The sequence below is a fragment of the Halosolutus halophilus genome (assembly GCF_022869805.1).
GTDB classification, from domain to species: domain Archaea; phylum Halobacteriota; class Halobacteria; order Halobacteriales; family Natrialbaceae; genus Halosolutus; species Halosolutus halophilus.
This window is the reverse complement of the sequence record NZ_CP094974.1, coordinates 1,412,312-1,468,352: the sequence shown is the minus strand read 5'-3', so window position 1 is coordinate 1,468,352 and position 56,041 is coordinate 1,412,312. Positions and strand designations below refer to the sequence as shown.

The 56,041-nt window shown below is 64.5% G+C and carries 56 protein-coding genes, 2 tRNA genes and 2 pseudogenes (2 of these 60 cut by a window edge); 22 read left to right on the top strand and 38 right to left on the bottom strand.

Annotated features, from left to right (window positions below):
• The 4 genes in view from MUG98_RS07165 to MUG98_RS07150 are tightly spaced (at most 31 nt apart) and all read right to left on the bottom strand, a layout consistent with a single transcriptional unit that may run on beyond the window.
• Window positions 1–1,080 carry the 5' portion of a radical SAM/SPASM domain-containing protein gene (locus MUG98_RS07165; protein ID WP_265111450.1) on the bottom strand. 141 nt of this gene lie to the left of the window's left edge, so the window shows 1,080 of its 1,221 coding nt (coding positions 1–1,080); the start codon lies at window positions 1,078–1,080; its stop codon lies off the left edge, out of view.
• A complete protein-coding gene (locus MUG98_RS07160) occupies window positions 1,077–2,219 on the bottom strand; it encodes a YncE family protein (RefSeq protein WP_265111449.1) in 1,143 nt (380 codons plus the stop codon). The genes MUG98_RS07165 and MUG98_RS07160 overlap by 4 nt, the downstream gene beginning before the upstream one ends.
• A gap of 5 nt (window positions 2,220–2,224) precedes the next feature.
• Window positions 2,225–3,379: a hypothetical protein gene (locus tag MUG98_RS07155; protein WP_265111448.1), complete on the bottom strand. Its 1,155-nt coding sequence runs from the start codon at window positions 3,377–3,379 to the stop codon at window positions 2,225–2,227.
• A 31-nt stretch (window positions 3,380–3,410) separates the two neighbouring features.
• Window positions 3,411–5,231: a cytochrome D1 domain-containing protein gene (locus MUG98_RS07150; protein ID WP_265111447.1), complete on the bottom strand. Its 1,821-nt coding sequence runs from the start codon at window positions 5,229–5,231 to the stop codon at window positions 3,411–3,413.
• A 446-nt stretch (window positions 5,232–5,677) separates the two neighbouring features.
• Between MUG98_RS07150 and MUG98_RS07145 the strand changes: the two genes are divergently transcribed.
• From MUG98_RS07145 to MUG98_RS07135, 3 genes are all read left to right on the top strand, one after another.
• Window positions 5,678–6,079, top strand: a complete 402-nt coding sequence (locus tag MUG98_RS07145) for a hypothetical protein (protein ID WP_265111446.1) — start codon at window positions 5,678–5,680, stop codon at window positions 6,077–6,079.
• Between the two features lie 382 nt (window positions 6,080–6,461).
• Window positions 6,462–7,988 carry a hypothetical protein gene (locus tag MUG98_RS07140; protein ID WP_265111445.1) on the top strand — a complete coding sequence of 509 codons (1,527 nt, stop codon included), beginning with the start codon at window positions 6,462–6,464 and terminating at the stop codon, window positions 7,986–7,988.
• A gap of 210 nt (window positions 7,989–8,198) precedes the next feature.
• Window positions 8,199–9,239, top strand: a complete 1,041-nt coding sequence (locus MUG98_RS07135; RefSeq protein WP_265111444.1) for a DUF2332 domain-containing protein — start codon at window positions 8,199–8,201, stop codon at window positions 9,237–9,239.
• Between the two features lie 584 nt (window positions 9,240–9,823).
• Here MUG98_RS07135 and MUG98_RS07130 read toward each other — a convergent pair.
• Window positions 9,824–9,897: transfer RNA gene (locus tag MUG98_RS07130), tRNA-Lys, on the bottom strand.
• A gap of 149 nt (window positions 9,898–10,046) precedes the next feature.
• Here MUG98_RS07130 and MUG98_RS07125 point away from each other — a divergent pair.
• Window positions 10,047–11,495 carry a DHH family phosphoesterase gene (locus MUG98_RS07125; protein ID WP_265111443.1) on the top strand — a complete coding sequence of 483 codons (1,449 nt, stop codon included), beginning with the start codon at window positions 10,047–10,049 and terminating at the stop codon, window positions 11,493–11,495.
• A gap of 80 nt (window positions 11,496–11,575) precedes the next feature.
• On the opposite strand, the gene MUG98_RS07120 is transcribed toward MUG98_RS07125, so the two are convergent.
• The 14 genes from MUG98_RS07120 to MUG98_RS07055 all read right to left on the bottom strand — a co-directional run bounded on the left by MUG98_RS07120 (window position 11,576) and on the right by MUG98_RS07055 (window position 24,176).
• Window positions 11,576–11,869 (bottom strand): PRC-barrel domain-containing protein, encoded by a 294-nt coding sequence (locus tag MUG98_RS07120; protein ID WP_265111442.1) that lies wholly within the window; start codon window positions 11,867–11,869, stop codon window positions 11,576–11,578.
• Between the two features lie 79 nt (window positions 11,870–11,948).
• On the bottom strand, window positions 11,949–12,821 hold the full coding sequence (locus tag MUG98_RS07115) for a helix-turn-helix transcriptional regulator (RefSeq protein ID WP_265111441.1): 873 nt from the start codon (window positions 12,819–12,821) through the stop codon (window positions 11,949–11,951).
• 495 nt (window positions 12,822–13,316) lie between these two features.
• A complete protein-coding gene (locus MUG98_RS07110) occupies window positions 13,317–14,453 on the bottom strand; it encodes a phosphotransacetylase family protein (RefSeq protein ID WP_265111440.1) in 1,137 nt (378 codons plus the stop codon).
• Entirely contained in the window at window positions 14,450–16,546 is a 2,097-nt protein-coding gene (locus MUG98_RS07105) for an acetate--CoA ligase family protein (RefSeq protein ID WP_265111439.1), read from the bottom strand. Before MUG98_RS07105 ends, MUG98_RS07110 begins: the two co-directional genes overlap by 4 nt.
• A 72-nt stretch (window positions 16,547–16,618) precedes the next feature.
• Complete coding sequence (locus MUG98_RS07100) at window positions 16,619–17,632, bottom strand: metal ABC transporter permease (protein ID WP_265111438.1); 1,014 nt, start codon at window positions 17,630–17,632, stop codon at window positions 16,619–16,621.
• Between the two features lies 1 nt (window position 17,633).
• Complete coding sequence (locus tag MUG98_RS07095; RefSeq protein WP_265111437.1) at window positions 17,634–18,374, bottom strand: metal ABC transporter ATP-binding protein; 741 nt, start codon at window positions 18,372–18,374, stop codon at window positions 17,634–17,636.
• A complete protein-coding gene (locus tag MUG98_RS07090) occupies window positions 18,371–19,387 on the bottom strand; it encodes a metal ABC transporter substrate-binding protein (protein WP_265111436.1) in 1,017 nt (338 codons plus the stop codon). The genes MUG98_RS07095 and MUG98_RS07090 overlap by 4 nt, the downstream gene beginning before the upstream one ends.
• 260 nt (window positions 19,388–19,647) lie before the next feature.
• Entirely contained in the window at window positions 19,648–20,124 is a 477-nt protein-coding gene (locus MUG98_RS07085; RefSeq protein ID WP_265111435.1) for a YbaK/EbsC family protein, read from the bottom strand.
• An 82-nt stretch (window positions 20,125–20,206) separates the two neighbouring features.
• Window positions 20,207–20,617, bottom strand: a complete 411-nt coding sequence (locus MUG98_RS07080; RefSeq protein WP_265111434.1) for a DUF7988 family protein — start codon at window positions 20,615–20,617, stop codon at window positions 20,207–20,209.
• Between the two features lie 107 nt (window positions 20,618–20,724).
• Window positions 20,725–21,858, bottom strand: coding sequence for a YhjD/YihY/BrkB family envelope integrity protein (locus tag MUG98_RS07075; protein WP_265111433.1), 1,134 nt, complete (start codon window positions 21,856–21,858; stop codon window positions 20,725–20,727).
• Window positions 21,859–22,083: 225 nt separating this feature from the next.
• The gene (locus tag MUG98_RS07070; RefSeq protein WP_247000255.1) at window positions 22,084–22,359 is read right to left on the bottom strand and encodes a PadR family transcriptional regulator; all 276 of its coding nucleotides are present in this window, start codon (window positions 22,357–22,359) and stop codon (window positions 22,084–22,086) included.
• A 451-nt stretch (window positions 22,360–22,810) separates the two neighbouring features.
• Window positions 22,811–22,957 carry a hypothetical protein gene (locus tag MUG98_RS07065; protein WP_265111432.1) on the bottom strand — a complete coding sequence of 49 codons (147 nt, stop codon included), beginning with the start codon at window positions 22,955–22,957 and terminating at the stop codon, window positions 22,811–22,813.
• Window positions 22,958–23,254: 297 nt separating this feature from the next.
• Window positions 23,255–23,875: a cupredoxin domain-containing protein gene (locus MUG98_RS07060; protein WP_265111431.1), complete on the bottom strand. Its 621-nt coding sequence runs from the start codon at window positions 23,873–23,875 to the stop codon at window positions 23,255–23,257.
• Between the two features lie 58 nt (window positions 23,876–23,933).
• Entirely contained in the window at window positions 23,934–24,176 is a 243-nt protein-coding gene (locus MUG98_RS07055) for a hypothetical protein (protein ID WP_265111430.1), read from the bottom strand.
• On the opposite strand from MUG98_RS07055, the gene MUG98_RS07050 reads away from it, so the two are divergent.
• Window positions 24,175–24,900, top strand: coding sequence for a DUF7117 family protein (locus MUG98_RS07050; protein WP_265111429.1), 726 nt, complete (start codon window positions 24,175–24,177; stop codon window positions 24,898–24,900). The genes MUG98_RS07055 and MUG98_RS07050 overlap by 2 nt on opposite strands.
• Window positions 24,901–24,977: 77 nt before the next feature.
• Here the strand turns inward: MUG98_RS07050 and MUG98_RS07045 are convergent, their stop codons facing one another.
• From MUG98_RS07045 to glyA, 3 genes are all read right to left on the bottom strand, one after another.
• Window positions 24,978–25,871: a bifunctional methylenetetrahydrofolate dehydrogenase/methenyltetrahydrofolate cyclohydrolase gene (locus tag MUG98_RS07045; protein ID WP_265111428.1), complete on the bottom strand. Its 894-nt coding sequence runs from the start codon at window positions 25,869–25,871 to the stop codon at window positions 24,978–24,980.
• Between the two features lie 96 nt (window positions 25,872–25,967).
• Complete coding sequence (locus tag MUG98_RS07040) at window positions 25,968–26,780, bottom strand: alpha/beta fold hydrolase (protein ID WP_265111427.1); 813 nt, start codon at window positions 26,778–26,780, stop codon at window positions 25,968–25,970.
• Between the two features lie 340 nt (window positions 26,781–27,120).
• Entirely contained in the window at window positions 27,121–28,368 is a 1,248-nt protein-coding gene (gene glyA, locus MUG98_RS07035; protein WP_265111426.1) for a serine hydroxymethyltransferase, read from the bottom strand.
• A gap of 172 nt (window positions 28,369–28,540) precedes the next feature.
• Here glyA and MUG98_RS07030 point away from each other — a divergent pair, with 172 nt between their 5' ends.
• From MUG98_RS07030 to MUG98_RS06995, 7 genes and pseudogenes are all read left to right on the top strand, one after another.
• Window positions 28,541–30,634 carry a hypothetical protein gene (locus MUG98_RS07030; protein ID WP_265111425.1) on the top strand — a complete coding sequence of 698 codons (2,094 nt, stop codon included), beginning with the start codon at window positions 28,541–28,543 and terminating at the stop codon, window positions 30,632–30,634.
• A 385-nt stretch (window positions 30,635–31,019) separates the two neighbouring features.
• Window positions 31,020–31,838, top strand: coding sequence for a transcriptional regulator TbsP (tbsP, locus tag MUG98_RS07025; RefSeq protein WP_265111424.1), 819 nt, complete (start codon window positions 31,020–31,022; stop codon window positions 31,836–31,838).
• A gap of 314 nt (window positions 31,839–32,152) precedes the next feature.
• Window positions 32,153–32,857, top strand: a complete 705-nt coding sequence (locus MUG98_RS07020; RefSeq protein WP_265111423.1) for an RNase P subunit p30 family protein — start codon at window positions 32,153–32,155, stop codon at window positions 32,855–32,857.
• The gene (locus MUG98_RS07015; RefSeq protein ID WP_265111422.1) at window positions 32,841–33,470 is read left to right on the top strand and encodes a class I SAM-dependent methyltransferase; all 630 of its coding nucleotides are present in this window, start codon (window positions 32,841–32,843) and stop codon (window positions 33,468–33,470) included. The genes MUG98_RS07020 and MUG98_RS07015 overlap by 17 nt, the downstream gene beginning before the upstream one ends.
• Window positions 33,467–33,808: pseudogene (locus MUG98_RS07010) on the top strand (Rpp14/Pop5 family protein); the annotation flags it as partial. The gene MUG98_RS07015 and the pseudogene MUG98_RS07010, both read left to right, overlap by 4 nt.
• Window positions 33,809–34,211: 403 nt before the next feature.
• A complete protein-coding gene (psmA, locus tag MUG98_RS07000; RefSeq protein WP_265111421.1) occupies window positions 34,212–34,967 on the top strand; it encodes an archaeal proteasome endopeptidase complex subunit alpha in 756 nt (251 codons plus the stop codon).
• Between the two features lie 325 nt (window positions 34,968–35,292).
• Window positions 35,293–36,018, top strand: a complete 726-nt coding sequence (locus tag MUG98_RS06995) for a ribosome assembly factor SBDS (protein ID WP_265111420.1) — start codon at window positions 35,293–35,295, stop codon at window positions 36,016–36,018.
• Between the two features lie 87 nt (window positions 36,019–36,105).
• Here the strand turns inward: MUG98_RS06995 and MUG98_RS06990 are convergent, their stop codons facing one another.
• Window positions 36,106–36,420: an FUN14 domain-containing protein gene (locus MUG98_RS06990; RefSeq protein WP_265111419.1), complete on the bottom strand. Its 315-nt coding sequence runs from the start codon at window positions 36,418–36,420 to the stop codon at window positions 36,106–36,108.
• A 382-nt stretch (window positions 36,421–36,802) separates the two neighbouring features.
• On the opposite strand from MUG98_RS06990, the gene hflX reads away from it, so the two are divergent.
• From hflX to MUG98_RS06975, 3 genes are all read left to right on the top strand, one after another.
• The gene (hflX, locus tag MUG98_RS06985; protein ID WP_265111418.1) at window positions 36,803–38,104 is read left to right on the top strand and encodes a GTPase HflX; all 1,302 of its coding nucleotides are present in this window, start codon (window positions 36,803–36,805) and stop codon (window positions 38,102–38,104) included.
• A 107-nt stretch (window positions 38,105–38,211) separates the two neighbouring features.
• The gene (locus MUG98_RS06980) at window positions 38,212–39,369 is read left to right on the top strand and encodes a thiolase family protein (RefSeq protein ID WP_265111417.1); all 1,158 of its coding nucleotides are present in this window, start codon (window positions 38,212–38,214) and stop codon (window positions 39,367–39,369) included.
• Window positions 39,366–39,725 (top strand): nucleic acid-binding protein, encoded by a 360-nt coding sequence (locus MUG98_RS06975; protein WP_265111416.1) that lies wholly within the window; start codon window positions 39,366–39,368, stop codon window positions 39,723–39,725. Before MUG98_RS06980 ends, MUG98_RS06975 begins: the two co-directional genes overlap by 4 nt.
• On the opposite strand, the gene MUG98_RS06970 is transcribed toward MUG98_RS06975, so the two are convergent.
• A complete protein-coding gene (locus MUG98_RS06970) occupies window positions 39,722–40,531 on the bottom strand; it encodes a DUF7547 family protein (protein ID WP_265111415.1) in 810 nt (269 codons plus the stop codon). The genes MUG98_RS06975 and MUG98_RS06970 overlap by 4 nt on opposite strands.
• 139 nt (window positions 40,532–40,670) lie before the next feature.
• Between MUG98_RS06970 and MUG98_RS06965 the strand changes: the two genes are divergently transcribed.
• From MUG98_RS06965 to MUG98_RS06955, 3 genes are all read left to right on the top strand, one after another.
• On the top strand, window positions 40,671–41,336 hold the full coding sequence (locus tag MUG98_RS06965; RefSeq protein WP_265111414.1) for a DUF7504 family protein: 666 nt from the start codon (window positions 40,671–40,673) through the stop codon (window positions 41,334–41,336).
• A gap of 257 nt (window positions 41,337–41,593) precedes the next feature.
• A complete protein-coding gene (locus tag MUG98_RS06960; protein ID WP_265111413.1) occupies window positions 41,594–42,346 on the top strand; it encodes a ribonuclease H-like domain-containing protein in 753 nt (250 codons plus the stop codon).
• Window positions 42,347–42,474: 128 nt separating this feature from the next.
• Window positions 42,475–42,873 carry an acyl-CoA thioesterase gene (locus tag MUG98_RS06955; RefSeq protein ID WP_265111412.1) on the top strand — a complete coding sequence of 133 codons (399 nt, stop codon included), beginning with the start codon at window positions 42,475–42,477 and terminating at the stop codon, window positions 42,871–42,873.
• Window positions 42,874–42,925: 52 nt separating this feature from the next.
• On the opposite strand, the gene ddfA is transcribed toward MUG98_RS06955, so the two are convergent.
• The 13 genes and pseudogenes from ddfA to MUG98_RS06895 all read right to left on the bottom strand — a co-directional run bounded on the left by ddfA (window position 42,926) and on the right by MUG98_RS06895 (window position 51,395).
• The gene (gene ddfA, locus MUG98_RS06950; protein WP_265111411.1) at window positions 42,926–43,219 is read right to left on the bottom strand and encodes a DdfA family disk-determining factor; all 294 of its coding nucleotides are present in this window, start codon (window positions 43,217–43,219) and stop codon (window positions 42,926–42,928) included.
• 459 nt (window positions 43,220–43,678) lie between these two features.
• A complete protein-coding gene (locus tag MUG98_RS06945; RefSeq protein ID WP_265111410.1) occupies window positions 43,679–44,494 on the bottom strand; it encodes a TrmB family transcriptional regulator in 816 nt (271 codons plus the stop codon).
• A gap of 356 nt (window positions 44,495–44,850) precedes the next feature.
• Entirely contained in the window at window positions 44,851–45,153 is a 303-nt protein-coding gene (locus MUG98_RS06940) for a helix-turn-helix domain-containing protein (protein WP_265111409.1), read from the bottom strand.
• Window positions 45,154–45,708: 555 nt separating this feature from the next.
• Window positions 45,709–45,879 carry a hypothetical protein gene (locus tag MUG98_RS06935; RefSeq protein WP_265111408.1) on the bottom strand — a complete coding sequence of 57 codons (171 nt, stop codon included), beginning with the start codon at window positions 45,877–45,879 and terminating at the stop codon, window positions 45,709–45,711.
• Window positions 45,880–46,117: 238 nt separating this feature from the next.
• Complete coding sequence (locus MUG98_RS06930) at window positions 46,118–46,852, bottom strand: alpha/beta fold hydrolase (protein ID WP_265111407.1); 735 nt, start codon at window positions 46,850–46,852, stop codon at window positions 46,118–46,120.
• A 77-nt stretch (window positions 46,853–46,929) separates the two neighbouring features.
• Window positions 46,930–47,154: pseudogene (locus MUG98_RS25515) on the bottom strand (DUF5131 family protein); the annotation flags it as partial.
• A gap of 156 nt (window positions 47,155–47,310) precedes the next feature.
• Window positions 47,311–47,460, bottom strand: coding sequence for a hypothetical protein (locus MUG98_RS06925; RefSeq protein WP_265111406.1), 150 nt, complete (start codon window positions 47,458–47,460; stop codon window positions 47,311–47,313).
• Window positions 47,461–47,586: 126 nt separating this feature from the next.
• Window positions 47,587–47,660 (bottom strand) — tRNA-Thr (locus tag MUG98_RS06920).
• A 12-nt stretch (window positions 47,661–47,672) separates the two neighbouring features.
• Window positions 47,673–48,179: a GNAT family N-acetyltransferase gene (locus MUG98_RS06915; RefSeq protein ID WP_265111405.1), complete on the bottom strand. Its 507-nt coding sequence runs from the start codon at window positions 48,177–48,179 to the stop codon at window positions 47,673–47,675.
• Window positions 48,157–49,371 carry a phosphoglycerate kinase gene (locus MUG98_RS06910; protein ID WP_265111404.1) on the bottom strand — a complete coding sequence of 405 codons (1,215 nt, stop codon included), beginning with the start codon at window positions 49,369–49,371 and terminating at the stop codon, window positions 48,157–48,159. Before MUG98_RS06910 ends, MUG98_RS06915 begins: the two co-directional genes overlap by 23 nt.
• 101 nt (window positions 49,372–49,472) lie before the next feature.
• Complete coding sequence (locus MUG98_RS06905; RefSeq protein ID WP_265111403.1) at window positions 49,473–50,078, bottom strand: CBS domain-containing protein; 606 nt, start codon at window positions 50,076–50,078, stop codon at window positions 49,473–49,475.
• Between the two features lie 92 nt (window positions 50,079–50,170).
• Window positions 50,171–50,932 (bottom strand): GTP cyclohydrolase III, encoded by a 762-nt coding sequence (locus MUG98_RS06900; protein WP_265111402.1) that lies wholly within the window; start codon window positions 50,930–50,932, stop codon window positions 50,171–50,173.
• A 136-nt stretch (window positions 50,933–51,068) separates the two neighbouring features.
• On the bottom strand, window positions 51,069–51,395 hold the full coding sequence (locus MUG98_RS06895) for a DUF5785 family protein (RefSeq protein ID WP_265111401.1): 327 nt from the start codon (window positions 51,393–51,395) through the stop codon (window positions 51,069–51,071).
• Between the two features lie 242 nt (window positions 51,396–51,637).
• On the opposite strand from MUG98_RS06895, the gene MUG98_RS06890 reads away from it, so the two are divergent.
• Window positions 51,638–52,069, top strand: coding sequence for a hypothetical protein (locus tag MUG98_RS06890; RefSeq protein ID WP_265111400.1), 432 nt, complete (start codon window positions 51,638–51,640; stop codon window positions 52,067–52,069).
• Complete coding sequence (locus MUG98_RS06885; RefSeq protein WP_265111399.1) at window positions 52,070–53,035, top strand: alpha/beta fold hydrolase; 966 nt, start codon at window positions 52,070–52,072, stop codon at window positions 53,033–53,035. It begins immediately after the preceding gene.
• A gap of 487 nt (window positions 53,036–53,522) precedes the next feature.
• Here the strand turns inward: MUG98_RS06885 and mct are convergent, their stop codons facing one another.
• Window positions 53,523–54,701 (bottom strand): succinyl-CoA:mesaconate CoA-transferase, encoded by a 1,179-nt coding sequence (gene mct / locus MUG98_RS06880; RefSeq protein ID WP_265111398.1) that lies wholly within the window; start codon window positions 54,699–54,701, stop codon window positions 53,523–53,525.
• 153 nt (window positions 54,702–54,854) lie between these two features.
• Between mct and glmS the strand changes: the two genes are divergently transcribed.
• Together glmS and MUG98_RS06870 are read left to right on the top strand one after the other, a co-directional pair.
• Window positions 54,855–55,295 carry a methylaspartate mutase subunit S gene (gene glmS / locus MUG98_RS06875; protein WP_425601080.1) on the top strand — a complete coding sequence of 147 codons (441 nt, stop codon included), beginning with the start codon at window positions 54,855–54,857 and terminating at the stop codon, window positions 55,293–55,295.
• Window positions 55,296–56,041, top strand: the 5' portion of a protein-coding gene (locus tag MUG98_RS06870) for a methylaspartate mutase subunit E (RefSeq protein ID WP_265111397.1). It continues 688 nt past the right edge of the window; 746 of the gene's 1,434 nt are visible here — the first part of the coding sequence; its start codon is at window positions 55,296–55,298; its stop codon lies beyond the right edge, outside the window.

The following is a 56,041-nucleotide window of genomic DNA, read 5'->3' as shown; positions in this document are numbered from 1 at the left end:
GTTCCCGCCACAGACCTCCTTCCACGGACACCGTCCGCATCGACCGGTCAGCCGTCCGGACGGTTCGGCCAGCTGGTCCCAGAGATCGCTTTCGGCGAGGATCTCGTCGAGCCGCCGGTTTCGAACGTTCCCGAGGGTGTACTGTGAGAGGAACATGCTCGGGTGGACGTCGCCGCGATGGTCGACGTTGACCACCTTCGGGCCGGCGTCGCCGTTCTTTACGACGCGACCGGGCCCGTCGTCGAACAGGAGGTCCCGGGCCCGATCGGCGTGCTCCGGCGTGTCCTCCCGAATGCGGTGGTAGAGATAGACCGCGTCGGCATAATTGCCGGCGGTCAGGATCTGCATGTCGGGATTGGTCTCGGCGAGTTCTTTGGTGCGCTCGTAGAGGTACTCGAGCATCTCTCGAGTGCGTTCGAACTCGAGGTCGGCGTCGGTGATGTCGCCGCCGCGGCCGGAGTAAATGAGGTGGAAGACGTTGACGCGGTCGATCCCCTCCTCGACGGCGAGGTCGATCACCGCAGGGACGTCGTCGACGGTTCCCTCGGTCATCGTACACCGGATCCCCGTCCCCATTCCGGCGTCGCGGGCGTTTCGGAGCCCGTCGCGAGCCCGTTCGAACGCTCCTTCGACGCCGCGGAACTCGTCGTTGGTCGCCCCGATGCCGTCCAGCGAGACGCCGACGTACTGCATCCCGGCGTCGGCCGCTGCCCGGGCGCGCTCCTCGGTCAGGAACGTGCCGTTGCTCGAGGCGATCGGACGCAGGCCCTGCTCCGCCGCGTACCGGGTGAGTTCGGCGAGGTCGTCGCGGAAGAACGGCTCACCGCCGCTGAACACGAGTACCGGCACGTCCATTTCGGCCAGGGAGTCGATGAACGCCCTGGCTTCGGCCGTCGACAGCTCCTCGCTGTCGCGCTCGTCACAGGCCCCGAAGTAGCAGTGCTTGCACCGCAGATTGCACGCAGGCGTCGTGTTCCAGACGACCAGCGGGACGAGCGCATCCCTCGTGTGACGCTTTTCGTAGCGGATCTGTTCCGGGCGATTGTCGAGTCCTCTGATAAGGCGTGTCAGGTCGATCATTGGTCCACCTCCGGGCGGAAGATACCGCTTGGCTTCTCACCGAGTCCGTCGATTCGCCGGCCGACCGTCACGTCCGCCGGCCGATCGTCGGCGAGCGGCCGGGTGTCGAGCACCGCGAGGTCGGTTCGCTCCATGTTCCCGACGTAACACTCCTCCCCCCTCGGTCCGAAGACGACGTGGAGCGGTTCCCCACCGACCTCGACGCGACCGGCGACCGACAGGTCAGCCAGGTCCAGGATCGTCACGAACGGTTCCTCGTAGGAGTCGACGATCGCGTAGCGGCCGTCCGGCGTCACCGCGGCGAAGCCGGTCGCCGTTCCGACGTCGATCAACGCTTCCGTCGGCGACTCCTCGCCGGCCGCGACCGCCTCGAGATCGACGACGGCGACCCGTTCGTCCTCGCGGGCCGGGAAGAGTCCGTACCGATAGCCGGGGCCGTCCGCGACGGCGAAGCCGTGCGGGTTCGTCCCCGTCTCGGCGGTACAGCGGATCCGATCCGCGTCCGAATCGACGAACGAGGCGGACGATCCGCCAGCGTGGTTGACGACCACCAGCCCGTCGTCCGCGAGCACGTAGAGGTCGTGTGGCTCCGCGCCGACGGGGATCCGGGCGTCGACCCCCATCTCGACGTCGGCCCCGAGCGCGAGGACCTCGTTCTCGGTCTTCTGGCCTACGTACAGCCGATCGTCCGGCCCGATTCGCATACCGGAACTTCGGGAGAGCGGTCGTGTGCCCACCGGCTCGAGTCGGCCGTCGTCGCCGATCGCGAACGCCAGGACGCCGGGGTCGGACGCCTCCGGCAGGTCCACGGCGGTGCCGACGAAGAGCAAGTCGCCGTCGGAACCGAGTGCGCTCCCGACGGGCATCGTTCCGAGTCCGTCGACGCGTTGAACCGTTTCCAGCCGCTCGAGATCGAGCACCTCTACGTGGGCACTCGAGATGTACAGGAGATACGCGACGGGCGCGTCCGGGTGGAACAGCACCGCGTGCGGGTACCGCCCCTCGCCGACCCGTGCGAGGACTTCGCCGCCGTCGAGGTCGACCGCACTGAAGTGGCTGCTTGCAGCGTTCTTTACGATCGTCGGTGTCCGGGACGAGCGGTCGGTTTCGGCGGATACGGTGTTGGTATCGAAAGTCATGGGTATCACCCTCTGTCGGTACGGAAACAGCCAGCGGGCCCGGCCCCGTCGGGCACGTCGATGCTGGTTACGATCGGGTCGTGGTCGGGATCGAATCGGGGCGCGTCGGCGTTCGAGCGGATCGCGTCGACGTCGACGACGGTCACCGCGTCGTCGTCGACGCTGGGGACGTAACAGACCCGACCGTCCGCGCTGAACCGCGGATGACGCGGCGTCGGGCCGGTCTCGACTCTCGCGAGTATCTCGAGGGCCGCCGGCTCGAGGAACGTGACGCGGTCGTCGTCGTACGCGTCGACGGCGACCAGCGCCCCGTCGGGCGTCGCGTCGGTGAACGCGGTGGCCGTTCCGAGCGGGACGTGCTCGATCGCCGTCGAATCGGTGTCGCCGCGTCGAACCGCGTCCACGTCGACCGCCGTGACGCCGTCACCGTCGGTGTTCCCGACGAACCACCGGTCGCTGGCCGGAACGGCCGTTCCCCCTCGCGGATTCGGAGCCGGAACCGATCCGAGAACCGACGCTTCGAGTACGTCCACGAACGTCACGCTCCCCGCGTCGACGTTGTTCACGCCCAACAGCCCGTAGGCCGGTTCGTACACCAGATCCTGTGGACCGCCGGCGACCTCGAACCGACCGCGTTCCTCGAACGGTGGCGTCCCGGAGACGCGGATAACCTCGTCGGCGTCCTTCAGTGCGACCCAGAGGTCGTTCCGGGCGTCGACCGTGAGGCCGGCTGCCTTTCCGATCGGGACTTCCGCGACGGGCGTGACTCGCTCGTCGTCCGTCCGGAAGACGGCCAGTCCTGGTCGATCGTTCCCCGGAAGGCCGCCGTAGGTGCTGACGAACAGATACCGTCCGGTTCGGGTCAGGACCGCTCCCACCGGCGCAGTGGCGACCCCCTCGACGCGATCCGCGACGGTGAGCGTCCGGAGATCGACGACCTCCAGCGCGTTCGACGCCATGTAGGGGACGTACGCCCAGCGTCCGCCGGGATGGACTGCGAGCGCGTGAGGCTGACGCCCCTCCCCGACTCGGCTGAGCGGCTCGTGTCTCCCCGCGTCGATCGCCGTGAACCCCTCTCCGCGGAGGTGCTTGACGAGGGCGAGCGGACGCGGGGCTCGTCGGGTTTCGGCCCCGATCGCGTCGGAATGGGTGTTTGACATGAGCCTGTGGGCACGGTATCGATCGGTACGGTTAGTGTCCCTCCGCGCGGACGCCGAGGAATTTCCCGGTCGGTGCCAGCAGATCCTCGATCTGGGTCAGCAGTTCGCCCGTGTTCGGATCGAACACGAGGATCGATTCGTTGTCACCCTGCCAGACGCTGATGTACACTTTCTCGCCGTCACGGCTGAACTCCGGATGAATCGCGGCGTCAGCACCCCACTGGCTGCAGTCGATCTCCTGGTCGACCTCGAGGGTGTTTGGATCGATCGTGTAGACGTACGCGTCGTCCTCGGTGTCGGTGAGGATGACATCGGCCCAGACGTAGTCGCTGTTCTCGTGTTTTCGGATGAACAGGCCGGAGCCTCTGACGTCGATCATCTCCTCGGCCTCCCACGTGTTCGTGTCCCAGACGCCGACGCTCGGTGCACCGGCGTGCGTCGTGAACGCGAGGTCCTCGTCCGGGTACAGCGCGCCCGGCCCCGGGTGTGGAACCGCATCCATCGGGATCGCGGCGGCGTGTTCCCGCTTCTGGGTGTCGACGATGTCCATCTGGTTGTCCGTCTGGGAGGCGATCATGAAGTAGCGTCCGTCCTCCGTGAAGAACCCGTCGTGAAGGGTTCGACCACACTCGATGGTCGCCACGACCGGGAAGTCGTCCTGGGTGTAGTCGATGAGCCACACCTCGCCGCCCTCCTTGAGGCCGGCGAGGAAGAGCCCTTCCTCCGGGACGTCGTACAGCGAGCAGACGCGGCTACCGAGGCTCTCGCCGTCGGGATTGACGGTATGGGTCGGGATCCGCTTGAGCGGCTCCATCGTGTCGGCGTCACAGATGACCAGGTGGTTTGGGTTGTAGAACCCGCCGATCACGTAGTCACCGTCCCGGGAGACCGCGATGTCCCGGGCGTCCGTCCCGGCGTCGGCCACGGCGACCCGTTCGAAGTCGAACAGGTCGATCTTGTACATCTCTCCCTGCCGCGACTGCGTGTACACGTACGCGCCTTCGCGCGTCTGCTCGGGCAGTTCGGGATGGAAGTCGTGAACGTGGATCGCCTTCCCCACGTTCTCGACCCGCTCCAGGAACTCGTCGTTGACCGTGTCGATCATCGCCACCGACCCGTTGTTGCGTTCGGTGACGACCATGATATCCCGCAGGTCGAGGTCGTGCTGTGGCTCCTGGGCCAACTCGCTCTCTTCTTTGAGGATCTCGTGACGCTCTTTCAGCGTCTCCATGTCCGTGAAGTCCACCTCGTCGACGGATTCGCCCTCGGGAACGACGTACAGCTGACCGTTCATCTGGGCGTGTCCGTCGCCACAGTAGACCGAACACTCGAAGTCGAAGGTCCCCTCTTCATCGGTGACGAACGTGACCGAGTCGAACGCCTCGTCGTCGGTGCTTTCGGGCAACTCGATGGGGCCAATATCGTACGGGTCCTCGAGGTAGAACGAGTGGAGCGCGAAGTCCGAGGCCTTCTCGAAGGTCGACTTCGTGAACTCGATCGTCAGCTCCGTGTTCGGCGGGACCCGGATCTCCTGGGGCTGGAACTCGTACTGATGGGCCTCCAGTTGAACCGTCTCGCTCTGCTCCGCCTCCGGCGTTCCCGAGTCTTCGTCGTCATCCGACGGCGTACTCTGCCCCGTTTGATCCCCACAGCCGGCAAGCGCCGCCGACGCAGCCACAACGCCGCTGGTCTTCAGAAACGTCCGACGACCCGGACTCGGCAATCCCATCTCGAAGCTCAACTCGTCGTCGAAATCCAGGTTCTTCGCGATCTCTCTCGAAGCGCTCAAGTGGCGCTTGATCCGTTCCTCGTGGTCCTCCATCGACGTAGCCGCGGACTTGGGTTGTGTCATTTTCGGCCCCCTCGGCACGTGGTAATACCGAACCCCCCTCCAAAACGGGAGACGGACGTTTCGAGTTTGCGAGAAATGGGTGGAAGATGTTCGCATGAGGATTTTTACCTCGGAGATCCAGCGACGATTTCGAGGGGAAACGGATGCGGGTCGGGGCGACTGCCGCGGCCACCACGGACACCGACGCTGATCGCCTCACCGATAGCCGCGACGTCACCAGCGCGTTCGGTCACCGACTTCCAACGACCGGGACGTCCAGCGATCGGTCCGGTCGGCGGTTCCACGTTGGTGGCAGTGGCGGGCCACGCCACCGAAGTCCCCGCTCGGCGCGGCAGTCCGGGGCGCTTCCCAGTGCATAGGATTCGCCGGTACAGTCATCTATAAACCCGCCGACGATACAACCGATGGCGCCGGATCACTCGGAGTCGAAACCGCGAGGGGACCGGATGACGACCGACTTCTTCGAGACCGTTCTGACCGAGTATCTCGAAGAGGATCGTATCGAGGAGGGCGTCGTCAGAGTGACACTGGACGACGGGCGAACTCGCCGGTTCGTCATCTCGGACGACACCGAGTCGATGGATCCGTTCGAGTACGTCCGCCGCGAACTCGAGGAGGTGACCTACCTGGTCGAGGAAAACGAGGACCGCTTCGATCAACCGGTCGAGCTGTCGATTCCGGTTCGCGACGAGGAGCGCGTCCACGATGAGGTCGAAGCGGAGGGCGCAGTCACGACCTGGTTCAAGCCCGACGGCGTCGGACTCCTGCTCGAACACCTCCGCGCAATGGTCGACGAATCACGTGACCCGACCGACCAGATCGGGGGTGACGCGATCGAGGATCGATAGGACGTCCCAGACGGTGTCCTAGAATTCGTTTCACTCCTTTACCCGCCGGCTATGCGGAGAACCTGACACCGCGCGTAGTATTCCGTGTCAGCACAACTGTTTCGCTCGTCGATACCTCTCTCTCGCAGTATTTCTCCGCGACGCGATAGAATCGTCGGCGGCGGCGCGTCTCTCGGAGACGATCGTTCTCCAGTCGGAAACAGTTCGATCCGGCCGTTCGAATACTGCGACTGTTTCGAGCGGACTTACGTCGACTATACGTAATAGACCCCACTGTCGAAAAGGGCACGTGACTTCGAACGATTCATCCGATTCGCGGATTGGGCGGAGATCGTATCTGGCAGGCGGTCTCGGTGGACTCGGAACGCTTTCGATCGTCGGAATGGGGACAGCAGACGGGAGCGGCGACCAGTCCGAAAACGTGTGCACCGCACCACGGCGGGACGAGGAAATCGACGACCAACCCGACGAAGGGATCGATGACCAACCTGACGAAGAGACCGACGACCAACCTGACGAAGCGACCGACGAACAGTACGAGACCGTCGTCGACGTGGTCGAAGCCGGCGCGGATCCCGAGGGGAACGAGTCTATCACGCCCGTGTTACGAGACAACGTCGGCGACGACACGCTCCTCGAGTTTCCGGCGGGGGAATACTACGTGGACGAACAGTTGCGACTCACCGGGTTCGAGAACGTCGGGTTCGTCGGTGAGAACGCGACGCTGGTTCCGGCGAACTACCACGCGTTCGACGGCCCGCAGTATCGTCTGTTCCGACTGGGAACCAGCGACAACCCCGGCCGCGACCTCCGGTTCGAGAACTTCGACGTCGATCAGAGCGCCGACGACACGGGAATCCGCGTCATCAACGCCGAAGTCGAGGACGGCCTCACCGTCAGGAACGTCACCGTCCGCGGCGTCCACGACAGCGGGACCTGGGGGCCGGGGCTGTTCAACATCACCGACCCGGACGGGGAGGGCGTCGTCTCTCGCTTCCACGCGACCGGCGGCGCCGTCCACGTCGACGAGACGCCCAACGCGGGGAACATGTGGCGCGGCGCGACCGGCATCAGCGTCAATCAGCACCACCGCGGAACGCTCGTCTTCAAGAACTGCAGTCTGGGCGGCTTCCCCGACAACGGGTTGTACGTATCGAGCGAGACCGGCCGAGTCGACGTCGAGGGAGGCTGGTACCAGAACAGCGGCACCGCCTCGATCCGTCTCAGCGGCCGTCGCGGGACGATCACGGACGCGGTCGCCGTCGTCGACACGGATCCGCACGATTCGGCGGGCCAGCATCCGATTCGACTCGACGGCGGCGATCGGTTCGAGATCGACGGCGTCACCGTCGACGTACCGCGGCCGAACGGCGACGCGATCAGGATCATGAACGACGTCGACGCGACCGCGATCACGAACACGGAGATCACCGTCGGCGTCGCCCCGAACAACGGGATCAAGATCGACCCCGAGGCAGGACAGACACTCATCGAGGACGTCGACATCGAGGTCAACGGGAGCGCCAACGCGGTCCGCATTCTCGGCCGGGACGCCGGAGCAGTCGAACTGGCCGACGTCCGGATCACCGGCGATGCGCCCGGCACCCGGCTTCGCCACGCGATCTACTGCGAGCGAAACGAGTGTCGGTTCGCCGGACTCGCCGTCGATCAACCGGGGGACGACAAACGGCGTGGTCTCGAACTCCGGGGTGAGACCTACCTCGTCAGGGAAAGCGAGTTCCAGACGACCCACGTCCCGATCGTCGTCAACGGCGGGGACGGCGTCCGGATCGAGAACTGCTACGCCGGAACCGACGAGGGACCCCACTCCCTGCGCATCACCAGCGACTCCGGGTCCGTGTCGCTCTCGAACAACGACTTCCCCGCGGGCGTGCGCGACGATCGGTGACGGGATCGCTCGCGAGACGCTGACACGATTCCCGTGCCGATCGCACGATGGCTGTGCGATCGGGTACGTGCGGATGTTGTCCAACCAGAGTCGTGTTGGATACGAACGCGCGTATCTAACGGACACCACTACCACGTTCGAGAAGGGCGTGAGTTTCCCCTTCGAGATCTCGGGGTGAATCATTAAAAGACAGCGCACTGAAAGGTACGCATGGGCGAAATTTCGGAGGCGTTCATCTGGTATGGAGACTGGGCAGAGGAGGTTTCTCCACTCTATGCATCCTTGGCACGAAAAGCCGCTCAGTGCCCGAATCTCGTCGATATCGCTGCCGAGGCTCGTGACGGCCAACCACCACCACAACTTCTCCTTGCGGCTGTCCACGCACTGGTGCTGGAAGAACCCGACCATCGGATCGCCGAGTTCTACCCGAGTTGTACCGACGATCCTCTCGACCCGTCCGATGCCGACCCGTTTCCGGCGTTTCGCGAGTTCTGTCTTACCCACGAAGGCCGCGTCCGCGAAATCGTCGCCACACGACGCGTTCAGACGAATGACGTCGGTCGATCGGCGGTTCTCTTTCCAGCGTTCGCACACGCAGCCAGAACTGGCGTTCGACGGCCACTCGCGCTCGTAGAGGTCGGCACCAGCGCCGGACTCAATCTGTATTGGGATCGCTTCCAGTATGCCTACGACGAGTACGGCACGCACGGCGAGTCGAGTTCCCCGGTACGGATCGAATCCGCCGTGAAAGGAGCGATCGATCCGCCGCTTTCCGCGTCGATTCCCGACGTTGAATACCGGGCCGGCATCGATCTTCAGCCGCTCGATGTGACCGATCCGTCGGACAAACGATGGCTCCGGGCGCTCGCCATTCCGGATCAGCAGTGGCGATACGATCGACTCGCGGCTGCGATCGAACTGGTTGCGGATGACCCTCCACGACTCGTCGAGGGTGATGTGCCGAGTGTCCTTCCCGATTTGCTTCCCGAGGTACCGGTCGAACTCGAACTCTGTATTTTTAGCACGCATACGCTTTACCAGTTCGAGGAGAGTGCAGTTGCCGAATTCGAAAACGTTCTCCGTGAATTCAGCCGCGAACGGCCACTCTACTGGTTCTCAGATACCTCGTCTTCGGAATCCGAATACCCGAATTACCGGATGGTCACCCTCCGTGACGGTGTTTCCGAAGAGACGCACCTCGCGGAGTACAAATCGTACGGCGAGTGGATCCGGTGGCTGGCAGCAGAGTGATCTAATTCGTGCTCCCCGATGGCGACCATCGACGGATGATTCGCAGTCGAGGGATCCAGAGTCGCGGAATGCAGCCTCCGTATTCGGCACGCTGTTTCTGACGGGTATCGAGGCGATCGATACCGACTCCGTTACCTGCTCGATCGACACTTACCGCGTCGGATAACAGACCAGCACTGAGTACTGATTTCAGCAGAGCCTTTCGGTGGCTTCTCTCGCTGGCCGGGAGATATCGGCGTGCCGGTACTTTCGATCGTGACTGCCACGAGCGCCGCCGCTCGCGGACAGAGAGTCGGATCGAAGTGAGAAAGACAGGCTCCCTGTGGGGGGCGGGAGGCTGTCAGTGAGAGGAGGGGCCCTCCATCTCGACGCTACCAGCCACTGGTAGATAATCCTGAACCCAACACACGTTGGACTGTGTGAGATGGTGTCGGTTCACGATCGGGGACGACGTGTCGGTATCGTTCCGGGACAGGCGCCTAGGAGACGATCACGCCCAGAAATGCTCGCTTCGCTGCGCCTTTCTGGTCTAGTTCGAATCCCGCTAGCCGCTTCGCTCCTCGCGTAATTGCTCGGAGCAGAAGCGGGCCGGGCGCGATTTGAACACGCGACCGTCTGATTAAGAGTCAGACGCTCTGCCGGACTGAGCTACCGGCCCTGTACCTCCGACTTTCGGATGTGGATTGAAATACGTTTCCCTTGGCAGACGGCGTGACAGGGCGGAACAAACCCCCACGACCGCCGATCGGTCTCGAAACGTACCAATCTTCGGGAGCGTTAAGTGCGACCGGTCCGACCACTCTGTCAATGAGTACGGGGGTTACGATCTCGTCGATCTCTGATTACGCTATTCTGGGCTGTGGGAGCGTCGGGTACGCCGTCGCGGAGGAACTCGTCGAACAGGGGAAAGACGTCCTGATCGTCGATCGGGACGAGAGTCGCGTCGAATCGCTGCGGGATCAGGACCTGGACGCCCGCACCGCCGACATTCGGCAGCCGGAAGCCGCCGATCTCGTCGCCGACCGCGACGTCGTCCTGATCCTCGCGTCCGACGTCGAGGCCAACAAACGCGCCGTCGAGAACATTCGGACGCAAAACGGAACCCAGTTCGTCGTCGCGCGTGCGAGCGATCCCGTCTCCGGGGACGAACTCGAGGAACTCGGCGCGGACATCGTCATCAACCCGTCGTCGGTCATCGCCGAGTCGGCCCTGCGGGCACTCGAGTCGGGAGAACTCGAGTACAACGCCGGGAAACTCGCCCAGTTGTTAGAGGAGACGGGGACGCGGCTGGCGATCGTCACCCAGGACAGTCCCGACCCCGACTCGATCGCCAGCGCCGCGGCGCTGCAGGCGATCGCCGACCACCTCGGGATCGAGTCGGACATCATCTACCTCGGTGACGTCGGCCACCAGGAGAACCGCGCGTTCGTCAACCTCCTGGGGATCGACCTCGTCCAGTGGGACGAGATCGAGGACCGATCGATCTACGACACCGTCGCACTCGTCGATCACGCGACCTCGAGCGAGATGGACCTCCCCATCGACATCGTCATCGACCACCACGAACCCGACGAGGCGTACGAACCCGAGTTCGTCGACATCCGCCCGAACATGTCCTCGACGTCGACGATCATGACGAAGTACATCCAGGAGTACGACATGAACGTCTCCGAGGAGGTCGCCACGGCGCTGCTGTACGGCATCCGGGCGGAGACGCTGGATTTCAAACGCGACACGACCCCCGCCGATCTCACCGCCGCTGCCTATCTCTACCCGTTCGCGAACCACGACACGTTAGAGCAGGTCGAGTCGCCGTCGATGTCCCCCGAGACGCTGGACGTCCTCGCCGAAGCGATCGCCAACCGCGACGTTCAGGGGAGCCACCTCGTCTCCAACGCCGGCTTCGTCCGCGATCGAGAGGCGCTAACTCAGGCCGCGAGCCACCTGCTCAATCTCGAGGGCGTGACGACGACGGCGGTCTTCGGCATCGCCGACGAGACGATCTTCCTCGCCGGCCGATCGAAGGACATCCGCATCAATATCGGGAAGGTGCTCGACGACGCTTACGGCGAGATCGGCGAGACCGCGGGCCACTCGACCCAGGCCAGCGCGGAGATCCCGCTGGGGATCTTCACCGGGATCGAGATTTCGGAGGACACGCGAGATACGTTGCTCGAGTTGACCGAGGAAGCCGTCAAGCGAACGCTGTTCGACGCGATGGGCGTCGACGGTGCGGAAGGATCGAACGGGGGTTAGTGGCGTCCCGAGCCTGCACGGGTAGGTCGACCCGGATTGCGGTTGTCGGTTCGACCACGCAGTCGACGCTCGGAAGGGGACTACGCGACGAGTTCGCTCTCTTCTTCGTCCGGTTCGCGAACGCGTTCGACGACGTCGTTGATCAGGATGACGTCGCCGACGGAGCGAACCCAGCGGTAGGGCACGATGACGCCCTGCCCGCTCCGCGCTTCGTCCGAGAACAGTTCCGTGTTGAGATTGCCGAGGGCCAGTCCCGTGACCGCCTGGCCGTCGATGTTCAGGCGAAGGTCCTCGACTTCGCCGACGAAGACGCCGTTGTTCGAGTAGACCTCACGACCGACGAGGGAGGTAATTTCCTGGGGTATGCCGTCCATGTCAGGGTCCATGCGCGCCTGACTCTTAGTTCTTGGTCAGACGCGACAGTCACTGAACCCGAACGGTATCGTCCCGGACTCATCGGGAACGGTCGAGCGTCAGTTCCTGTGCTGTCGCCCTGACGGACGCGAGTTTCCTGGTGGCCCACTCGAGCGCGGCCGCGTCGTCGTTCGTGATGACCCCACCCGGCGACCCGTTCTCGCAGACGACGAGCATCGCGAGCGCGTCGGTATCGCGGTCCCGATCGAACGGAACCTCGGCCACAGCGCCATCCTCGAACTCGACGACGACGAGCGCGTAGGGTAGTTCCATCGTGGTTTCGTAGAGCGCCAGCCGCCCGCTCGCGATCGCGTCGGCGGTCTCCCGTCGAACGGTCGCGAGTACGCTCTCGACGGCGTCGCTGGGTAACGTGACCTCGACCGACGTCCCCGTACGGATCGCCTCGACGTACGTCCGAGCGATACGGTGGTCGAACGACGGCACGTAGATGCGATGGTGCGACGCAGTTTCGAGGACCCCCTCGAGGGCCGCCACTGGATCGATCGCGTCGTCGGCGACGCGCGCGGCCCCGTCGAGGGCTGAATCGTCGTCGTCCCGATCGGCGAGCACGAGGCTCGCACCGTCGAGGAACCGGGGATCGATCGCCGCGTCGGCCGGCAGGGATCCAAGGAGCGGCCACGCACCAGCGACGTCCGCGACCCGATCGACGAGACGGTCGAACTCCGCGAGAGCGAGTTCACCGGCCAGCGTCGTCCGATACTGGCCGTCGACGCGTTCGATCAGGTCGACCGCCTCGAGTTCCGATAGCCCCCGCTCGACCGTCGATCGTGCGGACTCCAAGTCATCGGCGAGTGCGGGCGGTCGCGCCGGTTCCGAGGCGAGTCGCTGAAGCAGCGTCTGCCGCCGATGCAGCGCCTCGAGCACTGCCGTTTCGTCCCCCTCCCCGCCCATTGTCGGCACTCATGTAACGAGGATGCAAATAGCTCTCGGCCAGAATGCCGACCGGAATCGACGCGTGCTGACTCGGTGTGACCGTGCGACGGGTCAGCGCGATCCGCTGCAGATTCCGGCGACCGCCCGAATTCGGTGTCGGATACTTAAACGAGGGAAACAGTTATGTACTCGTACTCATCCGGTGGGAGGCGTTCCGACGGATGAGGGTATACGACTGGAGTGCGAACGTGTCAGGTGCCGGGGTGCCTCTGACAACCGGCGCGACCCCGGGCGGACGATTTGCCCGGATCGGCCGTTCCGGGGCTGCAATTTCCTGCCGAGCGAGATCCATCGCGTCCAGCTGGTCCGTCCGCCAGTCGTCTCTCCACAGCCCCGAGTCGATGCCCGTCGATCGGTCGTCGCGGCGATTCCGGGTGCGAAGTACCAGCCGAATCGGTTTCCACACCGATCGCACAGCCGCCGTGCGATCAGGTGTGCACTGCCTGGCAGTGGCTACTCGCGGTCGCGGTCGAGGATCGAGTCGATTGCTGCGTGATCGGTCAACAGCCGTTCCATCCGATCGATCGTCTCGGCGTCTCGGGTCCGACCGCTGCGAACGACGTCTTCGGCCCGTTCAACGGTCGTGAGCGTGTCCGTCTGGACGGAGAGGATCGGGACGCCCTTTTCGGTCGCCTGTCCGAGGATCGCGCCGGACGGTCGGTGGCCGCCGGTCAGGATGAGACAGCGGACGCCGGGCGCTTCGAGCGCGGCCGCGTGTATCTCCGCTCGATCGCCCCCGGTGATGACCGCCGCGTCTTTCGTCCGGCGGAAGTGACGCAGGGCGCTGTCCGCGCCCATCGCACCGACGGAGAACCGCTCGACGTAGGCGTCGTCACCGGCCTCGACGAGCCGTTTGGCTCCGAGTTCGTCAGCGAGTTCGGCCACCGTGACGCCCGACAGCGCCCGCTCGTTCGGGAGTACGCCGTACACCGAGACGCCGCGTCCTTCGAGGAAGGGAACGATGTCGGTCTCGAGTTGATCGTAGGCCGCGTCGGGGACGTCGTTGAAGATCACGCCGTCGAGTCGATCGCCGAAGGTTCGAACGGCGGCGAGGACGTCGTCGACGTCACCCGGGACCTCGTAGGGTGCGACGAGCAGGACGCGGGCGTCGAGCACGTCCGCGAGGTCCGCGTCGGTGAGTTCGACGATGCCGCCGATATCGTACCGGCCGCCACCCTCGACGAAGAGGCGATCGTGGTTCGCGGAGACCGTCTCGAAGGCCTCTCGGACCCGATCGCGCAGTTCGGCGGGATCCTCGCGGCCGCGGATCGCCTGTTCGACGAACGTCGGCGAGTAGACGACCGGTTCGAGGTCGTGCATCTCGGCGTCGAGATCCAGGAGTTCGCGGGCGAGCAGCGGGTCCTCGTCCAGCGTCTTGCCGACGTTGCTCTCCAGTCGCGTCCCCTTCGGTTTCATGTAGCCGACGCTGTCGCCGTCGGCCTCGGCGAGGCGGGCGAGTGCCAGCGTGATCGCCGTCTTGCCGGTACTTTCCTCGAGTGAACTCACCAGGATGGTGTCGGGTCCGTCGGTCGCGCTATCGGTGCTCTGTTCGTCGATCTGGGATTCGTCCGTGGTGTCTGGGTCGGTCATAGTTCCTCCGTGTCAACCGTGAGTCTGAGGTCGATCGCCGCTACGCCGTCGGGGCCCGCGACGAGCGGATTGACGTCGAGTTCGAGGATCGCGGGGAAGTCCGTCACCAGTTGCGAGAGCCGCTGGATCGTCTCGACGATCGCATCGACGTCGGCCGGTTCGCGGCCCCGGGCACCGCGCAACAGCGGGGCCGACTTGATCTCGTCGATCATCGCCCGGGCCTCGTCCTCGCCGATCGGGGCGACGCGAACCGACGTGTCCTCGAGGATTTCGACGAAGATTCCACCGAGTCCGAACAGCAACAGGGGGCCGAACTGCGGATCGCGGTTCATGCCGACGATCGTCTCGGTCGATGCGTCGAGATCGAGCATCTCCTGGACCTGCACGCCGAGGATCGTCGCGTCGGGCTGGTAGTTTCGCGCCCGCGCGACGAGATCCTCGTAGGCGTCGTAGACGTCCTCGTTCGCGACGCCGACTTTCACGCCGCCGATGTCAGATTTGTGTGAAATGTCGGGGCTGACGATCTTCATGACGACGTCGCCGTCGATCCCCGTGGCCACCTCGCGGGCGCGGTCGGGATCGTCGACGATCTCGCCCTCCGGCGTCGGGATGCCGTAGGCCTCGAGGAGATCCATCGATTCCACGCCGAGGCGGTTGCTGTCGCGCCGGTTCGCCCGGCCGAGGATCTCGCGGGCCCGTTCCCGATCGACGTCGAACTGCGTGGGATCGTCGATCGTCCGCTCGCGCACGTCGCGGTAGCGAGCCAGCGCGTCCAGTCCGGCCACCGCACGCGCGGGATCGAAGTAGTTCGGGATGCCACCGCTTCGCAGCACCTCCTCGGCGGCGCGGGCACGCTCGCCGCCCATCAGGCAGGTGACGACGGGTTTCCCGTGGGCTTCGCGTTTCTCGATGACGGTCTCGGCGAGGTCGTCGTACTCGAGCACTGCGGTCGGCGCGCTGACGACGACCGCGCTGCCGACGTTGGGATCGGCGAGCGCGACGTCCAGCGCCTCGCCGAACCGGTCGACGTCGGCATCCCCGATCGCGTCGATCGGGTTGTAGACGTTGGCCTCGTCGGGCATCGACTCGATCAGTTCGTCGATCGTCTCGTCGGTGAAGTCGGCCATCGAAAGCGAGGAGTCGCCGATGGCGTCGGTGGTCAGGACGCCCGGGCCACCCGCGTTCGTGACGACGGCGACCCCGTCGGAGTCGGGTTGGGGGAGCCCCGAGAGCGCCCGCGCGTAGTCGAACAGTTCCTGGACGGAGTGGGCCCGGATCACGCCGGCCTGTTCGAGGCCGGTCTCGTAGGCGCGCTCGCTGCCGGCGATCGCGCCCGTGTGTGAAGAGGCCGCCTGTGCCCCTGCGTCGGTCCGACCGGACTTGACGAGGACGATCGGCGTGTCGTCGGTGACCTCGCGAGCCGTTTTCACGAACTCGTGGCCGTCGTCGATCCCCTCGAGGTAGCCGATTATGACGTCGGTTTCGGGGTCCTCGCCCCACTCGCGGACGAAGTCCGTCTCGTCGAGGACCGTCTTGTTGCCGAGCGAGACGACGTCCTGAAAGCCGATCCCCTGTTCGTTGGCCCAGTCGAGGACGGCCGTGATGAACGCGCCCGACTGGCTCATAAAGGAGATCGAGCCGTCGAGGGCGTTCTCGGGGCCGAACGTCGCGTTCATGTCGGCGGGGGTCGACATGATCCCCAGGCTGTTGGGCCCGACGACGTTCAGGTCGTACTCGTCGGCGACCTCGCGGAGTTGACGCTCGCGTTCGGCCCCTTCGCCGCCGGTTTCCGAGAAGCCGGCGGTGATCACGACGACGTTCTCGGTCCCGACCTCGCCGAGTTCCCGGAGCGTCTCGATCACGACGGCGGGTGGTACCACGACCACCGCGAGATCGATCGGTGGCGCACTCGTCACGTCGGAGTAGCACTCGAGTCCGAGCACCTCGTCGCGAGAGGGGTTGACCGGGACGACCTCGCCGTCGAAGTCGTCCTGCAGGTTCTCCAGGATCGCCCGACCGACGGCGCCTTCGCGGTCGGTCGCCCCGATCACGGCGACGGTCTCGGGTGCAAAGAGTTCTGATAACCGTCCCATCGCCTGGGAGTTGGCCGAGTAGCGGGTTAAGTATGTGGCGTGTTCCTACTGGCTGGGGACGATGCGACCGATCTAGTGGGTCGAGATCGCCGTCGTCGCCCGGTTCGAGGCGAGGATCGCGAGCAGGTAGAGGCCGATCGCGACCACGACGATCGAACCGCCCGTGGGGAGACTCTGTGAGATCGCGAACGCGAAGCCGCCGACGATCGACAGCTGGCCGAACAGGATCGAGAGGAACAGCGTCTCGCGGAAGCTTCCGGCGACCTGGGTCGCGGCCGCGACGGGTACGACGAGCATCGCGGCGACGAGGATGACGCCGAGGATCTGCATCGCGCCGACGACGACGACGGCCGTCATGACGATCAACAGCGTGTTGTACCAGGTGACGTCGAGTCGGGCGACGCGGGCCGCCTGCTCGTCGAACGTGATGAACAGGAGTTGCTTGTAGGTCGCGAGGACGACGGCGACGACCAGGACGCTGAGAACGGCCATCATGCGCGCGCCGGCCGGCGTGACGACGGCGAGATTCCCGAAGAGGAAGCCCCTGATGTTGATCCCCGTCAGCCCGCGGCCGTAGCTGATGATGAGCGTCCCGACGGCGAAGCTCCCTGTGAGCATGATCGCGATCGGCACGTCGCCGTAGGTGTCGGTCCGCTCGGCGAGCCACTGGACGCCGAGCGCGCCGAGAATCCCGACTACGAGCGCGGAAAGCAGCAGGGAGCCGCCCCAGCCGGTCGTCGAACTGAACAGGAGGCCGATGGCGACGCCGGCGAAGGCCGTGTGGGCGAGCGTCTCCCCGATGAGCGCCATCTCGCGGTGAACCAGGTAGGTGCCGACGAGCGGCGCGACGATGCCGACCAGCACCCCGGTCGCCATCGATCGCCACAGGTACGGATGGTAGAAGACGTTCGTTCCGAGGGCCGAATCCAGCATCAGGCCGGCGAGGCGGAACTGTTCGTACAGCGCCGACGCGTACGGATACGCCCGCAGGTAGTCGAGGACGAGGAAGGCGAGCATCAGGGCCGCCAGCAGCCCGGTCAGGCCGATTCCGACGAGTTCGATCCGGCGTTTCGTGTTCCGGCGCATGTCAGTGGTGGTGATGGACGACCTGCCCGGTCGAACCGTAGGCCTCGGCCAGCGCGTCGCTCTCGACGAACGATTCGGTGTCGCCGTGGTGGTACAGTTCGGTGTTGATACAGGCGATCCGGTTGGCCCGATCGGTGACGACGCCGATGTCGTGTTCGATCAGGATGATCGTGATCCCGGACTCGTTGAGCGACTCCAGCAACTGGTAGAAGGCGTCCCGCGACTCGGCGTCGACCCCGACGGTCGGCTCGTCGAGCGCGAGCAGGTCCGCTTCGGAGGCGAGCGCACGGGCGATGTACGCCCGCTGGCGCTGGCCACCCGAAAGCTGGTTGACCCGGCGATCGGCCAGATCCGTGATTCCGACGGTCTCGAGCGCGTCGTCGACGATCGCGCGGTCCTCGTCGGTCAGTCGCCCGTGGCCGGCATGCGCGAACCGGCCCATGGTGACGACCTCGCGGACGGTGACCGGCATCGTCCCGCCGCGGCTGGTCGCCTGCTGGGAGACGTAGCCGATCCGCTCTCCCTCGTCGAACTCGGAGACCGGCTCGCCGAACAGTTCGATCGAGCCGCTGTCGGGGCGTTGCAGTCCGAGCATGAGGTGCAGGAGGGTCGTCTTGCCAGACCCGTTGGGGCCGATCAGCCCGAGGAAGTCGCCCTCTTCCACGGTCAGCGAGACGTCGCGGACCGCGGGTTGGTCACCGTAAGCGAACGTCACCTCGTCGACGTCGATGACTGCGGTCACTGTGCTCCAAGTGCTTCTCTGAACGCCGGGACGTTTATTTCTTGCATTTGTTCGACGTACCCCCAGTCCTCGTCGGCCCACTCCGCGAGGGTCCCCGCGGCGGGCGAGACCGGCATCGCATCGGTCGCCTCGCTGTCCTCGAGGATGGTCGCCGCGAGGGTCGGAAGATCGTCCGCGCCGGATGACTCGAAGGGATCGTAAAGAACGGTTTCGATCCCCTCCTCGTCGATGAGATCGATCGTCTCGGAAATCTCGGCGGGCGTCGGTTCGTCCTGCGGCGAGACGCCTTTCGGCGAGTGCTGTTCGAACCCGTAGCGGTCCTCGAGATACGTGTAGGAGTCGTGACCCGCGAGGACGGCGACGTCCCGTTCGGCGTCGTCGACGAGGGTCCGGAACTGCCGGTCGATCTCCGCGAGCCGATCGGTGTAGGCGGCCGCGTTGTTCTCGAACGTGTCGGCATTGTCGGGATCGGCCTCGGCCAGTCCGTCCGCGATGTTCGCCACGAGGTCCTGGGCGAGGACCGGATCGACCCAGACGTGGGGATCGTAGTTACCGCCCTCCTCGTGGTCGTCCTCTTCGTCGTGTCCGTCGTCCCCTTCCTGCTCGTCGTGCGCCGGATCGTGATTCCACTCGAGCAACTCGTCCTCGAGTCCGTCGAGTACGTCGATCACCGCGACGGTGTCGTAATCGGCTTCGAGGGTCGCCGCCGCGTCCTGCGTCCACGAGAACTCCGGCGTGTCCGGGTATACGAACGCGTCGGTCGAGGCGATATCCGTGACGAGGTCTCCCTCCGGCTCCCAGCCGTGGCCCATACTCCCCACCGGGACCGGATTCTCGAAGTCGGCCACGTCACCGCTCACCTGCTGCGTCCAGTCCCAGAGCGTGTAGAAGGCGGCGTACCCCGTCTCGACGCCGTCGTTGCCCCGCGGGACGTCGTCGAGACAGCCGGCGAGTCCACCCGCAGCGAGCGCTCCGGCGCTACCCTGGAGCACCGATCGCCGTGTTAGCTTCATACTCGTACCTACGGCCGATCGGCTAAAAGTATTATTATCCCCCCTTCTGGTTTTATTAAATCGTGGTCGTAGAGGTCACCCAGGTTAACAACAGGCGGCCGAATAGCGGTGGGCAGTTACTAGTTCCCCGAGAGCGACCGGAACGAGATGCCCGACCGGGACCGCCGACGCGGGCCGATCGGCGGTCGCGCAACAGGCCGACCGGACCAGTCGGTCATCGCGGGGTCGTCACAGGGTGGTTCGGACCGCGAGCCTCGCGATCACTCGGTGACGGCTACCGGATCCGCGTCGGCGTATCGCCGCAGTTCCTCGGGAGCGATCGGGAAGACCGCTTCCGGCGTCCCGGCGGCCGCCCAGACCGTCTCGTACGCGAGCAGCGTCTCGTCCATCACGACCGGGACCGACTCCGCGTGGCAGAACGGGGGGACGCCGCCGATCGACCAGCCGAGCGTGTCCGTGATCCGATCTGGATCGGCCATCGAGACGGCATCCGCCGACGTCCCGAAGTGGTCGGCGAGTGCGGCCTCGCTGACCCGGTTCGCGCCGCTGGTCACCGAGACGACGAGCGAATCGTCGACCTCGAACGCGAGCGAACTGGCGATCTGGCCGACCGCACAGCCGATCGCGTCGGCCGCGTCCGCCGCCGTTCTGGTCCCCTCCGGAAACTCCTCGACTGCGGGATCGAACCCGTACGCTTCGCGTGCCCGCTCGGCGAAGCTTGCTGCGCGCGGATGCATCGGCTCCCAGTGACTGCGCCGCGACAAAAAACGGTATCGATCGGTGGATCGGCGTCTCGAATCGGCTGCCAGCGTCCACGACTCACTCGAGTGCGACTTCGAGTGAAACCCCGTCGAGTCGCCGATAGGCCGGACCCGGGTCGCGAACGACCTCGAAGACGTCGAACCGGATCACCAGCCGGCCGGGCTCGATCGTGGCCCGGAGCACTGGCCCGCGACTCGTCACGACGACGTACGGCGGCTTCGGGACGGGCCGTGCCTGGAGTTCGTGGCCAGTTTCGTCGATCGCGTCGGCGAGCACGTGCGGCAGTCGCTCGAGCAGTCCGGACGACTCGAGGGCACTGCTCAACGAGTCGCCGACCCGGTCCGGGTCGGTCGTTCGGGCAGTATCCCACGGGGCGGCGACCTGCTCCGCACAGCGGTCGATCCCCGCGACGATCGCCGCGTGCTCGTCCTGAATCCGCCGGCGGACGGCCCGTACCGGATACGACACGGTACAGGCTGTGTCGGCGAGTTACTAAGGTGTCCCGACTCCCGTTCCTGCCGGGCCGAAGCACCGTCCACGCGTCGGCCCCCTCTCGCCGAGAGCGATGCCGTGTGCTATTCGAACCGGTCTTTCACTGTTCCGACGCGGAGGGTTCCGACCCGCGTTAACACCGTACGGATCGATCGCTTCCACCGTGGATCGCGGCGAGTCGCGAGTCGCTGGCGCAACTGCTCGTTCTCCCGTTCGAGGTCGCGTGTCGTCCCTTCGAGCCGATCGACGCGATCCTCGAGTTCGTATCGACGATCCCGCTGAACCGCCAGGTCCTGTCGCAGTTTGTCCCGTTCCCGAGCGAGTTCCTCGGTTCGCTCGGCGAGTCGATCGCGCTCTCGTGCGATCGACGTGGCCGAAGACTCGTCTCCGGTCGACCCGGTCGCGTCGGACCCGGTTCCGGCGTCGTCGAGGTCGATTCGGCCGGTGTACGTCGCGTTGACGACCGCTCCCGAGAGCAGAATCAGGCCCCCGAAGTACAGCCACGTCAGCACCAGCAGGATCGCACCGACCGGGCCCGCCGACTCCGAGTCGCTGGCGAACGACACGTACACCTGGAACAGCGACTGGAGGACCGTCCAGCCGACGGCAGCGACCACGACGCCGGGGAGCACGTCACGAATCGAGACCTCCACGTCGGGGAAGCGGTAGTACATCGGCAGGAACGCGAGCGTGAGGCCGACGACGAGCAGGGCCGGATTCAGGAGTCCGACGAAGAGACTGTCGGGGAAGAACGCGAACACGATGCTCGCTACGCCGGCAGCGACCGCTGCGAGGCCGATCGCACCGAAGGCGACCAGTGCGTCCGTCAGCTGATCCACGAACGAGTTCTCGGTCGCGGACCCGTAGATCTCCGAGAACGCGGTGTCGAGTCCGCGGAAGATCTTCAGCGACCCCCACAGCACCACGACCAGCCCGATGATCGACGAACCGGCCGTCGCAGGGGAATCTTCGATCGCGTTCTCGAGCAGGAGTTGCCCGCTCTCCGGGAGGAAGCCCTCGGTCGCGGCCCCGACTTCGGTCGCGAACTGCTCGTCGCCGACGATCGAGACGAGAAAGAACACGAGCACGAGCAACGGGATCAGCGAGATGAACGCCTGGTAGGCGATACTGGCGGCCATGAACGGGACGTTCTTCTCCTGGATTCCGGTCACGACCCCTTTGACGAACGGAACTGCGCCGCGAATCTCGGGCGACATGTCGGGTCGAAGTGGCGGGGGACCGATAGCGGACTGGCTTGCACGTTCCACTTCGAGTCGACGGCCGCTCTCGATCGGGATCCGAACTCGTCATCCACCCGATCGGAACCGAAACGAACGGGAGCGCCGGCAGGAGCGTATCGAAGACCACCCGGACCGCTACGCTCACGAGGGGTCCACTACTCGATCCACGAGGGCGATACGCGTCCGTGACGCGACCACGCCTTACAGGTCTACGTACTGTGACTCCCACTCGCGACGCGCCTCGAGTTCCCGTCGACCGCGACGGGTGAGCGTGTAGAAGTTCGTTCGGCGATCGCGTCGTCCCTTCTCGACGAGCCCCTTGTCGACGAGCGTGTCGAGGTTGGGGTAGAGACGCCCGTGGTGGATCTCTTTCTCGTAGTACTGTTCGAGTTCCTCCTTGATCGCCAGTCCGTGGGGTTCCTCCTCGCCAGCGATGACGTAGAGCAAGTCCCGCTGGAATCCTGTCAGGTCGTACATTGGGAAAGTACCAATCGTACTTACTGTCGAATTTTAATAAGGCTATCGGGTTGTTTCGATCGAAACTGCGTTATTACTATCGATAAGGGTCGTTTCGGCCGAGTGCAAATGATAACAACCGTGACGAATCACCCACGCGCGTACACATAACACTGTGGTCATGTTTACAGTGCGTGAATTTCGTTCCGGTATATTTAATTATCAGTCCGTGTATGCGGTGCCCTCGCTGGGACGTGAGCGTCACGATCAGGGTGCGATAGCTCAGCAACGCGTCAGTACAGTAAACAGGAAAGCAGATCGCGTGACGGAAAAATGTCACGCGATCGCTTGCCGCCCTGAATTGGTCCCCGCTGACGCTTCGGCCCTCCAAGCGAAGCGTCACGTGATAGATTTTGCTGCCAGTACTTAAATGTATCGACACGAGGATCGACAGGTCCTGCCAACTGAACCGTCAGATGTGCTCCTCTTCGAGCACCCAGCCGATCGCCCGCTTGTAGTAAGTGAACATCTGTTCGACGCCGTCGTGGCGCATCTCGTCGCTCTCGAGGTGTTCCTTGAGAAACTCGTACTGCTCACGGATCTCTTCTTCGTCGCGCATACTCGTTCGTATCGCTCGCGAGCCAAAAAAGGTCGCCGGGGCGAATCGGTAGTCGCTCATTGGACTGTGTCCAGCGAGACATCGGTCACCGGCGAGGTCCGTTTCAGCCGTAAGTGAACGTTTTCGACGTCACAACAGTTATCCGTGCTGAAACGTCTCGACGCCAGAACACTCGTGACGGGACGGCTGTGTATCGGAACGGAACAGCGCGTATGTCGGAATGGGACACCTCGACGACGTCGAACGGTTCCCGATCGTGACGAATCTGCCCGATCGAGCGGCCGGAGCCGTAACAGTTCAGTCCTCGGACTCGTTACCGTCTTCGCTCTCGTTTCCGTCCATGGTTTCGTTGCCGTCCTCGGTTTCGTTACCGTCTTCGCCCATGCCGCCGCCGCTTTCGACTTCGATCGTACCGCGCATCGTGCTTTCGTGTGGTCGACAGACGTACTCGGCCATCTCGCTGGTGATCTCGTCGACCTCGAGGGTCTGGGTCTCGCCTTGCTCGCCCATCGTGTCGGTCGAGTAGTCGTCGACGACCTCGTCGTTCTCGTCGACGATTTCGAGGTTGTGCGTCTGGCCGTCGAGGTTCTCCCACGTGAAGCTGTAGGCTTCGCCCTCCTGGAGGACGAGCGTCGGGTTCTCCTGGTCGGCGATCTGGTCGGGTGCCTGGCCCTGCCAGGCCTGGACCTCGGCGCCGAGTTCGATCTCGTCGTCCGGGCTGATCGCCTCGCCGCCAGCTGCACCGTCTTCGGTTTCGTTCCCGTCTTCCGTGCCGGTGTCGTTACCGTCACCTCCGTTTTCACCTTCGCCGGGACCGCCTTCCCCTTCCGTGTCGTTTGCACACCCGGCGAGAACGAGCGCACTTGCTGTACCTGCCGCAGCGACGAACGTCCGTCGATCGAGTCTTCGATGGGACATATACGCGAATTGTACGTTCCCGCTGGTTGGAGTGTGGCCTGCAACTGCTACCCGTTAATCACCCATTGAGCGTCGTTCGGTCGTCCGTGACCGTCATCGGTCCCGAACAGTCATCGGGATCGAGTTCCCCGACTCGTGACGGCCGATCGGCGACTCCCGGTGCAGTCTTGCGCCGAACGACCTGCATCCCGCCGACTCCGTCACCGCGGCTGTCACACTCCGGTGTGCGGTCGCCCGACGCCCGCGTCCCGTCGGTCGACTCCGGTGGGACTTTTGCCGTCCCGCGCGTAGTCCCGTCCATGAAGATTCGGGGGGAACGCGAGTGCAAGGAGTGTGGGACGCGATGGTCGTACTACGAGACCGGGAGCGTCGGCTGTCCGGCCTGTGGCAGCCTCCGAAGCGTCGGCATCGACGACCGAACCGAACACACCGACTTGCAGGTCGAGTTCGATCTCACGCCGGTCCGGAACGGCATCGACGACGTCCCCACCGACGACCTCGCGGAGCGCGCCCGCGAGGTGTGTCGCGACTACGTTCGCCGCCGCGGCTTCGTCAACGCCGGCGACCTTCGCGACCTCGACGACACCTACCTCGCCGCGTCCGAACTGCTCCACGTGGCCGACGTCGTGGCCCGCGATATCCGCCTCGAGGAGCGCGAGGAACTGTACTTCCTCTCACTGTTGCGCGACGCCGACGACGGCGAACGACCGCCTCACGAGGAAGTCCCGGCCACGATCCGCGGGCCGCGCGGACTCGCGTACGCGAACGCAGTGTCCGAGTATCGCCGTGACGTTCGGACGTGGGCAGCGGATCGATCGCTCACGACCGCCGAGCGAGGTGCGCTCGAGACGTTGGGCGAGCACGCCAAGCGCATCCGGATGCTGGACGGCGACGTCGATCCCCGGGTGGCCGAGCGACTCGTCGAGACGACCCGGGACCTCGCGAACGGCCTCCGCGGAGACGAACTCGCGTTCGCGCAGGCCCAGGATCGACTGGACGACCTCGAGTTCAGTCACGTCGAGTAAAACGGCCACCGAATCTGCGATCGACGATCGACGACGGCCGGCGACGGAATCGAAACTGGTACCGACGGTCTCCGGACTCAGGGGAGATCGACGGCGACGTCTTCCTGCAGGCTCGCCGCCTTGACCGTGTTGTAGAGCAACATCGCCCGGGTCATCGGGCCGACGCCGCCGGGGACGGGCGTGATCGCGCTCGCCTTCGCCGTCGCGCTCTCGAACTCGACGTCGCCGACGAGTTCGTACCCCTTCTCGGTATCCGCTTCGACGCGGTTGACGCCGACGTCGATCACGACGGCGTCGTCGCCGATCATCGACCCATCGATCAGTTCCGGGACGCCGACCGCTGCGACCACGATGTCCGCGTTCCGGGTCTTCGCTGCGAGATCCTCGGTTCGCGAGTGACAGACCGTCACGGTCGCGTTCCCGTCCTCGGCTTTCTGGAGCAGCAGGTTCGCGAGCGGCTTGCCGACGATCCGGGAGCGGCCGACGATCGTCACGTCGGCACCTTCGGTTTCGACGTCGTAGGCCTGGAGGAGTTTCTGCACGCCGTGGGGCGTACAGGGACGGAAGCGGGCGTCACCGGCGACGAGGCGGCCGACGTTCTCGGGGTGGAAGCCGTCGACGTCCTTGCCGGGATCGATCCGCCGGATCACTTCCCGGTAGTCGATGTGATCCGGGACGGGATCCTGGACGAGATAGCCGTGGACGTTCGGGTCGTCGTTCAGATCGTCGATGGTCTCGTACAGTTCCTCGGCGGGCGCATCGCCGGCGACGTCGACGTGGTGTCCCTCGATGCCGACCTCCTCGCAGTCGCGCTGTTTCATGTTCACGTAGGTCTGGCTGGCGGGGTCGTCACCCATCAACACCGTCGCCAGCCCCGGCCGTGCGCCCGCGTCCGCGAGCGTCTCGATCGCGTCGGTCAGGTCGTCACGGATCTCACTCGCGACGGCGTTGCCGTCGATGATCTCGGTCATCACTCGAGTTGCCGACCGCGAGACTAATCAACCCTCGGGTTCGTGCTCACTTTCGAGCATATAATGGGAATAGTATGCACGAACGTGGATAGCGAATCAGTGATGCTCGTCGAGGAACGAGCGGATCGCCTCGGTAACCGGTACCGGACGTTCGAGGTTCGACGTGTGGCCCGCCTCGGGGATCAGTTCCATCTCGGCGTCGGGTAGGTCTTCGAGCATCGGTTCGGCCCGCGAGGGATCGATCGACGGATCCTCCTCGCCGTGGACGATCAGGACCGGGACGTCGATTTCGGCGAGTCGATCGCCGATACCGGGCCGATCGAGCCACGAGTGGAGTTCGTGATAGACCGCGTCGCCGGGATACGTCTGCCAGCGGTCGACCCACTCCGCGACGAGGTCGGGGTTCTCCTCGTGGGTCGTCTCGCCGAACAGGTACTGCGTGACTCCTTCGGCGAGTGACTCCGGCACGCCCTCGCGAGACCCCTCGAGCGGATCGACGAGCGCGCCGTAGGTTTCCTGCTCCTGGGGTTCGTGCGGGGCCGCCATCGAGTCGATCAGGACGAGGCCGTCGACGCGATCGGGATACGCGAGCGCGAACCGCAGGGCCATGAACCCGCCCATCGACATCCCGCCGACGACCGCACTGTCGTGTCCGAGCCCGTCGAGCACCGCGGCGCAGTCATCCGCGAGGTCCTGGAGGTCGTACCCCGGAGCGTACCGATCGGTCCGCGCTCGCAGGTCGTACGCCGTCGCCCGGTAGCCGTCGGCGAGTGCGTCGAGTTGCGGCGCGAACATCGTCCGGTCCATCAGCGTGCCGTGTGCGAAGACGATCGGCGGCCCCTCGCCGACGGTCGTCGAGACGGCGCCGGTTCGGGCCCGGTACAGGTCGGACGTGGCACTACCAGTCATGCGTGTCGGTATCGCTCCACAAAACAAATATCTGATCATTTCCGACCAACGAGCGGGCGTCGGGGCACCTGGGACATCGAGTCGTGACCTGCCACCGCCGAGATCTACCGACTCGTTCCGGGCTCGGAGACCTCTCACTCGGCAGTGTCGCGTTCGTCGGTGGCGACGGCGTCGATCGGGGGGTCGACGCGGCCGTCTCCGACGGTTCCCCGAGTTCGCGGAGCCGATCGCCGTCCCTCGTCGCCCCTGTCGGTCGTTTCGACACGTCCGATCGTACAGCCAGCCGCCGGATGAGCCGCGGGCTGGCGACTGACAGGGTCGCGAAAAGCGAACGACGGCGTTACTCGTACAGCGGGTTCTCGTTACACAGCGTCTGGACCTCCTCGCGGACCTCCTCGATGACGGCCTCGTCATCGGGAGCGTCGATGACCCGCGTGATGAGGTCGGCGACGGTTCGGCAGTCGTCCTCGCCGAAGCCGCGGGTCGTGAGAGCGGGCGTGCCGGCCCGGATGCCGCTGGGATCGAAGGGCGATCGGGTCTCGCCGGGCACCGTGTTCCCGTTGAGGACGATGCCGGCGTCCTCGAGCGCGTCCTCGGCGTCGCCGCCGCTCGTGTCGGGGTGGCTCTCGCGCAGGTCCACGAGCACGAGGTGGTTGTCGGTCCCGTCAGAGACCAGCGAGAAGCCGTTCTCGGAGAGCCGGTCGCCGAGCGCCCTCGCGTTCGCGACGGTCTGTTCGGCGTAGTCCTCGAATCCGGATTCGAGAGCTTCCTTGAAGCCGACGGCCTTGCCGGCGACGTTGTGCATGAGGGGGCCGCCCTGGCCGCCGGGGAAGACCGCCGAGTCGACGTCGTCGGCGTACTCCTCGCTCGTCATCACGATGCCGCCGCGGCCGGCCCGGATCGTCTTGTGGGTCGACCCGGTGACGAAGTCGGCGATACCCACGGGCGACGGATGGACGCCGGCCGCGACCAGGCCCGTGATGTGGGCGATGTCCGCGAGGTGCAGCGCACCGACGCTGTCGGCGGCCTCCTGGATACGGTCCCACTCGATTTCTCGCGGGTACGCGGAGTAGCCCGAAACGATGATGTCGGGTTCGAACTCCTCGGCGTGTTCGGCGAGGCCCTCGTAGTCGAGATACCCCGTCTCGGTGTCGACCTCGTACTGCTCGACGTCGTACAGTTGGCCCACGAAGTTCGCCGGATGGCCGTGACTGAGGTGGCCGCCGTGGGTCAGGTCCAGCGAGAGGATCTTGTCGCCCGGTTCGAGGGTCGCGAAGTAGACGGCCTGGTTGGCCTGCGTGCCCGAGTGGGGCTGGACGTTGACGTGCTCGGCACCGAACAGCTCTTTCGCGCGGTCGATCGCTAACTGTTCGACCTCGTCGGCGTACTCGCAGCCGCCGTAGTAGCGCGAGCCCGGATACCCCTCCGCGTACTTGTTCGTCAGGGCGCTCCCCTGGGCGTCGATGACCGCGCGGCTGGCGTGGTTCTCGCTGGCGATCATCTGCAACGAGTTCCGCTGGCGGTCTACCTCTCCCTCGAGAGCGTCGGCGACGGCGGGATCGACCTCCCGGACGTGCTCGTGTTCCATATCCGATGTGCGGTCTGGCGGCTGTATAAGTGTACCCGTCTTCGGCAAGTCGAGCCACGACTTGCTCTGTTCCGACGACGATCCCTCGAGAGACACGCTCGACGCGTTGAAAGCTGTTTTTTTGCTGCCACCCGATACATCTAACTGGCCGGAGTTACATTCGGCGTACCGAATGATAGAGTGGGAGGTCGGCGACGACGTCCTTCGCGTGACGGACGCGGACAACGCAGAACTGTCGGTTCGCGGTGCCGACCTCGTCGCCGACGGACGGAGCCCCGACATTCCACGCCCCGTCGACGAGACGATCGTCGCCACGACGGACGAACTCCGCTTCCCACACGCCGTCGTCTACGCGTTCTCGCTCGGGTCGTCGGCGCAGTACGAACTCGATCCCAGCGGCGAACCGCTCTCGCTGCCACCCGGCGAGTACGTGGTCGACGTCGACACCGAGATCAAGACGTACCTCCGGTTCTCCGGCGCGGCGACGATCGAGAAGACCGACGACTTCGAGTCGACCGTCGTCTCGTTCGCCGATCGACGCCGGACGATCCTCGGCTTTCGCAGTCGACACGAGTTCCCCGCCGGGACGATGACGGTCCCCGACTCGCCCGCGGGCATGGCCGCCGCCATCACGCACCTCGCCTCCTCGCACAAGACCGACGGCCCGGACCGTACCTATCCGACGCTCCGAGGCCATCCGCCGCTGATCGAACGGGGCCCCGACCTCGAGATCAGCGACTGCATCCGTTCGGACACGCCCGACACCGGGATCGAACTCGTCGTCCCGCCCGCGTACGAGTCGCTGTTCGTCACCGCACCCCTCGCGTACTACCTGCAGGCAGCGGTGCGCGTCGCTGACGACTGCGAGCGGCCGCGACTCCGACTCCCCGACGTCGCGGTCGAAGCGGAACTGGCCGCGATGCCGGAACTCGAGCGCGACGTCGAACGGCTGCTCCGGAAGGCGTTCTTCCTCGACTGTCTGATCCGGAACGCAGGGCCGTACGGGACCTCCCTCTCGGAGCTGCACCTGCTCGAGGCCCTCGAACTCGACGCGAGCGCGCTGTACGAGGCGTCGCCGCAGGACCGGCTCGCGACGTACCTCGAGGTGCCCTTCGCGGCGATCGAACACCGACTCCCGGAGTGGCACTGCTCGACGTACGTCAGGCCGACCGCCGACAGCATCGAGACGCTCCCGTTCTTGCTCGATCGGATGAGCCTCATCTACCGGCCACGAACCTCCGAACTGGAGGGGAAAGAACTGGTCGAGCGATCGCTCGAGGACTTCTACCGCGGCGGTGAGGGACTGACCACCGCGGACCGCGCCAGCGCGGGGCAGGTCGCCTCGGTCGACATCGTCAAACCCGAACTCCGCCACGGTCGCGTTCACGGCTGGCTCGCGGACGGCGTCCCGATCGACGTCTTCAAGTCTGCCCCCGAGGCCTACCGCAACCGGCTGGACTACCTGGAGCGATCGAGCGACTCGACCTCGATCTGCGTCGTGCTGAACGATCCGGAGATGGCCGGCGAACACGACCACGTCGCCGAAATCTACCGCCGTCGCTCCGAGGAGTTGACGATGGACGTGACCGTCGCGGAGTCCCTCGAGACGGCCGCACTCGCCCGGGTCTTCGAGGCCGATCACGATTTCGTCCACTACATCGGTCACTGTGAGACCGAGGGCCTGCGCTGTCCCGACGGCTACCTCTCGGCGTCGAATCTCTCGACGTGTAACGTCCAGACGTTCTTTCTGAACGCCTGTGGTTCCTTCTACGAAGGGCTGAGCCTGATCGAGAACGGCAGCGTCGCGGGCGCGGTGACGTTCACGAGAGTGCTCAACGACCACGCCATCAAGGTCGGGTCGACGTTCGCCAAACTCCTCGTCCACGGGTTCAGCATCGAACGCGCGATGCGACTCGCCCGCCGACGCATCATGATGGGGAAGGATTACGCGGTCGTCGGCGACGGGACGCACTCGCTCACGCAGGGCGAACTGCGAACGCCGACCACCGTTCGGATCGACCCCATCGAGACGGCCGCCGACGAGGAGTATCTCGTCACGTTCGACTGTTACTCGACGCGCGTCACCGGGTCGTACTACTACCCCCACACCGAGGACAACGAGTACGCCTACCTCTGTGGCACCGAGTCGAACTTCACGCTCACCGAACCGGAACTCGCGACCCTGCTCAAAGAATCGGAAGCGTCAGTGATCTACAACGGCGACGTCTACTGGTCCAAACAGCTCGCTGGCTCGTTCGAACGCTGAGACGCTATGGCCCGCCGTACGTACTGACCCGCTTTGCCTGCACCAGAGACGATCGTAATCGGTCCGTTCCGAGGCGGTCGACGGTATCACGCAGTTCCCACCACAGTCGGTTGTGTCTAACACCCATACGATCCTGTACTAACAAATCGACCATATTTAGATATTGTTCTCATCTAAAATACCATTCTGATATCGAAATAAACGGCGCCGGGACAGCCGTCCGTTCCGTCGTGATCGGACCGCGTGTTCACAGGGCCGGACCTACGGTTGGGAGTCTGATGGTTTTTGGGACAAAAATCACCGGTTTGAGCGTCAGATGAGAAGTTGTCGTGTGCAAACGGCCACCAAAATTAAGTAATACGGGTTCGTTTACTTCTGTACAGGCATGACCTCGAATTTACTCAACCACCAGATTGACGATATCCTCGGGTCAGTTCTCGAGGACGCGACCGGAGACGTCTACATGGTCAACCCGTCGTGGGACGCCATCGAAGAGTTCGTTTCGGTAGCCACGGATTTCGACGGCGACCTCCCCTCGGTGCACATGCTCGCCGACGAGCGCACGCTCAAAGACGTCATGGACGACTTCATCGTCGCGTCCAACGCCGCCGACCTCATCTCGGAGGGGACACTCGAACTGCGAACCATCGAAGAAGCGCCCGAGAACTCTCTCCTCGTCACCGACGACCGCGTGGTTGCCATCGTCCACGCGGGTGATCGCGTCGGTGGGCTCGTGACCGACGACGAGGGGTTCGTCGACGACACGTACGACACGTACGTCTCCCACTGGGAGGACGCCAACACGTTCAATCTCCGAACGCCGCCGATCACGGACGTTCGCGACACCCTCTCCGAGGAGATCAGCCCCGACGCCGAGGCCGACTTCACCGCAATTCTCGACTCCCTCGAGACCGCCCGCGGCGACGGCGACGGTCTCGACGAAGTGACGATCTCGCTGCTCGTAGCCGCCAAGAACGAGGCCCTGCTGTACGACATCAGCAAGTGGGGCGAGGACGTCGGGATCGCCTCCAAGGCGACCTTTAGCCGGACCAAGACCAAACTCGAGGACATGGGTCTGATCGATACCGAAAAGGTCCCGATCGACGTCGGACGCCCGCGGTTGCGCCTGAAGATCGGCGACGATCGGCTTCGCGAGGCCAACAACGGCCAGCTCGCGACGGTCGCGCAGTCTATTCTGAATTAACGAACTTTTGCTCTGCGGGCGTGCCGGGGGCGCGCCCTCGGTGAAATCTTCAAAAGAGCGCGTGCGCTCATCTGGACGGAGCGATTCCGAAGGAATCGCTTGCAGTCGGCGCGAAGCGCCGCACAGTCGCTCGTTCTCATCAGTCGTCGGCCCGCTCACGTCGTTCGCTCGCGGTGTGGTCGCTCAGGTAGCCTGCCCTCCTCCGGGGAGCACCCGAACAGTGAGGGTGCGCTCCCGGCAGGCTACTAGATCGTCCTCGATCGCCGTCGGTCCGTGGCGCAAACCCCAAGTCGGCCCCACGAGTGAGTTCTGGTATGTACGAGGCCGTCCACGCCGAACCCGACGGAGAGAGCACGGTCGCCAGACTCGCGAAGACGGCGGCCGACTACGGGTTCGAGGGCGTGGTCGTCCGCAACCACTCCGACGCCCGTGCGGAGTACGAGCCCGATCGGATCGGAGACGAGTACGGGATCGACGTCGTCGATGGCGTCGAGATCCGGGCCGACGATCCCCAGCAGGCAAGCGGCGCGGTCGGGAACCACCGTCCATCGACGACGATCGTAGCGGTCGAGGGTGGCACGACCGCTCTGAACCGGTTCGCGGTCGAAAACGAGAAAGTCGACGTGCTCGCCGGGCCGATGGCCCGCGACGGGGACGTCAATCACGTCCTCGCGAAGGCTGCCGCCGAGAACGGCGTTCGGTTCGAGTTCGATCTGTCGGGCGTGCTCCGAACGAGCGGCGGCCGCCGCGTCCGGACGATACAGGCGCTTCGCAAACTCCACGAAATCGTGGCGTACCACGACGCGCCCTACGTCGTCAGCGGAGTGCCGACCTCCCACCTCGAACTCCGTGCGCCGCGGGAACTGCAGGCGCTGGGCGAGCAGATCGGGCTTTCCGGCGAGTTCGTCGAGGCCGGACTGGCGGAGTGGGGTCGGCTGGCCGACCGAAATCGGCGCGTCGCGTCCGAGTCGTTCATTGAGCCGGGGGTCGAACGGGGCAGGTATGAAGAAAGAGATTGAGGAGCACGCCGCCCGGTTCGATCGAAAAGCAGGCGAGTACGACGAGTCGAACTCCGAGGAGTACCGCGCCTGTGCGAACCTCGTGATCGAGCACGCGGCTCCCGAGGCCGACGACGTCGTCCTCGACCTCGGTACCGGGACGGGCGCGATCGCGCTCGCACTCGCGCCCGACGCCGGGCGAGTCGTCGGACGGGACATCAGCGAGGGAATGATGGACGAGGCGCGGGCGAAAGCCGACGAACGGGGAATCGAGACTGTCGAATTCGGCAGGGGGACGTTCCGCGAGCCCAACTACGACGGCGAGGTCGACATCGTCACGTCGAACTTCGCCATGCACCACCTCTCGGACGACGAAAAGCGAGAGGCGATCGCGGTGATCGCCGACCTCGAGCCCCGCCGATTCGTCCTCGGCGACGTGATGTTCTTCGGCGAGCCGGATCCCGACGAGCCGTTCTACTCGCCCGAGGTCGACGATCCGGCGACCGTCGGCGTGCTCGCCGACGCCTTCACCGACGCGGGCTTCTCGCTAACCGCGGTCGAGCGCGTCCACGAGCAGGTGGGGGTGCTGGTCGCCGAACGCGGCCCGGCGACGGTCGAGAGTGAGACCCCGTGAAACACCTCCCGAAGCACCTCAGACCGCGCTGGCGGTATCTCGCCGTCGGGATCGAGACCTGGCCCGACGCCGCGATCGATCGCCGGGCGTTCCAGCGCGAGCTGTGGTACGCCGGCCAGAACCTCCTGGGCGATCCGGGCAGCGCGGCCGCCGACCTGACGGTCGTCCAGTTCGACTTCGCCGACGGCGACGGCGAGGCGATCGTCAGGGTCCGCCACGGCGAGACCGGGCCGGCGCGAGCGGCACTGGCCTGTATCGACGAGATCGACGGTGCTGCGGTCGGCCTGCGGGTCCGCGGTATCAGTGGCACGATCCGGGCCGCCGAAGAAAAGCACCTCCGTAGCTGAGTGTCAGCTTTCCCATGCGCTCTCTCAGCGGCGGCGTGTCAGCTACCCGCGGCCAAAACCGTGGCTTCACCTCGATCATCCGGGAGAGGCGCCACGACGTTGTGGCGCTCCCGAGTTAAGGACTCCGCGGCTACACTCGGTACCGGGCGTCTCTGGGGCTCGTAGCCGAGGTTTTGTATCGGCCCGGTTTTACGGATCTTGAGTCTTCGTGTACCGGACACCGCCGACAAGGTAAGAAAAGTATTTAGGACGCCGCCGGCAACTTTCCCACGAGAGAAACGTCGTGTTCCGGAACGAGGAGCGAGTCGCCGTCCTGCGAAAGGATCTGCAGACGTGCGACTCGATGAGGCGTTCACGGGCGCGACAGACCTCGATTACGATTTAGCGTGATACTATGCAGGGACAAGCCCAACAGCAGGCGTACGACCGTGGCATTACGATCTTCTCGCCGGACGGCCGACTCTACCAGGTCGAGTACGCCCGCGAGGCGGTCAAACGAGGAACAGCAAGTATCGGCGTCCGAACGAGTGACGGAGTCGTTCTCGCGGTCGACAAGCGAGTCCCCTCTCCGCTGCTCGAGGATTCGAGCGTCGAAAAGATTCACAAGGCCGACGACCACATCGGCATCGCGAGCGCCGGTCACGTGGCCGACGCCCGCCAGTTGATCGACTTCGCGCGCCGCCAGGCACAGGTCAACCATCTGCGCTACGGCGAACCGATCGGGGTCGAGACGCTGACGAAGGAAGTCACCGACCACATCCAGCAGTACACCCAGGTCGGCGGCGCGCGCCCGTTCGGCGTGGCACTGATCGTCGGCGGGATCGACAACGGCGAACCGCGCCTGTTCGAGACCGACCCCTCGGGGACGCCCTACGAGTGGAAGGCACTCGCCGTCGGTGCGGATCGGGGCGACCTCCAGGACTACCTCGAAGAGAACTACGACGACGAAGCCGACCTCGACGGCGGCATCGCGCTGGCGCTGGACGCGCTCGCATCGGTCAACGAGGGCTCGCTCCTGCCCAGCGAGGTCGGCCTCGCGACCGTCGACATCGAGTCCGAGTCCTTCGAACAGTTCGATCGCGACCGTATCCAGAGTCATCTCGAGGAGAACGACCTCCTCGACACGGGCGAGGACGAACCCGAGGAGTAATCGCCGCGACCGATCGCGAACCGCCACGTCTCCGGTTTGCCGACCGCGCCAGAACGACCCCCGATCGAAGACGCACCCTCGATCGGATCGAGGGGACTCCGTTCTCACGACTCCGCACAGTCGATCGACTCACGAGTTGCGCCGAGAGCCACGTGTGGAATTCGCTGCCGAACGAACGAGTCGCATTCCGGCCCGAGTGCGGCGACGGATTCGAAGCGACGTATAGGATCGGGCGGCGATCGGGAGTTGAGGTGGCTCCCTCGGGGGCCGCACGACCCTCGAATATCGGGAAACACTCTTTTCACTGGCGGCGAAACCATCAGTTATGATATCGCTCGACGAGGCGGTGACGGCGCGGCTCGAATCACACGGGGCGCGCTTCGAGGTGCTGGTCGACCCGGATGCAGCCCTGGCGATCAAACGCGACGAGTTCGAGGGCGATCTCGAGGACGTGATCGCCGCCGAGGACGTCTTCGAGGACGCCTCGCGCGGCGATCGACCGGCAGAGTCCGACCTCGAGACGGTCTTCGACACGACCGATCCGCTCGAGATCATCCCCGAGGTGATCAAGCGGGGCGAGATCCAGATTACGGCCGATCAGCGTCGCGAGATGCAGGAGCAAAAGCGGAAACAGCTGATCGACACGATCGCGCGCAACGCGGTCAATCCCCAGATGGACAACGCTCCGCATCCGCCCGAACGGATCGAGAACGCCCTCGAGGAGGCCGGCTTCACGGTCGATCCGATGGAACCCGTTGAAGGGCAGGTCGACGACGCGCTCGACGCGTTGCGGCCGGTGATCCCGATCCGGTTCGAGGAGGTGACGATCGCGGTCCAGATCCCCGCAGAGCACGCCGGCAGTGCGCAGGCACAGATCCGCCAGTTCGGCGACCTCGAGCGCGAGGAGTGGCAGCCTGACGGGTCGTGGATCGGCGTCCTCACCTTCCCCGCTGGAATGCAAAACGACTTCTACGACACCGTCAACGAGCACACGAGCGGCGAAGCCGAGACGGAGCTCATCAAGGACAAGGACGACCTGAAGACGCGGTAGGCCGGGACGCGGAGGCGATGGACAGCCGATCGGGTTCGCTCCTCGATCGGGTTCGCTCGTGACGGTCCGATCGCCCTCTCTCGGCCCCTATCCGCGGTGGTAGCCGATCAGGAAGCCGCTGGTGAACCCGGCCCCGATCGTCAGCGTCGAGACCGCGGATTCGATCCAGTGGGTGTCCACGTTCGGCGTCACGTCGGCCGACCCGACGAGTCCGGCCGAGAGCCGGTTCCAGTCGATCATCACGATGCCCTGGGACTCGAGGTACCGGACGGTCATCAACTCGACGCAGACGATAATCGCGAGCACTTTCGCGAGCTTCTTGGTCGCGTACCCGATGCAACCGCCGATCACCGCACTGGCGAGGAACTCGACACTGAGCGTCGTCGGATCGACCTCTACCATCACGACGCTGGATTATCGACGGCAGTAATGACTGTTTCGATCAGCTGACTCTCTCGAACGAGTGACGATTCCGTGAGACCGAACGGCGGGGACGATAGCGTGAGATCGATCGCGGAACTCGAACTCGAGGGATCGAACGCGGAACCCGGACCGCTCGCGCCACCCGTCTGCTCGCGTCCGCCACCAACGTGGGCCGTGCACTGGATTCAAGACGATCGGTCGCGTACCGCTAGCTATGTCCGATCGCAGCCTAACGGAGGTGACTGACAGGCATCCTTAGCGTGTCAGCCGCCGTGTCTGCAGAGACGAACCCCCGCACAGACCCGGTCCACCAGCGACGCGTCGCGCTCCGACCACCCCGGTCAGCCGCCGGTGAGCGCCCGTGAAGGCGATCGTCGCGAAGCGCGTCGACTCCGGCCACCCGGACACGAGCGAGATCCACGACCTCGCCGAGGCGGCCGGTTACACCGTCGTGGGCGAGGTGACGCAGTCCCGGAAGGCGGACCCCGCGCTCCAGCTGGGCGAAGGGAAAGCCGAGGAACTCGCCGATCGGGTCGCGGCGACGGGTGCGACGACCGTCATCTTCGACAACCGGCTCGGTCCCTACCAGACGTACAACCTCGGCCAACTGCTCCCCGAGGGCGTCGAGGTGATCGATCGGTTCACGCTGATCCTCGAGATCTTCGGCCAGCGTGCCCAGACCCGGAAGGCACAGTTGCAGGTCGAACTCGCCGAACTCCGGTACGAACTCCCGCGGGCGGAGGCCAAGACGAGCCTGGCCAAACGCGAGGAGCACCCGGGGTTCATGGGGCTGGGCGAGTACGACGAGAGCCGCGAACAGGACATCAAGAGCCAGATCAGCCGGATCAGGGACGAACTCGAACGGATCGAGCAGACGGAAGAACAGCGGCGGGAACGCCGTCGCGACTCCGGGTTCGACCTCGTCGCGCTGGCCGGCTACACGAACGCGGGGAAGTCCACCCTGTTGCGACAACTGGCCGACGACCTCGCGGTCGAGGAGAACGAGGATCTCCACCCCGACCTCGACCCGACGGCCGAGTCGGAGGACGACCTGTTCACGACGCTGGGTACGACGACGCGCCGTGCCGACATCGAACCGCGTAACGTCCTCGTGACCGACACCGTCGGCTTCATCAGCGACCTCCCCCACTGGCTCGTCGAGTCGTTCAAGTCGACGCTCGATTCGGTCTACCGGGCGGACCTCGTCTTGCTCGTGGTCGACGTCAGCGAGGAGATCGACGAGATCCACGAGAAGTTAGTCACCAGTCACGACACCCTCTACGAGCGCAACGAGGCCCCGATCGTGACTGTACTGAACAAGATCGACAGGATCGACGAGGAGGAACTCGCCGAAAAGCGCGAGGCGCTCTCGGCGCTCGCCCCGAACCCCGTCGCCGTCAGCGCCCGCGAAGGGACGAACGTCGACGCCCTCCTCGATCGGATCGACAGGGAACTGCCGGACTGGGAGGAGGAGCGTCTCGTGTTGCCGATGACCGACGACACGATGAGCCTCGTCTCGTGGATCCACGACAACGCGAACGTCGAGGACGTCACCTACGGGGACGAGGACGTCCTCGTCTCGTTCGAGGCCCGCCCGGCGGTCATCTCGCAGGCCCGATCGCGTGCGAGCGAGTTGCAGACGGCGTCGGCGGAGTCCGCCTGAGAGCGTCGAGACCGGGGGCTGACGACGGCGGGAAAAATCTCAGTACGGACTACCGCTACCGCTGTCGATCCCCTCCTTTTAACCTGCTGACCGGAGTCCGGTCAGCTATGGAACGTGTTGCAATTATCGGAGCTTCGATGACCCAGTTCGGGCAGCGCGAGAGCTGGATCCAGGACCTCCTCGCGGAGGCCGGAATCGAGTGCCTCGCGGACGCGGGTGTCGACGCGGCGGACGTCGAACACCTGTACGTCTCGAACATGGCCAGCGGCGAGTTCGAGGGACAGACCGGCGTGATGAACGCGCTGGCACACGATCTGGACGCGGTGCCGGCGTATACCCAGCGGATCGACCAGACGAGTTCCAGCGGCGGGGCGGGGATCTACGCCGCCTGGCAGTCGGTCGCGAGCGGAGCCAGCGACATGACGATGCTCGTCGGCGGAGAGAAGATGACCCACAAGACGACGGGGGAGGCGACGGACGTCATCGCGTCGCTGACCCACCCCGTCGAGTACAAGACCGGCGTCACGCTGCCGTCGTTCGCGGGCCTGACCGCGCGCCATTACCTCGAACGGTTCGACGCGCCCCGGGAGAGCCTCGGGAAGGTGGCCGTCAAGAACCACAGGAACGGCGTCGACAACCCGAAGGCCCAGTTCCGAAAGGAAGTCGACCTTGAGACGGTCCTCGAGTCGCCGATCGTCGCCGACCCGCTCCGGTTGTACGACTTCTGTCCGATCACGGACGGATCGGCCGCGCTGATGCTCTGCCCCGAAGACGTCGCCCAGGAGTACACGGACGACTACGCCGTCATCACGGGGATCGACGGCGCGACGGACACCCACGTCGTCCACGAGCGCGAGGATCCGACGATCATGGGCGGCGTCGTCGAAAGCGGGGCGGGCGCCTACGAGATGAGCGGCCGCGGGCCGGACGACGTCGACGTGGCGGAACTCCACGACATGTTCACGATCCTCGAATTCCTCCAGATGGAGGGGCTCGGCTTCGCCGAGCAGGGCGAGGCGTGGCAACTCGTCGAGGAGGGATACACCGAGCGCGATACCGGAGAACTGCCGATCAACACCTCCGGCGGGCTCAAGTCGAAGGGGCACCCGCTCGGCGCGAGCGGCGTCGCACAGGGCGTCGAGATCTACGAACAACTCGTCGGCGAGGCTGGCCCGCGGCAGGTCGAGGCGGACGTCGGGCTCTGCTGTAACGTCGGCGGCTTCGGGAACTGTGTGATCACGACCATCATGGAGGCAGCACGATGACGATGGAAGCCACGCGCTACGACGACGGTTCGATCAGCTACCCCGGACACCCGCGCGGTCCTGACGGCGCGGAACCGGTGGAAACGATCGATCTCAGCGAGCACACCGCCGAGGTCGTCACGTGGACGACCTCGACCGCGACGCCACCCGGCGTGCGCGAGCCGAACCACCTCGCGATCGTGGAGTTCACCATCGACGGCGAGGCGGTCCGCGCGATCGTCCAGCTCACGACCGGCGACGTCGAGACGGGCGACGAGGTCGGCCCGGTCTACGAAGAGGAACTTCGCGAGCCCGGCGCGGGTATCAGAGAACCCGAGAGTCAGGACTGGGACGGGTACCGGTTCGAACCGGTCTAGGTCTCGTCGTCGCCGTCGTTTTCGCTCTCCTCGCCGGCTGCGCCATCGGCGCCGTCCGAGACGCCATCGTCGTCGGGTTCGTCGCCGCCGGGTTCGTCGTCCGCAGCCGCGTCGATCCCGTCGTCCGCAGCCGTCGTGTCGGGGTCTGAAGCTCCCGGATCCTCGTCGGCCGGCGAGTACTGGTCTTTCAGCGTCTCGAGTTCGGCGTCCACGTCGACGTCTACCGCCGAGTTCGCGTCGTCGTCCGCGATGGACCCGTCGTCTCCGTCGTCCTCGGCCGAGTCGATGTCGATCTCGATCGATTCGCCCCGATCGGTCCCGGAATATCCTGCCCCCCGCAGTCGTCTGTCGACGTCGTCGCGCAACTCGCGTGCCTCCGAGAGGAGGTCGCGTGCCTCTTCGTCCGCGGGGAGTGCCCCCTCGGAGACGGCACGCTGGAGCTCCCCCAGCACGGTATCGAGTTGCGAGAGCGTGGTTCGGCGGAGTTCGCCCGCGCGATCGCTCGCGTCATCGATCTCGGTCCGGTCCCGTACCCGATCGCGGACCTCCCGTTCCGTGCGGACGATCTTGAGCCCGCGCTGGAACGCTTCGAGTGTGCGAACGCTGGCCTCGAGCGCGGCGAGCAGGGCCGGCACCGCGACCTCGTCCGTCAGCCGCAGGAGGTCCCCCGGCGTCGGGAGTCGGGGCGCCGGCGGCCGGATCGGCGACCGCCGACGCGAGTCGTCGAGCTCCGATCGGAGTTCGTCGATCGTCCGCGCGAGCTCGCGAATCGCCTCGGCGAGTTCGTCCTCGTCCTGGTCGACCATATCTCACGTACGGCCCCCGGTGCCAAAAGCCGGCCGATCGGGATGCTCGATCGACACCTGATATCACGGGCTGGTCGCCTTGTTAGAGCGCCCTAGGGCCACAATATTTATTTCGGTTCCGCCTGTTTTCCTTTAAAGGATGGAACGCGAGCCAGGGGGCGTCGCGCCGGAGTGGGCGACGTTTGTGCAAGCACTTGCCACGCTCAAGCGGGAGGGGAGTAACGTGCTGCTCGTCGGAGCCGATACTGCGGACGCTCACGACGCCGTCTGTCACCGGCTACTGGGCGAAACCGACTCCGATTCCCGCTACCGGTTGTTCGTCACGAACAGCGACATCCGCAGCACGTCTCACGGGAGCGACGGGAGCATCGAGTCTGCCCGGACGATCGACTACTCGAGGCTGGATCTGCCGGCGGTCGACCCGGCGACCACGAGGACGTCGCCCATCGACACGCTCGGTATCGAGATTATCGAAACGGTCGACGAACTGGACGACACCGCCGACGGCCTCGATCCGTCCGAACTTCGGGTCTGTATCGATTCCCTCGTGCCGCTCCTGCAGGAGCACACCACCGAGCACGTGTTCCGGTTGCTGCACCTGACGACCTCGCGCGTCGATCACGTCAACGGCATGGGTCACTATCACTTGCCGCTCGATCGTGACCACGACGCCGTCAATCTGTTCGAACCGCTGTTCGACGCGGTCGTCGAGGTTCGATCGCGCAGCGAGGGATACGAACAGCGCTGGCACCTGCGCGATCAGGACACGACGACGGACTGGATCTCGCTCGAGGGCCGCCGCTGACAGCCAGCGCACACCCGAACGACGGCTGTGCGATCGGCGTGTAATCCGTTTCGGTTGGTGCGATAACTGGGTTGTCGAGACCGGATCGCTTCTCTGGATCAGTCGATATCGATCGTCGCCGTGTCCCCGTCGACGGGAGGAACGAACGACGGGTGCGGAGGGAGATCCTCGTACTCGGCGTCGTCGTGCTCGCTGGCCGGCAGCCACGGCGGCGACGATCCAATCGTTTTTTATCGACGCCGCACCCCCGAACTGGTGTGCGAATCGAGAACAGTTTCATTCCCGTACGGGGCGTCGGCGAGGTTACCGAACGGCGACTGTGGGAACACGGGGTTACGCACTGGGACGAGTTCGACGGCAGCGTCGTCGGACCGACGATCGCCGATCGGATCGATGCCTTCATCGACGAGGGCCGGGACCACCTCGCGCGCGGTGACGTCGCCCCCTTTGCGGAGGCACTGCCGGCAGCGAGCCGATGGCGACTCTACGAGAACGTCAGGGACGACACCTGCTTCCTGGACATCGAGACGACCGGACTGGATGCCAGTTGCGAGGACGTCACGACGGTCACGTGCCACCGCGACGGCGAGACGACCACCTTCGTGAAGGACCGCGATCTCACGGGCCGCCGACTCGCCAGCGAACTCGATTCGGCGTCGCTTCTGGTCACTTTCAACGGCCAGCGGTTCGACGTCCCCTTCCTCGAGACCTGTTTCGACGTCGACGTCTCGGTGCCTCACCTCGATCTCATGTACCCGTGCAAGAAGCTGGGACTGGACGGCGGCCTCAAGGCGATCGAGCGGGACCTGGGTATCGATCGGGACGTGCCGGACCTGAGCGGCCGCGACGCCGTTCGGCTCTGGCACGAGTACGAGCGGGGCGACGATGCGGCACTCGAGACGCTCGTCGAGTACAACCGGGCCGACACGGTAAACATGAAGCCGCTGATGGAGATCGTCTCGGACCGACTCCACGAGGCCGTCTTCGAAGCGGCACAGCCCGACGCCTGATTCGGGGACTCGGTGCCGCGTCGTGGCCGGTGGCGGGCCCGAACCGACGCGACGGCGACCGGTGCGATCGGCGCTCGGAACGATCGTGACACCACATATACGGTGGTCGACTTCCTATCCCCGCGAGCATGACCGACTACTCCTACGAGACGGACGTCGACGTCCGACTTCGCGACATCGACTTCATGGGTCACGTCAACAACGCCGTCTACGCGTCGTACCTCGAGCAGGCACGACAGGCGTACTTCGTGGACGTCCTCGGGGTCTCGCTGACCGAGGCCGATACTGTGCTGGCGACCCTGGAAATCGACTACGTCAGCCCGATCGAGGCAGAAGAGGACGTCACCGTCGCCCTGCGGATTCCCGAACTCGGGAACTCGAGTCTTCCGATGGAATACGAGATCCGCGCCGACGGCGAGCGCGCGGCGACGGCCCGGACCGTTCAGGTCGTCGTCGATCGGGAGACGGGTCGATCGGCGCCGATTCCGACGGCGTGGCGGGCCCGGATCGAGACGGACCGCAACTGAGAGTCACCGCGGATTCGTCGACGTCCGGATCGAGCAGCGCACCCGATCGAATCTACTGTTGTGTGCGTGTCTGTTCCGAGAGTTCGACCTCGCCGTCGCTCGTGACGACCACGTCGTAGCCACAGAAGGGGAATTCGACGCGTCCGGTGGACCGATCCGATCCGTTCTGGCGGGGAGCAAACAGCGAATCGAGAGCTTCGGGGTTGACGACGTCGTAGAGTGCCTCGTACTCCGGCGGTTCGAGTTCTACTGGATCGATACCTTCCCGTTCAGCGACAGCAGCAATAACTTCGAAACTGAGCGACGCGGCCTCGTTCGCGTCCGAACGGTCTAGTGAGAGCAGCATTGATCGGACTCTTTCCGTCGCCCGATATAAATCCTCTGGCCCCAATCCGAGCTTGTAGTACATATTTGAACATCAATGGGTACTATACTTCGATAGCGACTATTTTGGGTACGAGATCAATTCTAATATTGTTACTGTATCTCATTATGGAACAGTTCAAGCGGAAATATTCGAGTCGCAGGCAGGGGTTGTACGCGATCGATCGCCCGACGTGTGGGGAATCTGATGCAAGGGACGGTTCACCGCGGGGCGCAGCGGCCCGGCCGCGTCCGGTCTCGAGTGCTATCTCCACCCTCGACAGCGTGTTCATCCGGCGGAACGAACGTCCCGAGTCGTGAAGCGGCCCTCGACGACGCGTTCGTCGCCGACGGAGTCGCGAGATAACCGATCCGTGCCTCTCGTCAGCAGTCTCGATGGTGAGAGGGTCGTCGGACCACTGTCGATCGTCCGCTCACGGCGTCACTTTCCGGGATCTTTCGTCGCGGCCAGCCCCGACGTCACCAATCGCCGAAGCAGTACCACGAACCCGTTTTCGAGGCCGCTGGCGAAGATCGCCTGCTCTTGTGCCCTGGCATCGTCAGCGTCCGGATAGTACGAGCCGACGAGCAGCGTTTCGCGATCGACGAGCAGGATCCGACTGATCGCGACGTCGTCACCGTGGCCGCTAGTGAGCCAGTCGAGGCCCGTTTCGAAGATCCGAAAATTGGGAAGTTCGCCCCCGAGCGTCTCGGTGATCGCTTCCGTCTGCCCGCCGAGCAGAATCGAGAGGTCACGGTCCGCCGCGTCCTGCAGACCGTCGAATATCATGCCTGAGAGGATCGATTTGTCGACGACGAGCAGCGCGATTTCGGACTCCGCGTTCTCGATGAGTTCGAGCGTTCGGGCTTCGATCGCCTCGTGGCCGATCAACGACCAGACTTCCTGAACCTGATCGTCGTCCGTCGCCGTGTCCTTGACGTCCGTATTTTCGAGATGCGTCTCGAGCGTCTCGATCCGATCGTTGTACTTCTGGCGGAGCATCTGCGTCGCCTCGGTGACGTTGACGGCGCGGTACACCTGGGGACTCGAGTGCTGGACCTCGACCAGCCCCTGTGACTCGAGAACGCGGATGGCATCGTACACCCGGGTACGTGGAACGCCCGAGAGTTCGTGGATCTCCTTTGCCGTCCCGCTCGGAAGCTTGTTCAACGCCATAAAACAGCGTGCTTCGTACTCCTGGAGCCCGAGTTCCTGTAACAGACTAATCGCCTCTGATGTAATTTCGTCCTGTGTCATGGCCCAACCACGAATTCGGATATCCGAACACGCGGATTAGAGCCTGAGGATGGAAAAGGATTCGTGTATCTTATTCCTGTCATCTGACGGTTCCGTCGTCTCCGAACGGGTTTTACGTCACCCGGCCTGTCACACGATTTCCGTTCACTCAGATAATCACACAAGGTACTTGACGCTACGGTCGGTATGAGTAAACGGCGAGTCCCGTTACGGCCCAACCACGACGGGACTCGCTAGTTTTCCACTCCATAGCGAGCGCATCCGCTCGTCATCGTCGGACCGATAGGGGGTAGTTCTCCGCTAAATAGACGGTGGCCCGATCGTACGCCCGGAGAGAGAATCCGTCTCTGACGCCGTCACAACCAGCCGTCGGGGAGTTCGTCTCGATGCTCGTCCAGCAGTTCCAGAACCGGTTTGATCTCGTCGAACTGCGGGCCTTTCACCGCGACCTCGTCGTCCGGATGCCAGTCGATAAAGCCGTAGTCGGCCAACTTGGGCAAGTGGACGTGGTATTTCTGGGCCATCTCCACCTCGGTCTCCTCTATGTTCCACGGGACGCCGGACAGGTCGGAGATGTCTTGCGGATTGTGGTCCAACAAGGCGACTAACAACCGACGACGGTGGACATCTGCGAGCGCATCGAATACCTTGTCGGCCATCGTAGAATCTTGACGGCTATTCGTCCGCCAACTGCTTAACCCTGCAACATTTTCACAATGACGTGTTGTTTTGATTAACTGAGTGACGGCGGAATCCATCCGGTTCGCAGAGACGCGGCGAGTGGGATTTGAACAGGGGTGAAGCGAACCGGAGCGGCCGTGGTTCGAATTCCACAAAACGTTGCCGACGCGAGCAAATACGAGAGCGTCAGCAAGCCGGTAGATAGATTCCGATGTGAAACGGCCGTTCGCTACAGCGCGAACTGAACGCTATCGGTGCGAACCGAGCAGGCGTCGAGTGCCGTATTCAATTCCGCCGACGATGAAGGCGACAATCAGCGGGAGAAACCAAAATGGAATCACGAGTTCGAACAGGGTTGGCGTGAGACCTGCACCGGGGGACTGTGCTGAATCGATCACGGCGGACCACGAGATGATGAGTGTCCATGACGGAGTCATTCTCTGTAGTCAGCACACAGTTTCTGACAGCTTCCGGATAGTTAGTGCAGGCGCTGCTGAATAGATAGCGCGTATCTCACCCCGCAACTCCATTGATTAGTTGGCAATAATTCGGGCGATCCAGACGATCGGGATCACCGGGATGGCCAATCCGGTGACCAGGAGCACGATTGCGATCACGACTTTCTCGGCGCGACTCGACTCATGCCATATCGACTGCCACAGATCATCGATCGCCTGTGCCGTTCGGTGGATCAATCCAGCCATAGATGATGCTGAGGGTATAGAGACGGAAAATCTCACGGCATGCAAAGAATTGGGCGCCTCCGTTTCACAACGTCTGAGACATTCGTCTTCACAGGCTCCTCTTCCACGTCTCCCCGGTTAATGCGAGTAGAACCAAATCGCTCTATTGTGCTGGATACACCCTCTCTATTCAGCACGCCGCTCTTGCCAACGACTCGTTAGTTCTGGTCTCGTCTGCTGAATAGAGAGCGCGTGTCGCTCACAGCGAGTCTACGAACTGGCTCAAGACCCGATTGAACCGTTCAGGCTCCTCGAACGGCGGACAGTGGCCACTCGCCTCGAAGAGTTCTACTCTCGCGTCGGGCACGAGTTCCGCGACATTTCGAACGGCGTCGATCGAGCCTCTCGTCTCGGCAGTGCCGGCACAGACCAGCATCGGGACATCGATCTCGGGGGGACGGCTCGATAGTCTCGGGTGTGTGTCGAACAGGATGGCGCTCTGGATTGGGGGTGGTGTCCGGCTGATTTCGTCGTACTGTAAGGATCTCGTTTCGGCCGTGGGATTGGCGAAGACCTGTTCCGTGAACCGATCGACGAGGCCGAGCTGGTCGGACTGGGCCAGTTCGAGCAGGCTCTGGATGTCCCCGAGCCAAGCGAGTCCATAGTTGTAGTCGTCCCACTGGAACCGGGTTGCTTCGATGTCGACATCAACCAGCCCGCGAATCCGGTTGGTGCCGAACTGATCCACGTAGTCCCAGGAGACGAATGCGCCCATCGACCAACCGACGACGATGACGTCCTCGAGGTCTTGCTGTTCGACGAACGCGTGGAGATCTCGGGCATACTGAGGGACCGTGTGGCCGAGTTCGGTTTTCTCCGACCGACCGTGTCCCCTAAAATCGAATGCGATCGCCCGACAGTCGTCCGAAAGCCCGGCCAACTGCGGCTCGAAGAACCGGAGTTCGAGGATCTCGCGGGCCCACGCATGGTCCATTTCCCGCCGATCGTCGGCCGCCCACTCTCGCCGCCGACGACCGCCCAGTCGATGTGGTCCAGTGCGACCTCGCCGATCGGCTCGATCAGTGGCTCGAAGCTGACCCACTTCGTCGCGACGTCGACGTCGCGCAGTTGCTCGATTCGGTGAGTCGTCGACGGGAGCTCACCTCCGGGGCCCGAGCCGACGGCTGTCCCGAGCCAGACGTTTTCTGGCCAGTCGAGTCCCCATTCCGAAGCATGATGTGGCCGTTTCGTCAGGAAGATCCAGACGTGCTGGGGATGTTCGCGAACGCGATCCACTTCTGAAGGATCTTCCCTTCGACCGGCGACTCGATCTTCTCGAGGTCGACGATCTCCTCTTCGAACTTCTGGACTCGGCCTTCGAGGTCGTTTACCTTCGCGAGCGCCCGCTGGGCGACCTGGTGGGCGTCCTCGGGTCGGACGTCCGGCTCTTCCTCAGACGTCCCAGATCACCTCGGAGCCCTCGGCACAGTCTCCACAGACCGTCCGCTTGCCGTGCTCTGGATGTCGGATGATGACGTCGGCCCCTTCGGTACAGCCGAGTGCTCCGCAGAACGGGCCGAACCCGTCAGTCGCGGAGCTCAAGCGCTGACACCATCGTTCGGGCCGGTGGTAGAAGGGGCTTTGAATCTAAGGTCCGAATTACTGGCTTTCTCGAAACACCCGGAACAGCCGATACCAGTCAGTAGAGGCTTCGAAACCAGGGATTTAAGCCAGGGGTGGGATTCGAACCCACGAAGTCTCGATTACAAGTCGAGTGCATGAACCGCCCATGCTCCCCTGGCGCTGGGTACGAGTTAGCCGTCCTCCTTTGAGTGTGTATCGTTTTCCGACCGATCGGCGATCGATCGCGACATGCCGATCCGGAACGAGTCGTACCCCTGTGACCGGTAGAACCGCCGAGCGGCCTCGTTGTCGGCCATCACCTCGAGGAGCAGTTCCTCGGCACCTCGAGCCGCGAGTGATTCTTCGGCGGCCGCGAGCAGCGCCGTCCCGATCCCCCGATCGCGATGGGCCGGTTCGACGTAGAGGTTCGAGAGCACGCCCCTCGTCGCGTCGAGTTCCAGCGAGCCGCGTTCGATCGAGAACGAGGCGAACCCGACGATGGCCCCGTCGACGCGCGCGACGAGGAGCCCGTCCGCGTGCAGGTGGGCCGCGAGGGTCTCCCGCATCGCCTCCCGGTTCGGGGCGGCGCGAACGGCCGACCCGTACTCGCGCTGGCCGCGAGCGAGACGGACCCACAGCTCCGTGATCGTCTCGAGGTCGTCCGGGGTCGCCGGTTCAATCAGTGGTTCGTCCGTCATCCTCGAGCGCCGTCACGGCCGGCAACGGTTCGGCAGTGAGCATCCGGAGGGCTGCACCGCCACCGGTACTGACGTGGGAGAACCCCTCGACCCCGAGCTGGCGGAGCGCGGACGCGGTGTCGCCGCCGCCGACGATGCTGGTCGGGACCCCCGTCGCGGCGTCGTAGAGGTCCCGCGTGCCGTGTTCGAAGGCCGCCTCCTCGAAGACGCCGGCCGGGCCGTTGAGGATGACCGTCGCGGCGTCGTCGAGGATCCGACGGTAGTACTCGAGCGTCGAGCTCCCGACGTCCATCGCTGCCTCGCCCTCCTCGGGCGGGAGCGCATTGATGCCGAGTTCGTGACGGTCACCGTCACGGGAGACGGCGACGTCTCGCGGGATCGCGATCCGGTTCCCGTACGCGTCCAGCAGGTCGCTCGCGCGATCGATCTCGTCCCAGTAGCCCTGGTCGTAGATAAAATCCGAGCTCGCGTCGCCGAGATCGACGCCGTCGGCGATGAGGAAGACGTTGCCGACCACGCCGGCCGTCAGGACGTGATCTGCCAGTCCCTTCTCCAGGACGCTCCAGGCGACGTCGATCGAGTCGGGCACTTTCGTACCGCCGAGGACGTAGACCCGGGGTTCCGGCGTCTCCTCGATCGAGCCCAGTACGTCGAGTTCGGTCTCCATGACCCGGCCGGCGTAGCCGGGCAGCACCGAGGGAAAGCCGACGAGTGAGGGCTGCGAGCGGTGAGCGGCCGCGAAGGCGTCGTTGACGTAGGCGTCGAGCACCGGTTCGAGCCCCTCGACGAGGTGGGTCCGGGCGGCGCGTTCGGGTTCGAACTCCATGTACTCCTCGCTGTAGAAGCGCGTGTTCTCGAGCACGACGCAGTCGCCGTTTCCGAGGTCCCCGACGGCCTCGCGGGCGGCGCTGCTAAACGTCGCGTCGACGTAGTCGACCGGGCGATCGAGCAGTTTCGAGAGCCGATCGGCGTGAGATGCGAGGGAAACGAAATCGTCGCTGCCGGGTCGGCCCTGGTGAGCGAGGACGGCGACCCGACCGCCACGATCGAGCAGTTCCGAGAGGGTGTCGACGTGGGCACGCAGTCGGGCGTCGTCGGCGAGCCCACCGTCGTCGTCGATGGGGCTGTTGACGTCGACGCGGACGCCGACGGTAGTCCCTTCGACGTCGAGGTCGTCGAGGGTAGCGATCATTACCGACCAGTCCATTGCGGCACCCGAAAGGTCTTACTATCGCAGTGATACGCGTCGGCGAACGGTACCAGGAGAGACGGGACGGCCGATTCCGGCGGCGATCACATCGACCGGCAGTCCGAACAGACCAGTTGCCCGTTCGCGTCCCACAGCGAATCGGCGAGCGAGCCACAGGCCTCACAGACCCCTTGCGTCGAGTACTCGTCGCCGCCGTTGGGGAGCAACTGCTCGTCGGTGCTTTCGACGGCGAGCGGCGCGGTGTCGTCGACCGGTCGGTCCCGATCGAGCGTGGCCTCGGTCGATCGACTCGGTGCGACCGTTCCCTGGAACGACCCCGCGGCGGCGATGACGTCGCGCTGGGTGACCACGCCGAGGAGGTCGTCGTCCTCCTCGACGACGATGTTGCGCACGTCCTGGCGACTCATCATGGTCGCCACGTCGGAGAGCGATCGATCGGGCGTGACGGTGATGACCGGCGTGGTCATGACCTCGCCGATGGTCGTTTCGCCTGGCTCGCGTTCGTCGGCGACGATCCCGAGAACGTCCCACTCGGTCATGATTCCGACCGGGTCGGTGCCGCGAACGACCAGCACGCAACTCGCCCGTTCGTCGCGCATGAGGCGGACGGCGCCGAGAACGCTATCGGACTCGCTGACGCCGACGTATTCGGTCGTCAAGACGTCCCTGACCGACAGTTCCGATTCCATGTGTGAACAATGCCTACAGATGGGCTAAAAGCTACCCCCGGCACGCTTAAGCCGGTGCGTGGTGAAGTTCCGCGTCTCGGGTATCGAGCCGTCTACCGGTCGAGTTCGACCCTGGTCCCGTCGGCCCGGCAGGTTTCGAGGGCGTGTTTTGCGGCGAACCCGGCGTCGTGAGCACTCGCGCCGCGACCGACGCCGACCTGCAGTTCGACGTCGACGGTCTCCTCGACGTGGTAGATCGCGTCCTCGTAGTCGCCTTTCTCGAGGTCGGGACAGACGACGATGACGTTGTCCCCGCCGACGAAGAACGAGAGGCTGTCGTGGGAGTAGCGCATGTGGCGCATCAGTTCCGCGTACCCCTGTTCGATCTCGATGAAGCTATCGAAGGCGTTGAGTTCGTCCGTGTAGTTGCCGGTCGCGTCGATCACGTCGAAGTGCGCGATCTGGACGTCCGCGTCGGACCGGTGGGCGTCCTCGATGACTCTCCCTTCGAGGATCTCGCGGCGGTTCCTGTCCTGTGCGCTGCCGGCCTCCTGGATCCGCACGGTGGCGTCGGCGAGCGCCTGCACGGGATTCGTCCCGGTCGCGACGCCCAGGCTGAGCGTCACCGGATACCGGTTTCCGATCGATTCCTGGAGGAGTTCGTGATCGGCCATCGAGAGTCCGTTCGTGACCGCGATCATGTTGTCGAAGCGCGTGAAGAAGACGTAGCCGTCACGGTTGCCGACGAACTGGGAGATGTCGGCGTAGAGTCGCGACTGGAGCGTCTGGAGGTCAGCCTCGCGGCGTGGCTCCGGGGTCACCGTCCACGGCCCGTAGTTGTCGATCTGGACCAGCGTTACCTGCGTGTTAGTCACGGTGGGGGAAATTTTCGAACGCCCTCGTATAAGTGATACGTAATCCAGATTCGTGATGGGGTCGGCGAAAACGGATCGCGGATCCGATCGAATCCGGTTCGCACCTGTTCGAGTCGACTGTGGCCCGCCTAATGCCCTACGCGTGTTTCTTCTCGGGATCTTTCCCCTTCGGGTGGTACTCCCAGAAGTCGCCCGCCCGCATCGCGTCGCCGACGGCCTTGTGCATGTCGACCATCGTCTCGAACTCCTCGGGTTCGACGTACTCGAAGATGTCGCGAAGCGCGACGACGCGTTCGTGGTTGATCCGGATTGGATCGTCGCCGTGCTCCTCAACGAACTCGTCGCGGTTCATCGGGAAGTCCTCCTCTTCGTCGACCTTGTCGGCGATGATCCGCATGTCGAACTTGCGCATCCCCTCGCTGCCTTTCTCCCCGTCGGGATCGAACGGCCAGTCCGTGCTCATACGGAGACGTGTGCAGGGGTCCCGCAAAAGGGTTACTCTCCGTCGTCGAACCACTCACTACGCGCCATCGGCCCTGCCGGTGTGAAACGGGTCCTCCTGCGAGTCGCAGATCGGGACGACGAGTCGCACTCGTAGGTTTCGTCCTGTCTCCAGGGACCCACCTGTATGCTTTCCAATTACTTTCGTATTGGATGCTACCGTGTAAGATTCATTATCCACATCGGTGCAGGTCCTCCTGCGATATGGCAACCGAAACAGAATTCGCAAGTCACGAATGGTGGGAGTCGTTCAAGGAAACAGTCAACGACGACCCGGAGATGCAGGTCCGGGGCCACGACAAGTTCGACGAGAATTTCTACGTCGAAATCGGCGACGAACGGGTCCTGATCGAGATGCACGGCGGGCAGATTTCGGAGATCGTGCCGAATCCGACGATGAACCACCGGTGGTCGTTCGGCGTCGAGGGCGATCGCGAGGCCTGGGAGGAGTTCGTCCAGGAGACGCCGCCTGCGTTCAACCACGAGATCATCGCTTCGCACTACCGGTCCGCCGTTCGAAACGAGGACGGCCACCTGCAACTGACCGGCGACAACAAGAAAATCTTCCAGAACCTGCGTGCGTTCCAGCGGACGCTCGACCTGATGCGAGTTACACACAACGACGGAGGGACCTAGATGAGTACCAGCTACCAACCCGGCGACGTCGAACCGATCACCGGCAAGTACGTTCACGCGGAGGTCGAAGGCGTCGACCACCGAATCTACTTCGAGGAGGCTGGACCGGAAGACGGGACGCCGCTGCTCTGTCAACACACAGCGGGGAACAACTGCCAGGAGTGGCGGCACCTGCTGACCGACGAGGATATCACCGACGAGTTCCGCGTCATCGCACACGACCTCCCCTACCACGGCAAGTCGGTTCCGCCGACGACCCAGGAGTGGTGGACGGAGGACTACACGATGACCGCGAAGAAGTTCACCGAGACGCTGGTCGCCATCGCCGACGCCCTCGATCTCGAGGATCCCATCTACATGGGATCGAGCATGGGCGGAAACATCACCCTCGAGCTGGCTGACTGGTACCCGGATCGGTTCCGGGCGCTGATCGGCCTCGAGTGCGGTGCCCACAGTCCCGGCTTCTACATCGACTGGCTCGATCACCCGCAGGTCAACACGACGGAGGTCAACGCCTACGCGTGCTGGGGACTGATGGCACCCCAGAGCCCCGAACAGTTCCGCCGAGAGACGATGTATCTCTACGAACAGGGTGCGACGGGCGTGTTCAAAGGTGACCTGTACTACTACTCCGTCGATCACGACTACCGGGACAAACTCGACCAGGTCAACGCCGACGAGTGCCCGCTGTACATCGTCAACGGCGAATACGATTACCTGACGACGCCCGAGGACGGCCGCCAGACCGCGGAGGGGGTCGGCGACGGTGCAGTCGCGATCGAGATGGCCGAGATCGGTCACTTCCCGATGAGCGAACACCCGGAACTGTTCAACGCCTACGTTCGCGAGATACTCGACGTCATCACCGGGGAACGTGACGAGGCGCTGCCGGACGTGATCACGCCGGACGACGTCGGCATCGAGTACCATCCGCCCGGCCCCGCCAGAGAGAAACCCGCCGAGTGAGACGGTCGGCTCCCGCGATCGTCGGTCGCGAACTGACGCTGCGATCGACCTGGACTGACCGGGAGCCCGCCGTACAGGGCTGCGATCGCCGCCGCTTCGAGACCGAACTGTTATTTTTTCGCGTCTCGACTCCCGATCCCGTCAGATCGTCCCTCGATCGGTAATCCCCGCTTGCAGAAGAACTATATCCCCTGTGGATAGTTCTCCAGGCACACACCAATGCACGACGCTGACGCACCGACGGGACAGTACGCTGCAGACAGTCTGGATGACGGATCCGTTCGTATCTACGACACGGAGAACGAAGACGCCTGGATTCGCTCCGATATGCCGATCGAAATCGCCTGGCAAACTTGATCAGTTCGGCTCCACGATCGCCCGTCCGTTGCCCGCTGACGTTCCGCAACGGTACTGCTCGAACAGTGCCCTCACAGGACGCTACTGGTAGCCGTGGAGACTGAAAATCTGCGAACGCCTGAACCCCCTTTCAGTCGTCAGCCGTCGTCTCCGCGTCGGCTGCCTCGCCGAGGATCTCCTCGCGGTGCTCGTCGAGCAGCGGGGCCCGGCCGCGGGGCTCGGGATTGGTTTCGGTCATCTTTATCGGCGTGCCCGCGATTTCGACCTCCGCGTCGGCGCCGGGCTGTTCGACCGGCACGAGCATGTCCCGATCGTGGACGTGCGGGTCCTCGAAGATGTCCTCGGTGTTCTGAACGGGTGCGACCGGCACGCGGCCCTCGAGGGTGTCGACGAGGTCGTCGTTCTCCAGTTCGGCGGCCCACGCGGCGATCTCCTCGCGCAGTCGGTCGCGGTTCTTGAGCCGCGACGCCGGGTCGGAATACTCCGCCGCGAGCTCCGGCCGATCCATCGCCTCGCAGACCTCCTGCCAGTGGTTGTTTCCGAACGCGGCGATGACGGCGTGACCGTCGGCGGTCTCGAAGGCGTCGTAGGGGAACAGCGTCGGGTGGGAGTTGCCGCGGCGGGTCGGCGGCTCGCCGGTGTAGGACTGCTGGTAGATCGCCCGCTCGGTCATGCTGATCATCGAATCGTACATCCCCGTGTCGACGTACTGGCCGTCACCGGTCTGTGCACGGTGATTGACCGCCGCGAGGATGCCGATGCAGTTCAGCGTCGCGGTGAAGAGGTCGCCGATGCCGGGACCGACCTTCGTCGGCGGGCCGTCCTCCTGTCCGGTGATCTCCATTACGCCGCCCAGCGCCTGCGCGATGAGGTCGAACGACGGCTGACCCTGCCGGTGCGTCTCGCCCGTGCGCGGGTCGCCGAAGCCGCGGATCGAGGAGTAGATCAGTTGCGGGTTGTACTCCTTCAGCGTCTCGTAGCCGAGGTCGTACTTCTCCATCGTCCCCGAGCGGTAGTTCTCGACGACGACGTCCGCCTCTTCGACGAGCGAGAGGAAGTCCTCCCGGTCCGACTCGTCGCCGAAGTCCAGTTCGATACTTCGCTTGCCGCGGTTGACGCTCTGGAAGTACCCGCCGTAGGCTTCCTCGTCTGGGTCGTCGACGAACGGGGGGTTCGATCGAATCAGGTCGCCGCCCGGACGTTCGATCTTCACGACGTCCGCGCCCATGTCCGCGAGTAACATCGTACAGTACGGCCCGGCGAGGACCTGGGTCAGGTCCAGCACGCGAAGGTTCGACAGTGCTCCCATGTACCGCCCACTTTTCGCAGCGGTCCCAAAACCTTTACCATCGATAATGTAGTTTGTGACCTCGTGCCATAGAGACGGTGTTAGGATGTTTAAGGAGTATTATCATGGAAGATCATTAGGTTTATACGGTGGTCACTCATCGGTACGGGTACGATGTCCCAAACGGTCGTCCTCGGCGTGATCGGCTCCGACGCCCACGTCGTTGGAATCACAATCCTAGAGCAGGCCTTCAGCGCAGCCGGCTTCGACGTCGTCAACCTCGGCGTCCAGACCTCCCAGGAAGAGTTCGCCGAGGCAGCGGTAGCACACGACGCCGAGGCCGTACTCGTCTCGTCGCTGTACGGCCACGCCGAGCAGGACTGTCAGGGATTCCACGAGGTTCTCGAGGATCACGGCGTCGACGCGGTCACGTTCATCGGCGGCAACCTCGCCGTCGGTCAGGACGACTTCGAACAGACCCGACGGACCTTCCGCGAACTCGGATTCGACCGCGTCTTCGACTCCGAGACCGATCCGGAGGACGCGATCGCTGCACTCCGGCAGGACCTCCAGATCAGTCCGACGGAGTCGGAACGTGCTACTATCAACTCCTAAATGATACGAGACGAACGGATTCCATCCGACGAGCTACGGCGTATCGACGAGAAGATCCGATCGAACTGGCCGTCGGGAGCGGACGTCGACTTCGAGGAGGCGATCGAGTACCACGAATCGCTGCCCGACCGCAAGCGATTCGCGGACGTCCTCGAGTCGGCCGACAAGCCGCTCCTGCAGCCCCGGGCCGGCGTTCCCCGGCTCGACGACCAGGTCGAACTCCTCGAGTACCTCCACCGGGAGGGACAGGCGGATCTCCTGCCGACCACGATCGACTCCTACACGCGTGACAACGAGTACGGGAAAGCCCAGGCGGGCCTCGAGAAGGCCCGCGAGACGGGCGAGGATACGCTGAACGGCTTCCCCGCCGTCAACCACGGCGTCGACGGCTGTCGAGAACTGATCGACGCGATCGACGCTCCGATCGAGGTTCGACACGGGACGCCGGACGCTCGACTGCTCGCGGCGATCACGTTCGCCGGCGGCTTCCAGAGCTTCGAGGGCGGGCCGATCTCCTACAACATTCCCTACACGAAGCGCCACGGGCTCGAGGAGACGATCGAAAAGTGGCAGTTCGTCGATCGGCTCGCGGGGGCGTACACCGAACGCGGCGTGCGGATCAACCGCGAGCCGTTCGGCCCGCTGACCGGGACGCTCGTCCCGCCCTCGATCGCGATCGCGATCATGATCGTCGAGGGCCAGCTCGCTGCGACCCAGGGCGTGCGATCGATCACGCTCGGGTACGG

Excerpts from the sequence above, each read along its gene's own strand:
- MUG98_RS07160 (WP_265111449.1), bottom strand. The coding sequence starts at position 2,219 with ATGACTTTCGATACCAACACCGTATCCGCCGAAACCGACCGCTCGTCC.
- MUG98_RS07155 (WP_265111448.1), bottom strand. The coding sequence starts at position 3,379 with ATGTCAAACACCCATTCCGACGCGATCGGGGCCGAAACCCGACGAGCC.
- MUG98_RS07150 (WP_265111447.1), bottom strand. The coding sequence starts at position 5,231 with ATGACACAACCCAAGTCCGCGGCTACGTCGATGGAGGACCACGAGGAA.
- MUG98_RS07145 (WP_265111446.1), top strand. The coding sequence starts at position 5,678 with ATGACGACCGACTTCTTCGAGACCGTTCTGACCGAGTATCTCGAAGAG.
- MUG98_RS07140 (WP_265111445.1), top strand. The coding sequence starts at position 6,462 with ATGGGGACAGCAGACGGGAGCGGCGACCAGTCCGAAAACGTGTGCACC.
- MUG98_RS07135 (WP_265111444.1), top strand. The coding sequence starts at position 8,199 with ATGGGCGAAATTTCGGAGGCGTTCATCTGGTATGGAGACTGGGCAGAG.
- MUG98_RS07125 (WP_265111443.1), top strand. The coding sequence starts at position 10,047 with ATGAGTACGGGGGTTACGATCTCGTCGATCTCTGATTACGCTATTCTG.
- MUG98_RS07120 (WP_265111442.1), bottom strand. The coding sequence starts at position 11,869 with ATGGACGGCATACCCCAGGAAATTACCTCCCTCGTCGGTCGTGAGGTC.
- MUG98_RS07115 (WP_265111441.1), bottom strand. The coding sequence starts at position 12,821 with ATGGGCGGGGAGGGGGACGAAACGGCAGTGCTCGAGGCGCTGCATCGG.
- MUG98_RS07110 (WP_265111440.1), bottom strand. The coding sequence starts at position 14,453 with ATGACCGACCCAGACACCACGGACGAATCCCAGATCGACGAACAGAGC.
- MUG98_RS07105 (WP_265111439.1), bottom strand. The coding sequence starts at position 16,546 with ATGGGACGGTTATCAGAACTCTTTGCACCCGAGACCGTCGCCGTGATC.
- MUG98_RS07100 (WP_265111438.1), bottom strand. The coding sequence starts at position 17,632 with ATGCGCCGGAACACGAAACGCCGGATCGAACTCGTCGGAATCGGCCTG.
- MUG98_RS07090 (WP_265111436.1), bottom strand. The coding sequence starts at position 19,387 with ATGAAGCTAACACGGCGATCGGTGCTCCAGGGTAGCGCCGGAGCGCTC.
- MUG98_RS07085 (WP_265111435.1), bottom strand. The coding sequence starts at position 20,124 with ATGCATCCGCGCGCAGCAAGCTTCGCCGAGCGGGCACGCGAAGCGTAC.
- MUG98_RS07075 (WP_265111433.1), bottom strand. The coding sequence starts at position 21,858 with ATGTCGCCCGAGATTCGCGGCGCAGTTCCGTTCGTCAAAGGGGTCGTG.
- MUG98_RS07070 (WP_247000255.1), bottom strand. The coding sequence starts at position 22,359 with ATGTACGACCTGACAGGATTCCAGCGGGACTTGCTCTACGTCATCGCT.
- MUG98_RS07065 (WP_265111432.1), bottom strand. The coding sequence starts at position 22,957 with ATGCGCGACGAAGAAGAGATCCGTGAGCAGTACGAGTTTCTCAAGGAA.
- MUG98_RS07060 (WP_265111431.1), bottom strand. The coding sequence starts at position 23,875 with ATGTCCCATCGAAGACTCGATCGACGGACGTTCGTCGCTGCGGCAGGT.
- MUG98_RS07050 (WP_265111429.1), top strand. The coding sequence starts at position 24,175 with ATGAAGATTCGGGGGGAACGCGAGTGCAAGGAGTGTGGGACGCGATGG.
- MUG98_RS07055 (WP_265111430.1), bottom strand. The coding sequence starts at position 24,176 with ATGGACGGGACTACGCGCGGGACGGCAAAAGTCCCACCGGAGTCGACC.
- MUG98_RS07045 (WP_265111428.1), bottom strand. The coding sequence starts at position 25,871 with ATGACCGAGATCATCGACGGCAACGCCGTCGCGAGTGAGATCCGTGAC.
- MUG98_RS07040 (WP_265111427.1), bottom strand. The coding sequence starts at position 26,780 with ATGACTGGTAGTGCCACGTCCGACCTGTACCGGGCCCGAACCGGCGCC.
- glyA (WP_265111426.1), bottom strand. The coding sequence starts at position 28,368 with ATGGAACACGAGCACGTCCGGGAGGTCGATCCCGCCGTCGCCGACGCT.
- MUG98_RS07030 (WP_265111425.1), top strand. The coding sequence starts at position 28,541 with ATGATAGAGTGGGAGGTCGGCGACGACGTCCTTCGCGTGACGGACGCG.
- tbsP (WP_265111424.1), top strand. The coding sequence starts at position 31,020 with ATGACCTCGAATTTACTCAACCACCAGATTGACGATATCCTCGGGTCA.
- MUG98_RS07020 (WP_265111423.1), top strand. The coding sequence starts at position 32,153 with ATGTACGAGGCCGTCCACGCCGAACCCGACGGAGAGAGCACGGTCGCC.
- MUG98_RS07015 (WP_265111422.1), top strand. The coding sequence starts at position 32,841 with ATGAAGAAAGAGATTGAGGAGCACGCCGCCCGGTTCGATCGAAAAGCA.
- psmA (WP_265111421.1), top strand. The coding sequence starts at position 34,212 with ATGCAGGGACAAGCCCAACAGCAGGCGTACGACCGTGGCATTACGATC.
- MUG98_RS06995 (WP_265111420.1), top strand. The coding sequence starts at position 35,293 with ATGATATCGCTCGACGAGGCGGTGACGGCGCGGCTCGAATCACACGGG.
- MUG98_RS06990 (WP_265111419.1), bottom strand. The coding sequence starts at position 36,420 with ATGGTAGAGGTCGATCCGACGACGCTCAGTGTCGAGTTCCTCGCCAGT.
- MUG98_RS06980 (WP_265111417.1), top strand. The coding sequence starts at position 38,212 with ATGGAACGTGTTGCAATTATCGGAGCTTCGATGACCCAGTTCGGGCAG.
- MUG98_RS06975 (WP_265111416.1), top strand. The coding sequence starts at position 39,366 with ATGACGATGGAAGCCACGCGCTACGACGACGGTTCGATCAGCTACCCC.
- MUG98_RS06970 (WP_265111415.1), bottom strand. The coding sequence starts at position 40,531 with ATGGTCGACCAGGACGAGGACGAACTCGCCGAGGCGATTCGCGAGCTC.
- MUG98_RS06965 (WP_265111414.1), top strand. The coding sequence starts at position 40,671 with ATGGAACGCGAGCCAGGGGGCGTCGCGCCGGAGTGGGCGACGTTTGTG.
- MUG98_RS06955 (WP_265111412.1), top strand. The coding sequence starts at position 42,475 with ATGACCGACTACTCCTACGAGACGGACGTCGACGTCCGACTTCGCGAC.
- ddfA (WP_265111411.1), bottom strand. The coding sequence starts at position 43,219 with ATGCTGCTCTCACTAGACCGTTCGGACGCGAACGAGGCCGCGTCGCTC.
- MUG98_RS06945 (WP_265111410.1), bottom strand. The coding sequence starts at position 44,494 with ATGACACAGGACGAAATTACATCAGAGGCGATTAGTCTGTTACAGGAA.
- MUG98_RS06940 (WP_265111409.1), bottom strand. The coding sequence starts at position 45,153 with ATGGCCGACAAGGTATTCGATGCGCTCGCAGATGTCCACCGTCGTCGG.
- MUG98_RS06935 (WP_265111408.1), bottom strand. The coding sequence starts at position 45,879 with ATGGCTGGATTGATCCACCGAACGGCACAGGCGATCGATGATCTGTGG.
- MUG98_RS06930 (WP_265111407.1), bottom strand. The coding sequence starts at position 46,852 with ATGGACCATGCGTGGGCCCGCGAGATCCTCGAACTCCGGTTCTTCGAG.
- MUG98_RS06915 (WP_265111405.1), bottom strand. The coding sequence starts at position 48,179 with ATGACGGACGAACCACTGATTGAACCGGCGACCCCGGACGACCTCGAG.
- MUG98_RS06910 (WP_265111404.1), bottom strand. The coding sequence starts at position 49,371 with ATGATCGCTACCCTCGACGACCTCGACGTCGAAGGGACTACCGTCGGC.
- MUG98_RS06905 (WP_265111403.1), bottom strand. The coding sequence starts at position 50,078 with ATGGAATCGGAACTGTCGGTCAGGGACGTCTTGACGACCGAATACGTC.
- MUG98_RS06895 (WP_265111401.1), bottom strand. The coding sequence starts at position 51,395 with ATGAGCACGGACTGGCCGTTCGATCCCGACGGGGAGAAAGGCAGCGAG.
- MUG98_RS06890 (WP_265111400.1), top strand. The coding sequence starts at position 51,638 with ATGGCAACCGAAACAGAATTCGCAAGTCACGAATGGTGGGAGTCGTTC.
- MUG98_RS06885 (WP_265111399.1), top strand. The coding sequence starts at position 52,070 with ATGAGTACCAGCTACCAACCCGGCGACGTCGAACCGATCACCGGCAAG.
- mct (WP_265111398.1), bottom strand. The coding sequence starts at position 54,701 with ATGGGAGCACTGTCGAACCTTCGCGTGCTGGACCTGACCCAGGTCCTC.
- glmS (WP_425601080.1), top strand. The coding sequence starts at position 54,855 with ATGTCCCAAACGGTCGTCCTCGGCGTGATCGGCTCCGACGCCCACGTC.